The 57,671-nt window shown below is 41.8% G+C and carries 43 protein-coding genes and 7 pseudogenes (2 of these 50 cut by a window edge); 5 read left to right on the top strand and 45 right to left on the bottom strand.

Annotated elements, in window-relative coordinates; all coding sequences use genetic code 11:
- From BCOA_RS26460 to BCOA_RS26445, 5 genes and pseudogenes are all read right to left on the bottom strand, one after another.
- Window positions 1–1,574: the 5' portion of a PTS transporter subunit EIIC gene (locus BCOA_RS26460; protein ID WP_014097079.1), read on the bottom strand. The gene continues 34 nt to the left of window position 1, outside the view; the window shows 1,574 of its 1,608 coding nt (coding positions 1–1,574); it begins with the start codon at window positions 1,572–1,574; the stop codon falls past the left edge of the window.
- A 154-nt stretch (window positions 1,575–1,728) separates the two neighbouring features.
- Window positions 1,729–2,472 (bottom strand): MurR/RpiR family transcriptional regulator, encoded by a 744-nt coding sequence (locus BCOA_RS26455; protein ID WP_014097078.1) that lies wholly within the window; start codon window positions 2,470–2,472, stop codon window positions 1,729–1,731.
- 185 nt (window positions 2,473–2,657) lie between these two features.
- Window positions 2,658–3,071 (bottom strand): AEC family transporter, encoded by a 414-nt coding sequence (locus BCOA_RS35575; RefSeq protein ID WP_328193807.1) that lies wholly within the window; start codon window positions 3,069–3,071, stop codon window positions 2,658–2,660.
- A complete protein-coding gene (locus BCOA_RS35570; RefSeq protein WP_258434483.1) occupies window positions 3,026–3,625 on the bottom strand; it encodes an AEC family transporter in 600 nt (199 codons plus the stop codon). The genes BCOA_RS35575 and BCOA_RS35570 overlap by 46 nt, the downstream gene beginning before the upstream one ends.
- Window positions 3,626–3,650: 25 nt before the next feature.
- Window positions 3,651–5,296 (bottom strand): annotated as a pseudogene (locus BCOA_RS26445) (malolactic enzyme).
- A gap of 256 nt (window positions 5,297–5,552) precedes the next feature.
- On the opposite strand from BCOA_RS26445, the gene BCOA_RS26440 reads away from it, so the two are divergent.
- Entirely contained in the window at window positions 5,553–6,449 is an 897-nt protein-coding gene (locus BCOA_RS26440) for a LysR substrate-binding domain-containing protein (RefSeq protein WP_014097077.1), read from the top strand.
- A 395-nt stretch (window positions 6,450–6,844) separates the two neighbouring features.
- Here BCOA_RS26440 and BCOA_RS26435 read toward each other — a convergent pair.
- From BCOA_RS26435 to BCOA_RS26425, 3 pseudogenes are all read right to left on the bottom strand, one after another.
- Window positions 6,845–7,596, bottom strand: a pseudogene (locus tag BCOA_RS26435) (SDR family NAD(P)-dependent oxidoreductase).
- Window positions 7,597–7,893: 297 nt separating this feature from the next.
- Window positions 7,894–9,149 (bottom strand): annotated as a pseudogene (locus BCOA_RS26430) (dicarboxylate/amino acid:cation symporter).
- 254 nt (window positions 9,150–9,403) lie between these two features.
- Window positions 9,404–9,817: pseudogene (locus tag BCOA_RS26425) on the bottom strand (transposase); the annotation flags it as partial.
- A 232-nt stretch (window positions 9,818–10,049) separates the two neighbouring features.
- Here BCOA_RS26425 and BCOA_RS26420 point away from each other — a divergent pair.
- Window positions 10,050–11,345 (top strand): transposase, encoded by a 1,296-nt coding sequence (locus BCOA_RS26420; RefSeq protein WP_014097075.1) that lies wholly within the window; start codon window positions 10,050–10,052, stop codon window positions 11,343–11,345.
- Between the two features lie 227 nt (window positions 11,346–11,572).
- On the opposite strand, the pseudogene BCOA_RS26415 reads toward BCOA_RS26420, so the two are convergent.
- A pseudogene (locus tag BCOA_RS26415) lies at window positions 11,573–12,487 on the bottom strand (IS1380-like element ISBco1 family transposase); the annotation flags it as partial.
- A gap of 237 nt (window positions 12,488–12,724) precedes the next feature.
- Here BCOA_RS26415 and BCOA_RS26410 point away from each other — a divergent pair.
- Complete coding sequence (locus tag BCOA_RS26410) at window positions 12,725–14,029, top strand: IS1380-like element ISBco2 family transposase (protein WP_014097073.1); 1,305 nt, start codon at window positions 12,725–12,727, stop codon at window positions 14,027–14,029.
- A 222-nt stretch (window positions 14,030–14,251) separates the two neighbouring features.
- Window positions 14,252–15,241, top strand: a complete 990-nt coding sequence (locus BCOA_RS26405; RefSeq protein ID WP_014097072.1) for a S66 family peptidase — start codon at window positions 14,252–14,254, stop codon at window positions 15,239–15,241.
- Window positions 15,242–15,805: 564 nt separating this feature from the next.
- Here the strand turns inward: BCOA_RS26405 and BCOA_RS26400 are convergent.
- From BCOA_RS26400 to BCOA_RS26310, 19 genes and pseudogenes are all read right to left on the bottom strand, one after another.
- A complete protein-coding gene (locus BCOA_RS26400) occupies window positions 15,806–16,891 on the bottom strand; it encodes a transposase (RefSeq protein WP_258435299.1) in 1,086 nt (361 codons plus the stop codon).
- A gap of 484 nt (window positions 16,892–17,375) precedes the next feature.
- Window positions 17,376–17,675: a YqcI/YcgG family protein gene (locus BCOA_RS26395; RefSeq protein ID WP_014097069.1), complete on the bottom strand. Its 300-nt coding sequence runs from the start codon at window positions 17,673–17,675 to the stop codon at window positions 17,376–17,378.
- Between the two features lie 276 nt (window positions 17,676–17,951).
- Window positions 17,952–18,532 (bottom strand): annotated as a pseudogene (locus BCOA_RS26390) (tyrosine-type recombinase/integrase).
- 188 nt (window positions 18,533–18,720) lie between these two features.
- On the bottom strand, window positions 18,721–20,856 hold the full coding sequence (locus BCOA_RS26385) for a heavy metal translocating P-type ATPase (protein ID WP_014097067.1): 2,136 nt from the start codon (window positions 20,854–20,856) through the stop codon (window positions 18,721–18,723).
- Window positions 20,849–21,217, bottom strand: coding sequence for an ArsR/SmtB family transcription factor (locus BCOA_RS26380; protein WP_013860499.1), 369 nt, complete (start codon window positions 21,215–21,217; stop codon window positions 20,849–20,851). The genes BCOA_RS26385 and BCOA_RS26380 overlap by 8 nt, the downstream gene beginning before the upstream one ends.
- 532 nt (window positions 21,218–21,749) lie before the next feature.
- Window positions 21,750–21,926 carry an antitoxin VbhA family protein gene (locus tag BCOA_RS35340; protein ID WP_014097066.1) on the bottom strand — a complete coding sequence of 59 codons (177 nt, stop codon included), beginning with the start codon at window positions 21,924–21,926 and terminating at the stop codon, window positions 21,750–21,752.
- Between the two features lie 666 nt (window positions 21,927–22,592).
- Window positions 22,593–23,417 (bottom strand): hypothetical protein, encoded by an 825-nt coding sequence (locus tag BCOA_RS26375; RefSeq protein WP_014097065.1) that lies wholly within the window; start codon window positions 23,415–23,417, stop codon window positions 22,593–22,595.
- Between the two features lie 138 nt (window positions 23,418–23,555).
- Window positions 23,556–24,278: a YgjP family zinc-dependent metalloprotease gene (locus tag BCOA_RS26370; protein ID WP_014097064.1), complete on the bottom strand. Its 723-nt coding sequence runs from the start codon at window positions 24,276–24,278 to the stop codon at window positions 23,556–23,558.
- A 13-nt stretch (window positions 24,279–24,291) separates the two neighbouring features.
- Entirely contained in the window at window positions 24,292–27,399 is a 3,108-nt protein-coding gene (locus tag BCOA_RS26365; protein WP_014097063.1) for a type I restriction endonuclease subunit R, read from the bottom strand.
- Window positions 27,400–27,443: 44 nt separating this feature from the next.
- Window positions 27,444–28,625 carry a restriction endonuclease subunit S gene (locus tag BCOA_RS34410; protein WP_014097062.1) on the bottom strand — a complete coding sequence of 394 codons (1,182 nt, stop codon included), beginning with the start codon at window positions 28,623–28,625 and terminating at the stop codon, window positions 27,444–27,446.
- 11 nt (window positions 28,626–28,636) lie between these two features.
- Window positions 28,637–30,166, bottom strand: a complete 1,530-nt coding sequence (locus BCOA_RS26355; RefSeq protein ID WP_014097061.1) for a type I restriction-modification system subunit M — start codon at window positions 30,164–30,166, stop codon at window positions 28,637–28,639.
- 296 nt (window positions 30,167–30,462) lie between these two features.
- Window positions 30,463–31,719 (bottom strand): dicarboxylate/amino acid:cation symporter, encoded by a 1,257-nt coding sequence (locus tag BCOA_RS26350; RefSeq protein WP_014097060.1) that lies wholly within the window; start codon window positions 31,717–31,719, stop codon window positions 30,463–30,465.
- Window positions 31,720–32,326: 607 nt separating this feature from the next.
- Window positions 32,327–32,803 (bottom strand): anaerobic ribonucleoside-triphosphate reductase activating protein, encoded by a 477-nt coding sequence (nrdG, locus tag BCOA_RS26345; RefSeq protein ID WP_014097059.1) that lies wholly within the window; start codon window positions 32,801–32,803, stop codon window positions 32,327–32,329.
- Window positions 32,800–34,671 carry an anaerobic ribonucleoside triphosphate reductase gene (locus BCOA_RS26340; protein ID WP_014097058.1) on the bottom strand — a complete coding sequence of 624 codons (1,872 nt, stop codon included), beginning with the start codon at window positions 34,669–34,671 and terminating at the stop codon, window positions 32,800–32,802. Before BCOA_RS26340 ends, nrdG begins: the two co-directional genes overlap by 4 nt.
- Before the next feature lie 721 nt (window positions 34,672–35,392).
- A complete protein-coding gene (locus BCOA_RS26335) occupies window positions 35,393–36,472 on the bottom strand; it encodes a PRK06851 family protein (protein WP_013860503.1) in 1,080 nt (359 codons plus the stop codon).
- 137 nt (window positions 36,473–36,609) lie between these two features.
- Window positions 36,610–37,659 (bottom strand): 2,3-butanediol dehydrogenase, encoded by a 1,050-nt coding sequence (locus BCOA_RS26330; RefSeq protein ID WP_014097057.1) that lies wholly within the window; start codon window positions 37,657–37,659, stop codon window positions 36,610–36,612.
- Between the two features lie 520 nt (window positions 37,660–38,179).
- On the bottom strand, window positions 38,180–39,325 hold the full coding sequence (locus BCOA_RS26325) for a glycerate kinase family protein (protein ID WP_041818033.1): 1,146 nt from the start codon (window positions 39,323–39,325) through the stop codon (window positions 38,180–38,182).
- Between the two features lie 137 nt (window positions 39,326–39,462).
- Window positions 39,463–40,575, bottom strand: a complete 1,113-nt coding sequence (locus BCOA_RS26320) for an RNA-guided endonuclease TnpB family protein (RefSeq protein ID WP_014097055.1) — start codon at window positions 40,573–40,575, stop codon at window positions 39,463–39,465.
- Window positions 40,576–41,130: 555 nt separating this feature from the next.
- Window positions 41,131–42,249 (bottom strand): RNA-guided endonuclease InsQ/TnpB family protein, encoded by a 1,119-nt coding sequence (locus BCOA_RS26310; protein ID WP_014095882.1) that lies wholly within the window; start codon window positions 42,247–42,249, stop codon window positions 41,131–41,133.
- 87 nt (window positions 42,250–42,336) lie between these two features.
- Between BCOA_RS26310 and BCOA_RS34680 the strand changes: the two genes are divergently transcribed.
- Window positions 42,337–42,477 carry a ribbon-helix-helix protein, CopG family gene (locus BCOA_RS34680; protein WP_003352379.1) on the top strand — a complete coding sequence of 47 codons (141 nt, stop codon included), beginning with the start codon at window positions 42,337–42,339 and terminating at the stop codon, window positions 42,475–42,477.
- Between the two features lie 162 nt (window positions 42,478–42,639).
- Here the strand turns inward: BCOA_RS34680 and rbsB are convergent, their stop codons facing one another.
- The 17 genes and pseudogenes from rbsB to BCOA_RS26225 form a co-directional block, all read right to left on the bottom strand.
- Window positions 42,640–43,560: a ribose ABC transporter substrate-binding protein RbsB gene (rbsB, locus tag BCOA_RS26305; RefSeq protein WP_013860507.1), complete on the bottom strand. Its 921-nt coding sequence runs from the start codon at window positions 43,558–43,560 to the stop codon at window positions 42,640–42,642.
- A 15-nt stretch (window positions 43,561–43,575) separates the two neighbouring features.
- The gene (locus BCOA_RS26300; protein WP_014097054.1) at window positions 43,576–44,520 is read right to left on the bottom strand and encodes an ABC transporter permease subunit; all 945 of its coding nucleotides are present in this window, start codon (window positions 44,518–44,520) and stop codon (window positions 43,576–43,578) included.
- Window positions 44,504–46,003 carry a sugar ABC transporter ATP-binding protein gene (locus BCOA_RS26295; protein WP_014097053.1) on the bottom strand — a complete coding sequence of 500 codons (1,500 nt, stop codon included), beginning with the start codon at window positions 46,001–46,003 and terminating at the stop codon, window positions 44,504–44,506. The genes BCOA_RS26300 and BCOA_RS26295 overlap by 17 nt, the downstream gene beginning before the upstream one ends.
- Window positions 46,004–46,049: 46 nt before the next feature.
- Window positions 46,050–46,442, bottom strand: a complete 393-nt coding sequence (gene rbsD, locus BCOA_RS26290; protein WP_035183437.1) for a D-ribose pyranase — start codon at window positions 46,440–46,442, stop codon at window positions 46,050–46,052.
- Window positions 46,442–47,323, bottom strand: a complete 882-nt coding sequence (rbsK, locus tag BCOA_RS26285) for a ribokinase (protein WP_014097051.1) — start codon at window positions 47,321–47,323, stop codon at window positions 46,442–46,444. The genes rbsD and rbsK overlap by 1 nt, the downstream gene beginning before the upstream one ends.
- Before the next feature lie 2 nt (window positions 47,324–47,325).
- Window positions 47,326–48,303, bottom strand: a complete 978-nt coding sequence (locus BCOA_RS26280; protein ID WP_035183435.1) for a LacI family DNA-binding transcriptional regulator — start codon at window positions 48,301–48,303, stop codon at window positions 47,326–47,328.
- 386 nt (window positions 48,304–48,689) lie between these two features.
- Complete coding sequence (locus BCOA_RS26275; protein WP_014097049.1) at window positions 48,690–48,842, bottom strand: hypothetical protein; 153 nt, start codon at window positions 48,840–48,842, stop codon at window positions 48,690–48,692.
- A complete protein-coding gene (locus BCOA_RS26270) occupies window positions 48,797–49,072 on the bottom strand; it encodes a hypothetical protein (protein WP_014097048.1) in 276 nt (91 codons plus the stop codon). The genes BCOA_RS26275 and BCOA_RS26270 overlap by 46 nt, the downstream gene beginning before the upstream one ends.
- A pseudogene (locus tag BCOA_RS26265) lies at window positions 49,069–49,351 on the bottom strand (hypothetical protein). Before BCOA_RS26265 ends, BCOA_RS26270 begins: the two are co-directional and overlap by 4 nt.
- Entirely contained in the window at window positions 49,348–50,241 is an 894-nt protein-coding gene (locus BCOA_RS26260) for an Rpn family recombination-promoting nuclease/putative transposase (protein WP_014097046.1), read from the bottom strand. Before BCOA_RS26260 ends, BCOA_RS26265 begins: the two are co-directional and overlap by 4 nt.
- Before the next feature lie 216 nt (window positions 50,242–50,457).
- Complete coding sequence (locus tag BCOA_RS26255) at window positions 50,458–50,946, bottom strand: pyridoxamine 5'-phosphate oxidase family protein (protein ID WP_014097045.1); 489 nt, start codon at window positions 50,944–50,946, stop codon at window positions 50,458–50,460.
- A gap of 198 nt (window positions 50,947–51,144) precedes the next feature.
- Window positions 51,145–51,408, bottom strand: a complete 264-nt coding sequence (locus BCOA_RS26250; RefSeq protein ID WP_014097044.1) for a hypothetical protein — start codon at window positions 51,406–51,408, stop codon at window positions 51,145–51,147.
- Window position 51,409: 1 nt separating this feature from the next.
- Window positions 51,410–52,399 carry an Rpn family recombination-promoting nuclease/putative transposase gene (locus BCOA_RS26245; RefSeq protein WP_014097043.1) on the bottom strand — a complete coding sequence of 330 codons (990 nt, stop codon included), beginning with the start codon at window positions 52,397–52,399 and terminating at the stop codon, window positions 51,410–51,412.
- A 379-nt stretch (window positions 52,400–52,778) separates the two neighbouring features.
- The gene (locus BCOA_RS26240) at window positions 52,779–53,393 is read right to left on the bottom strand and encodes a YcnI family copper-binding membrane protein (protein ID WP_014097042.1); all 615 of its coding nucleotides are present in this window, start codon (window positions 53,391–53,393) and stop codon (window positions 52,779–52,781) included.
- 168 nt (window positions 53,394–53,561) lie between these two features.
- Window positions 53,562–55,208, bottom strand: coding sequence for a copper resistance CopC/CopD family protein (locus tag BCOA_RS26235; protein WP_014097041.1), 1,647 nt, complete (start codon window positions 55,206–55,208; stop codon window positions 53,562–53,564).
- Between the two features lie 458 nt (window positions 55,209–55,666).
- Window positions 55,667–57,082, bottom strand: coding sequence for an ISLre2-like element ISBco6 family transposase (locus tag BCOA_RS26230; protein WP_014097040.1), 1,416 nt, complete (start codon window positions 57,080–57,082; stop codon window positions 55,667–55,669).
- A gap of 368 nt (window positions 57,083–57,450) precedes the next feature.
- Window positions 57,451–57,671, bottom strand: the 3' end of a protein-coding gene (locus BCOA_RS26225) for a PfkB family carbohydrate kinase (protein WP_014097039.1). It continues 703 nt past the right edge of the window; the window shows 221 of its 924 coding nt (coding positions 704–924); its start codon lies beyond the right edge, outside the window; its stop codon occupies window positions 57,451–57,453.

Raw genomic sequence — 57,671 nt, 5'->3', positions numbered from 1 at the left:
ACCGCTTTCCGCACGCTTGTTACTTGCAATCCGTATACGACATGGACATTATGGTCTTTCTTCATGACGCCGCTTGCGCCGGTCGCATTTTTCAGCACCCCTTCATCCACTAAATCCGGATTTTTAAGCGTCAACCTGAGCCTTGTATAACAATTGGTAACCGTGTCGATATTGCCGGGTCCGCCGAGCGCATTGACAATCACGCTTGCTATGCCGCCATCTTCAACTGCTGCGCCGGCTTGTTTTTTGGCGCTTCCTTTTTTCTCGTTGTAGTCTTTTTTGGAATACAGTTTTGTTTCCTGGCCCTCGTCTTCACGGCCGATCGTTTTAAAATTGAATTTTACAATTAAGAACCGGAAGACCACATAGTAGATGGCAAAGAAGACAAGGCCTGTGAGAATATATAACGGCCACCTCGTTCTGCCGACACCGAGCGGCAGGTTGTACAGCAGGAAGTCAATCATGCCGTTCGGGCCAATGGCGCGCACGTTCAGGAGATTGAGGACAACCATGCTTAAACCGCTTAACCCGGCATGGACGACGAACAGAAGCGGCGCGACAAACATAAACGAGAACTCAATCGGTTCAGTTACGCCGGCAATCAGCGAAGTCACCGCAGCCGGAATTAAAATCGCTTTCGCTTTTGCCTTGTTTTCCGGTTTTGCGGTGTGGTACATGGCAAGGCATGCGCCGAGCAGGCCGAACATCTTGGATATCCCGCGGGCATCCCAAATGACGCTTTTATCGAGAAGGTGCGAACCAGGGTTGGCGAGTTCCGCATAGTAAATATTTCTTGCCCCCTGATAAACATGGCCGCCGATTTCCGCGGTGCCGCCCAAAGACGTATATAAAAATGGCGTGTAAACCAGATGATGCAAGCCGGTCGGAATAAGCAATCTTTCCAGGGACCCGTATAAAAACAGCCCGAAATTTCCGCTCTTATGAATCAAAGTCCCGAGTGCATTGATGCCGTCCTGCACAAACGGCCAGATATACGTAAGTGAAACCGATAACAAAATAACGGTTGGGATTAACAAGATAAAGACAAACCTTGAACCTCCGTAAATCTGCATGGCGCCTTTAAATTCGGTGTCAATGAATTTGTTATGGATATAAACGGTGACGAGGCCAAGAATAATGCCGAGAAAAACCCCCATATCTAGGATCTGGACGCCTAAAACGAGCGTTTGGCCGCTGCCGCCGCCCGCAAGTGCCTTCCCGTCAACCAGCAGTCCCTTGAGCTGCATAAATTTGTTCATCGCATTGACAAATACGAGGTAACTTAACACTGCTGTAAAAGCCGCAGTCGCTTTTTCTTTTTTTGCTAACCCGAGCGTGATCCCGACGCAGAAGATGAGCCCGAGGTTTCCCAGTATAGGGACAAGGGAACCTGATAAAATGGTGCCAAATCCTGTAAAAACTGGGTTATTTAAAACGGGAACGCTTTCAATTAACTTCTGATTGGTAAAGACATTCCCGAGTGCAATTAAAATACCGGCAATCGGCAAAATCAAAATAGGGATAAACATGGCTTTGGAAAACCGCTGCATGGCATCCATCACTTTTGCCTTCACCTGCTCCACCTCCGAATGTGAACTTGGTTTACATTGAGTAGTTTAGTCCTTTCATTTTAGACTGTCGATAGTTTACGGGCATGAAAAAACGCGTTTCACATATTGAAACACGTTTCACGGATCCAGGCCTATTGGCGGGATACAATGTCCTTTGCTATTTTATCCGTTGAAAATATTCCTTGATAATATATTCAAACAGGATCAAGACATTCGGGAAGAAGAGATTCGGCAGCATATTCCGGTCGTCGAGTTTATACTGGTCTGTTATTTTAAAGTTCAAATCGGACAACCCGGCCGCTGTGTTTTCTGTTTCTTTTGTAAAAGAGACGGTAAAAATCCCGTGTTCCTTTGCCAAAAATAGTTTGTCGATCACTTGTTTCGTTTCGCCCGATTTTGAGATGACAATCAGCGCCCCGACATCATCAAGGTTATTTTCAAACACCCCGATCGAATCCGTCCCCGTCGCAAAAATTGCCTTTTTCCCCAGCACCAGCAGTTTTTTGTACATATACTCCGCGATAATGGAGGAAAAACCGGTGGCATAGATGAAAATGAATTTCTCATTTAAATGCAGTACATTTTCGATAAATTGTCCGATACTTTCTTTTGAATTGTACTGTAAAGCCGGCTGCCCCTGTTCAAATGCTGACGGGCCGTCCTGTTCAAGCTCCACTTTTTTAATGAGCGGCAGCAGCTGGTAGTACATGTCCACGAATCCTTTATACCCCAGCTTTTTCGATAACCGGATCACGGTCGCGGGAGAAGTATAGTTTTCCCTTGCAATCTCCCGCACTCCCATCTGCAGCACATGATCAATGTTTTCAACAATATACTTTAAAATTTGCTCATCCAATTCAGTCAGTTTTTTCCCTTGGATCATTTTCTGAATATCGGCCATATTTCCCTCACGCCCGTATGTTTATTACTTCTATTATACCCGGTTTGAAAAATGATAGAAAACGGCCGGCCCCGGCGGACTTGGCCCGCTCCAATGCCGCTTTAACGCGGCATTTTCTTTTTATGTAAAAACAGGAGACTGCCATTTTGCAATCTCCTGTCCGGTGGTGCTGGATTTTACTCGCATTAAATAAATTGAATCACCTGCATGAGGACAGGGACAACGACGACAAACAACAATGTGCTCGTCGTGACCACATTCGTCGCGTAATTGACATCCCCGTGTGCTTCTGTGGCCAAAATCGGCAGAACAGCAAGCATCGGGGTTGCTGATTGGACGATTTGCGTTTGCTGCAGCATTGCAGGCAAATGGGTGCCGGAGAAATGGGTGCCCGTTAACATCAAAACAATCAAAACGGCCGGCGATAGCACAAACCTTCCTAAAAGCGCGAATATCGTATCCCGGTCAAACCGGATGCTGGAAAGGCCGGCGTTATACAGCACAATTCCAATATAAACAAGGGACAACGGGGTTACGATACTGCCCACATACGTTAAAGTGGAATCGATGAAACCGGGAATTGGAATATTGAGAAGCAGGAAAATAAGCCCTGCGATAAACCCCGGTAATGGAGGCGGAAGAACTTCTTCCAGTTGATTTTGTTTTTGCCCCCTCTTGATTTATCCTTTGTCGGATCATCATTGGAAATCAAAAATACGCCGAAAGCCCATGTTGAGACCGTATTAATGATATAGTAAATCAGAAAATACGGCAGGCTTTTTTCTCCGAACAACGCGATGTTCAGCGGCAGGCCGATAAAGATGGTGTTTGCATTGACAACGGCATTCATAAAGATGCCGCGGCGGCCCGGCCGGATCTTTAACAATTTGACGAGCGCATAGGATATACAGTAAGAGACGATAACCGAAATCGCCGGGTAAACCAGGCTGCCGGAAAGCTCCGCCAAGCTGTTGCGGGTCAAATATTTTAATACCGATATGAAGATGGATGCCGGCAGGGCAATTTTCGTAATCAGGGATGAAATACTTTTCCCAAAATTATCATCAAACCATTTAAATTTTTTCAAAAAATAGCCGAGTGCAATCATTAAAATAATCGTGATCACACTTTGAATTGATTGTAAAAAGACCATGTTTTTTCACTCTTTTCCTGCTGGCTCAGCTGAATACCAGCTCTTTATATTCAGCCTCCCATTTGATCTCCCGGATGGCTGTTTTGACGTCCGCAATTTTTTTGCGATTTAAATTTTGATCCAGGACACTTTGGGCGACGACTTCAGCAATCCTTTGCGAAAACGCGGCCAGTTTGGAAACCGGGGGAAGAACGGCAGCGCCGGGCTGTGTTGTGTCTACAATTCCGCCTAATGCATGGCTTGCCTGCGATAAAATTTCCCCGTTTACAAGCCTTGCCGCAGAAGCAATCAAGCCGAGTCCGAGGCCCGGATACATGAGGGCATTATTTGCCTGCCCGATCTCATATGTGACCCCTTTATATTGGACAGGACGCGCCGGAATCCCGGTTGCAATCAGCGCCCTTCCGTCTGTCCAGGCAATCAGATCTTCCGCTTTTGCCTCCGCCAATTGGTTGGATTCGACAACGGGAAAATTACCGGGCGGCTTGTATGGGCGGCCATTTCTTTGACAATCGGCTCTGTAAAAGCGCCCGGCTGTGTCGATGTCCCAATCATAATCGTCGGGTGGACGGCTTTCACTGCCGCTTCAAGATGCGTGAGTTCACGGCTGTTTGGAAATTCCGTGCGACTGCGGACAAAACCTTTTTGGCCGGGGGTCAGGCCTTCCGTGTCTTCAAACAACAAGCCTTGTTTATCGACCAGGAAGAAGTGCTTGCGTGCTTCTTTTTCAGGCAGCCCCTTTCGCATCAATTCATCTAAAATCTGATTGCTGATACCGACACCGGCCGTCCCGGCGCCGAAAACGAGAATGCGCTGATCCGCCAGTTTTTCCCCGGAAATGTTCATTGCTCCTAAAATGCCGGCCAGGACCACAATGCCTGTCCCCTGAATATCATCATTAAAAGTTGGAATTTGCTTTTGGTATTTTTCAAGAATCGTGGCAGCATTGGAACGCCCGAAGTCTTCCCAGTGAATGAGCACGTCCGGAAATAACGCCGTTGCGTCCTTTACAAACAAGTCAATAAAATCGTAATATCGCCCGCCGCGGACACGTTTGTGCTTATTGCCCAAATAAAGCGGATCGTTTAACAGTTTTTCATTATTGGTGCCGGCATCGATGACAACAGGCAGCACGCGGGCGGGGTTGATGCCGGCTGCAGCGGTGTAAACCATTAATTTCCCGATTGCGATGTCAACGCCGTTTACGCCCCAGTCTCCCATGCCTAAAATCCCTTCCGAATCTGTGACGACAATCAAGCGGATGTCCCGGCCCCCGGCTGCATTTTTCAAGGTATCCGTTACATTTTCAGGATCATCAATTGACAAAAAAGCAGCATCTTGCGGATTCATAAAAAGTTCGTGATAATGTTCAATCGAATCAGCAACTGTCGGGTCATAAACAATCGGCATAAACTCGACAATATGCTCATCCATTAAATGGTAAAACAAGGTGCGGTTTGTATTGTACAGCGTCATTAGAAAAATTCTCTTCTCCAAATCCGTTGGTTTGCTTTGATATTGGCGGTAAGCCTGAACGGACTGTTCTTCAATGGTTTGCACTTTTGGAGGCAACAACCCTTCCAGATGGTAAGCTTTTCTTTCTTCTTCGGTAAATCCTGTGTTTTTATTGATAAAAGGATTACTCAAAATTTCCTGAGGTCTGATTGACATGATGGATAGTTCCTCCTTGACTGCATAAGTTATGATCAGTACAGTGAAAACTATAGCAGCGCAAAGAATTTATAGTCAAAACAGGGAGATAAGCAAAAAAATATTTATATGAGGAAAGTATGTTTTTACGGAAATCCTGCACCTGTGCCATGTGAAGCGCTTAACAAACACCGGGGCCGTTTGCACAGAACGGGGAACGCGGGGATACCCTTTTTTGAACACAATGTGAATTTTTTTAATGGACGTGAGATTTTTTATGAACATCAAGGATTTACAATACTATAAAAAGCTGTATCAGGAAAAGCGTTATACAAAAGTGGCCAATTTTTTCCATGTCAGCCAGCCGGCAATTACCGCTGCTATCCAGCGGCTTGAAAAAGAGCTTGGTACGCAGCTGATCATCAGGGACCAGTCCCATCACGAGATACGTTTTACAGAAAGCGGCCGGCAATTTGAAAGGCATGCCACCCAGATGCTGAAAGAACTGGATATTGCCCGGAAGGAAATCCAGGCATTAAAAATGGAAAAGGTCTCCATTGGCTTGCCGCCGATTATAGGGAACTATTATTTCCCGGCCATTTCCTCCATGCTCGCCAAAGAGAATCTGCTGCAGAATATGAATGTGTACGAGGATGGTTCACAATCGCTGTTTCACAAACTGCTAACGGGGAAAATGGATATGGCCTTGCTGGGCGCAATCCATCCGATAGAAGACGAGCACGTAACGAGCCATTTGCTTGCCCGCAAAAAATTTAAAATTATTGTCAGCCCGCAACATTCGCTTGCTACGAGAAAATCCGTGGCTTTTCAAGAACTGAAAGACGAACCGTTCATTCAGCTGAGCGACCATTTTATTCACCCATTGGCTTTTGAAGGGCTCTCAAAAAAGACCCGGACCCATCCGCCGGTTATTTACCGGACAAATGATATTCAAATCATTAAAGGCATGGTTGCTGAAAATATCGGCATCAGCTTTCTTACAGAAATTGCCGTCCCGGAATACGCCCCTGTCATAGCATTGTCGCTCGCTGACCCCGGCCAGCCGGAATTCCTCATTTCCCTTGCCTACCGGTCCAATCACATTTTAACGCCTTTACAGCAAAAGTTGGTGGACGTGCTGACGAAGCAGGAGCAGCGAATAAACGGTTCCTGATCAATCTTTTTATACGGATTTCATATGCGGCTGCCGCCCATGCCAGAAACACAGCCTGGAGAAAAACATCATTTTTCCGATTGCCCATTTTCTGCCAAAAAAGTTGGCTCGCAAGCCTTGCCGCCGGACTTTATTTTGGATGCCGGTGCCGCGCCCGTTCCGGCATGGGCGTCTATGTGAAGGAAGCAGGGGAAAATTTTACGATGAATCTTGATGCAGATATTCAATGTGAAGAAAGACCGTGAATGTTGTTGGATATCTGAATGCAGAACGCCTAAATGTGAAGGAAGTCCGGATACATTTAATGCAGAACACTTCCAGTTATGGAACACGGAAACAATCCGTCCATAACCGTATGCAGCGCCCAATCTATGTAATTGGGCGCTGATTGCATTCTATTTTGTATTGGTAAACCCACCGTCAATACGGATGACTTCCCCATTTATGTACTCCGCTTTAGAAGTCAATAAGAAAGTGACCAGTTCTGCCACTTCTTCCGGCGTACCGAGCCTTTTTTGTGGAATTCCGCGTGTTGCGTTCGCTTTCATTTCCGGATTTGCTTCATAAAAAGCTTTTACCATCGGGGTTTCCGTCGGGCCTGGTGCAATGGCATTCACACGCAGCCCATCCTTTGCATACTCAGCCACCAAACTTTTCGTTAAACCTACAATCCCATGTTTCGTCGCAGAATATGTTACAACAGAATCCTGGCCGATGACGCCTGCACTTGAAGAAGTATTGACAATGGATCCGCCGCCGTTTTTCACCATGACTTCACTAACATAACGGGCTCCGTAAAGCGCTCCCAATAAATTGATGCCGACAATTTGATTGATTTCTTCAATCGTCGAATCAAGAAAAAATTTTCCGCTCCCTGAAATGCCGGCATTGTTAAAGAAGTAATCAATTGTGCCAAACCGGTCTACAGTTTGATCCACATAGTTTTTCACTTCTTCCGGCTTTGAAACATCTGCCTTCACAAAAAAAAGGAAGCAACCCCTAATGCCTTTGCTTGCTTTACTGTTGCATTTCCGCCTTCTTCTTGAATGTCCACCACCGCAATATGGATCCCTTCTTTTGCCAGCCTTAAGGCAACGGCTTGTCCTAAACCGCTTCCGCCGCCTGTTACAATCGCCACTTTGTTCATATAAACATCCTCCTTGGTTTGAAGTTCTTCCCCATTATAATACTTCACAGCGGCAAATGGAAATTTTTGTATTCCCTTTCAAACAGGAATGTTTTTTAAAACGTTTGCGATCCCAAAAAGGGGCTGTCCCAAAAGTCGTTAAACGGCTGATGGGAGCCCCTTGTAAGCATGATACAGTTGGCTGTTTAGGATCATTCATTTGAGCCACTATTCACACAAGCGTTTCATGAAATTCAGGATCATCAGTGCATGAGCCAAATAGAGGGGTTTTTGGGACATCATATGCCCCATTCCCGCTTATGACTGGCGAACCGATTGTGTTTCCGGGCGGGCAGCGAATGCTTCATTTGGATGGAACTCTTTTTCCCATTTGGAAACAACAATACTGGCAAGGCAGTGGCCCGGTGTATTGCAAGCCGTGCGTGCCATATCCAGCACCCGGTCAATCCCGGCAATAATAGCCACACCTTCAGCAGGCAGTCCGACGGCTGTTGCCGTAGCCAGAAGCACAACGAGGGAACCCATTGGAACAGCTGCAATGCCTTTTGAAGTCGCGATCAAAACGCCATGACAATCAGCTGCTGTTCAAGGCTCATCGGTATACCGAATGCCTGGGCAATAAAAATAGAAGCAACTGACAGGTACAATGTGGAGCCGTCGCAATTTAACGATAGCCCGGCAGGAATAACGAACGAGACAACACGTTTGGAACATCCGAATTTTTCCATCCGCTCCATAAGCTGCGGAAGGACTGTTTCTGTGCTTGTCGTTGAAAAAGTGATCAGAAATAAGTCCCAAACCATCCGGAATACTTTAAAATAAGGAATTTTGAACATCCAGGCAATCAGCGGGAACAGGCCGAATATGACGATGGCCAGTCCAAGATAGACAACCCCGATCAGTTTGGCCATCGGAATGAAAAGACTGATGCCAAACTGGCCGACGGAAGACGCCATCAGGGCAAAAACACCGATCGGCGCGGTAACCATGACCATCTGTGTCAATTTAAACATCACCTTCGAAACCGATTCCATAAATTTCAATGCCGGCTCGGCTGCTTTCCCGATTGCACCGGCTGCCACCCCGAATAGAATGGCAAAGAAAATAACAGCCAGTAAATTATTTTGGTCCATTGCATTCACAATATTGTTTGGAATGATGTTGACAATCATCGTTTTAAAATCAACCACTGTGGACGCGTTTGCTTTTACTTGTGAAATATCTGTTTTGGCCAGATGCGATAAATCCACTCCAACACCGGGTTTTAAGAGATTCACAAGCAGCAGGCCGATGCCCAAAATAAGCGTCGTAACCAGCTCAAACCAAATGACCGTCTTCAGCCCCAACGAACCCATCTTTTTCATATTCCCGTTTCCGCCGGAAGCCCCCACGACAATTGTTGTAAACACAATCGGAATGACAATCATTTTGATCAGGTGAATAAACATATCCCCGACCGGCCTCAACTTCGTCCCGAAATCAGGGAAAATTGCCCCTATTATGGCCCCTAAAATCAAGCCAATCATAACTTGAAAAGCAAAAAATTTTTTCATCTGATGCCCTCCCTCCAATGATAAATGAACCCAGATTACGAAAGTAAAATAGTAATTTAAACCTGAAATATTCATAGCTACAAATCCCATTTGATAAATTTTGTTAAATTAGTTGAAAATAACGGTATTTAATTAAGAACCGTAGCCAATTCATAAAATAACTGAATTTTCAATAGAACAACTCTGGTATTTTGGGCATACTTGCCCCTTGACTGAAAAATTTATTTTTTCAGTTATGAGAAGTATTCTATTGGTCATTCCAATTGTAGCTTTTGAATTCGATTCAGTACATCCCAAAAGAAATTTTGATACACAAAACTCGATGATAGTTTGAAGTAAAGGGATCTGCCTGATTTCACGACTTTACTTGCCGCTTTAATTAACCGAGTACGTATCGTATCAATTTGCATAGTTTTTTGACCTTCCGGAAAACAAAGAGTTCGTAACCAATTGGTCAAATTATATGCAAGAAGTGTTAACATCATTTTTACTTCGTTCACTAGAAAAGCGTGGCTATTCATATGATCAAAGTAAAAGCCATTTTTTGCTTCTTTGATATAGTTTTCCATCGTCCCTCTTTTTTGATAAGCTCGGACGATATCTTGAGGAAAAGCTAATTCAAAGTTAGTAACAAAAAAGGAATGGGTAAAGAACAGCTCACCTGCAGGGAGGTAATTGCGATGTTACAGACTCCTTGTAGCCCAAGGGTTTGAAAAAAGGATAAAAAAATTTTCCCCCTAAAAAGAGGGGGAAACAAGCAAAAATGATAAAAAAATAAGGAGTGGACAAAAATTCCACCCCACTGAAACAAAAACAGGTGAACCCGTTTCCCCAGTAGGTTAAAATAGTTTTAGGACTAACATCTTAACACTGGGAGTTAACACTGGGAGGTTCACCTGTATGGCTATTATACCACAAATGAGTCTGTTTACATGGAAAGAAATTGAGATTCTTGGAGATTTAGACCGTCTTCGCCTTGTACTGGACTACATGCCTGATGAAGCGTTCATGCAAAGCCTTGAAAAGAAAAGGGGGAAGGGCCGTAATGACTACCCCGTTCGTGCCATGTGGAATTCTATCTTGGCAGGCATTGTATTTCAACATGAAAGCATTGAGAAATTACGCCGTGAACTCTCCCGTAATGGCCAATTAAGGGAGATGTGTGGCTTTGAAGGGCAGGTTCCAACTTCATATGCCTATACGCGCTTTCTAAAATCCCTAATCCGTGACGAAGAAATGATGGATAAAATGTTTGAGACTTTGGTAGAACAGCTCCTGGAACGGTTGCCGGATTTTGGTAAACGCTTGGCAATCGACAGCAAGGCGATCTCATCGTTTTCTAAACATCCGAACAAGCATGAAACCGAGGATGGCCGCCGGGATCTGGATGCAAATCATAGCCAGAAGGTTTACAGTGGTGTGACAAAAGAAGGCAACCCATGGCAAAAAGTTGTGAAATGGTTTGGCTACAAACTGCATCTGGTGGTGGATGCAACCTACGAGTTACCGGTAACATTCAAGGTTACAAAAGCGTCTGAGTCAGACATTACGGAAGGGCATAAACTCTTAGAGCAAATGGAAGAAAAGCAGCCAAAGCTTCTGAAAACAGCGGAAACGATGGCGGGAGACCGGGGTTATGATGACACGAAGCTGATTACGAAACTCTGGGATACGTATAAGATTAAGCCCATCATTGATATTCGCAATATGTGGAAAGACCCCGACAAAACACGATTACTCCCGGGAAAGGAAAACGTCGTTTATAACTACAAAGGAACCGTATCCTGCGTATGCCCTGAAACAGGTAAACAACGGGAAATGTGCAACGGGGGATTTGAGAAAGACCGCCAGAAACTAAAAAAACTTTGCCCGGCGAAACAAATGGGAGTGACATGTGAAGGCAAGGCTCAATGCCCCGTGGCACAAGGGCTCCGTATCTCATTATCTGAAGACAGGCGTATTTTTACACCCATTGATCGATCGAGCTATAAGTGGAAAAAAGAATACAACAGACGTACAGCTGTAGAGCGCGTGAACAGCCGGCTTGATACTTCTTTCGGCTTTGAACTTCATACAATTCGGGGAATGGCTAAAATGAAGCTGCGTTGTGGACTGGCACTCTGTGTCATGTTAGCCATGGCCTTAGGCCGGATCAAAGAGAACCAGGCTGAAAAAATGAGAAGCCTCGTTTCTTAACTTATCCACATAAAGGAAATCAATTTCAAAAAAAGCGCTTGTGGATCATTGGATTCGTGCGCCTTTTTTTAGATACATTTCTATATTTTTTCAACAATTATCTGATAACAGTACATTTTTTAAGCGTGTAAAATTGACTTTATAGTGAAAATGGGCATATATTTATCTGACAATATTATATTTCTGGTGGTGTTCTATTTGCATTGAAAGAAAAATTGTTAACATCGCAAAAAGCTCGCAGGACGTACCGATTGAATAATCACCCTTCTTGGTTTTGACCATGATTTTGCTTGGTAAATCGTTTCTTCATAATAGGTTTCCGTCTTGGAAACATCTAAAGGTGCGGAAGAAGGATGGTATTCCTTCGCTAAACTTTGTAGTTGTGAATTCGATTTCAACCGAATAATATACAAAACAGATTCTTCTTCACACAGATCGTATAATCCCGGAACAGCAAACCCGCTATCTCCACGAAGAAACAGGGTAGTTTCCGGAAACATTTCGTTATAATGTTTAATGAGAGGCCGAATAAATTCCACCACACCATTTGATGTATAAACATTTCCGGGACGGAGTTGTGCTTTCAAAAAGTCACCAGTCGCACCATCAAAGGCGACTAATGGATGAAAACCCATCGTGCCATAATGAGTATTATATGACGAAGATTCTTGGTCCCCATATGTATCCGAATGAGTCGAATCCAAGTCGATAAATAACTCTTTCGATTGTCGAAAACAATGAATCTTATCAAGCATTTCTTGGTTAGCCAGATTTAATTGTTCAATTGAATCTTTATCAAATCGTGTATAAAAGCGAGACAAACTGGGCTGGGAAGCAAGTGTTGGAGTTTCAATGATTTCCTTAAACACAGGATCATGAGTCAACTGATCAGCCGCATCATCTTCCGCATACCCGGCAATGAGTTGATAGACTTTTTGACGTAACAAGTTTTCATTTGAATGAAGATAATATTTCCTTGAATCGTTAAGTCTCAAGTACTTAACTAAAGTCTTTGAAAAACCAATTTTTTCATCGAATTCTCTAAAAAGAAACTCACCTGTATCGGAGGAAAGAGAACCTCCATCATTTGACAATTTAATTTTATGATTGAAATCAAGTGTTTTTTGCGTTAAAGTAACCATATAAAGAGTCCTTTCTGTTTGGTTTTTGTTTTGGTTACTTTAACTTTAACAGAAATGGATTCTTTTTTCATTTTTTTAATGAATTACAATAAAGCCGAAAAGGCTTGGTAATCCATAAGTTATAATAAGTTTCTGAATTTCTGTGAATAATTCAGGTTAAAATAAAAAAGTGCCCCATCCTTTGGTATAATTGATTTTGAGAAAAAAACAATAACCAAGAAAGGGGGCACCTTTAAGGTGAATTATATCATTCCTGTCTCAAGAATTAAATATGAATTCAATTTAAAGAATAGTACAAAATTTAGTGGCATCCTCCCATTTCTGCAATTTCTGGAACGAATGAAAATCCAGCAGACTTTCCGGGGGTTTGATTGCTTAAAGAAAGACAATGCCAAATTTCCTCTAAGTAAAATATTTGTATATCTGATTGCGGGCTGGATGGCAGATTGCTCCCGTATGTTTCATTTTCAATCACTCCAGAATGACCCTTTGATTCGTGCTTTCTTAGGAGGAAAATGCCCGCATTATACGCTTTTAAGCAAGGATCTATTAAGGTTGGAGAAAATCGAGGATGCTGCCATAGAATTCAAAGAACGGGTGATGGACATCATCGAACCATGGCTGGATTCCGATCTCATTCTTGACTTTGATTCAAGTGTCGAAACGGTTTATGGAAACCAGGAGGGAGCGAAAATCGGGGTGAACCCCCATAAGCCGGGCAGAAAAAGCTACCACCCCCTTCTCGTTTTTGAAGGAAAATCCCATCTTTGCTTAAACGGTGTGCTAAGACCGGGAAACGTCCATTCAGCTGACAACGGAATTGAATTTGCCGAGGAAACCTATCGATTGCTTTCCGCTCAGTACCTTATCCGGTACTCCCGTTTTGACAAGGGATTTGGCGGAGAAAAGTTTTACAGTTATTGGGAGCAGCAGAAGATTAACTACGCCGGCAAACTGAAATGGACATCAAGATTGAAAAAGTATGTTGAAAACGACAATTCTCCGTGGATCCGGTATGTTGATGATGAGCTGATTGTTATAGAGGGAAAAACAGTCTACTACCAAGCAACTTCCTGGGAAAAGCCAAGAAGAGTTGCGGTCATCCGAAAAGCTGACAAGTATGAGGAAGACCAGCTTCAATTGTTTGATTTTCTCTGGGATTATGAAGCCATTGTGACAACGATGGACTGGGAACCTATGGATATTTGGAGATTTTACAATCAGAGAGCCTGTCTGGAAAACTATATCAAAGAGTCTAAATATGGTTTTTCGATGGACAAGATTCCAACAGATTCTTTCGGGGCAAATCATATGGATCTTCTGATTAAATTACTGGCGTACAATTTATTCGAGATCTTTAAAAAGGACCATTGCCCGGCTGCGTTCAGGTCCTATACCATCAGGCGGTTTCGAAGAGAGTTTATTTATTCGGCCGGCGTGCTGACGTCTCACAGCCGGAGGGTCTCATTGAACATTTGTGAGACATATGCCCACAAATGGGCATTCCGGAAAATGATTCAAAGTGTGCGCATGATTGATTGAGAGACAGGAACTGAATACTGGAAATTAAAAAGCCCGCAAAGGTGGGGAGGGGGAAAGTATACCTTCAACCACCTGAAATTATAGATTTGGATTCCATATTTTACATTTACTTCCACGTGTGTGGATTTTAGCTATCAAATCGCTGCACTTTCGTAATTTGGGATTATATTTATACTAAATGAATTAGATGTGGCACTAGAGATATTGAAAGGAAAAAACGTTATGAGGAAACTGCAAAAAGGCGATAAGATTGGTATTTTTACACCATCTTCTCCAGCTTCCGTTACAGCAAAAGTTAGATATGAGCGTGGAAAAGCATTTCTTGAGTCAAAAGGCTTTCAAATAGTGGAGGGGAGTTTAACAAATCAGATTGAAGGTTATCGTTCAGGAACACCTAAAGCAAGAGCTGAAGAATTAAATGAATTGTTACGAGATCCCTCAATCAAAATGATTATGTCAATGATTGGCGGAACCAATTCAAATAGTCTACTTCCTTATATTGACTACGAAGCGTTCCGCACAAATCCCAAACTCGTTGTTGGTTATTCTGATGCTACAGCAATCTTACTGGCTTTGTATGCGAAGACAGGTATACCTACATATTATGGACCAGCGTTAGTACCTTCCTTTGGGGAATTTGAACCTTTAGTCAATATGACATACCAATTTTTTGAATCTTATTTTTGTGAAGAACAGGAATTACCATATAAAATCCCAATGGCTGAGTTTTGGTCGGATGAACCTGTTAACTGGTTAGAAAAAACACGAGAAAAAACCTTTTATTCAAATGAATGGCTTGGGTTTAATGACGGAATTGCAGAAGGACGGTTAGTGGGCGGCAATAATAACGCAATGTATGGCTTCATTGGGACTGGATACTTTCCAACAATTCATAAAGGCGATATTTTATTAATCGAGGATAGTATGAAAAATGCCTCGATCGTGGAAAAGAATTTTGCGATGTTGAAACTGCATGGTATTTTTGAAAAAATTGCGGCGATTATACTTGGAAAATATGAGCGTTTTGATGATTTAGGGACAGGGAGAAGACCAATTGACCTTTTACTGGAACAACTGGATGGAAAAAACATTCCAATATTGGCTGAAGTTGATATGTGTCATACACATCCCATGCACCCTATTGCAATCGGCAAAAAAGTCCGGATAGATACTAAAATGAAAACGATTTGGTGTATAGAAGATTGGATATAGTTCTTTGCTCTGCTTCAGCAGAAGAACATGCCTATATCTGGATTACTGTCAGCCCAACTCAATAGCAAGATACACACAATCAAGCTGCATCCAACATGTATCCGGCTTTTTAAGCCTAAATAGGGCTTGCTGAATAAGCAAAAATTCCAGATTTGACAAGGATTTTGGCTACTTTTGTCGAATATAAAGTGTAAGGATTTCAAAGGAAACACGTAAAAAACCTTGCACTTGGAGGCTGTTACGATGTACAAAAAGACCGAACATCAATTAACTTTTGTAGATGATTTTTTTCTACCATTCGGTGGGAAATTAAATAAGAGCCTCTGCCAAAATAAAAATATACCCTTGAGCGAGGCTCTGGAAAATTAATTATCCCGATTTTTTTGCCTTTTCATCCAGATTTTCAATTCACATCCAGATTTTCAATTCAATAGAAGTAAAACGGTCATTTTTCTTCAAAAAAAGGGCATACGTATCCCGCCTTCACAAAATGGTTTTTTTTCACTACCCTTTGTGGAAAGAAAACGTTCATTTAAGTTATTCACATACCCACCTGTGAATAACTTAATTTGCTCTTTGCAGCCGATTGCGTGTCCATCCACAATTGGCCTTTCCTGTCTGATGGTACGCCATATTTGCCATGATGTGCATAGATATCATGCATCGATCTACATGAGCTTCAATTGCCTGTTTCCCACGCTTGTGAACACGACGGAGACTGTATCCGTCTTTTAAAATGCCAAAGATTCTTTCGATGATCGTCCTGGCACTATATAACACTTCAAATGTGCGACCATGTTGAGGCAACTCGACATCTACTTGAGGCGTTTGATCAAAGTCCATCCTAAATACTCTTCCTTGTGCTGCCCCATTACAACATTCCGCGTGATTCGCTAGCGGGCAGGTGAGACCTTCTTGCTTGGCATTTGGATGAAATACAGGACAAGTGTAAATATATTGCCCCTTTTCCCGATCAGATCCTCTAAGTTCCATTTTATGTCCACTGATACAGATGGGAGTGCCGTACCGGTTGATTTTTTCAATCCCTCGGGCGGTAGTTGGTTTATCTTTACGGTTCCGTGGATTGATCGGTGCCACCAATTTCGCCTGTAATACATCCTTTGTCACTTTTTGATTTTCCGGCGTTTGGTAGATTCCATCTGCCAGGATAAAGCTCAACTGCTCAGCCATCTCGGGGTGCTCTGTCTTAAACGTTTCCAATGTCGGTTCTAATGTTTTCCCATCGGGTGTATTTCCTTTAAATACTTCCCGCGTCAAAGGCAAACCGGATCTCACCCCGCATACCATTGATAATTTATGCGCAATATAGGAGACTGCATTACTTTTACGCATTACCCCTACATTGTCGTCCGTAAGGACTTTAGGGCAATCGCAATTACCCTCACAAGAACACGTCTTCCTTGTTTTATTCAAGGTTGCTTCTGCCTCTATATGCGATGTATCCACGGCGGCTGCTTCCTCATTCGTTTCAACCACGCCTTCCCCTTTATGATATTCAACAACCAATAGCCGGGCTTTTTCCCAAAGACCATTTGTTGTCATGATTTGATCAAAACGAGCAAAGGAACGATAGCTCGGAATTTTCTCCGTAAATCCACACATGGTGGCAAATAGCGGGTTTGATTTCACTTGCAAATAGACACTCTCCACCATCACTTCAATATACTGTAAAGAGGCCAGTTCAAAAGCACGAAAAAAGGGCATGAAAGGATGCGGTTTTCTCCCAGTGGAAGGGAGATGAAATAATGAAGACGCAGACTTGTCTTCTTCCTCCGTTATTGAAAATAGTGCCGGTTGTATTTCATTAGAAGGATCATGTGCTCTTTCATTTTTTAGGTGCAAATATAAAAGGGTGTAGTATTCTCGTTCAATCGGCTTAAAAATCTCTCATGGGAAACACATGGCTGGAATGACAAATGGTATATCGGCATAGACTTGCCAATTGTGGGGAATCAAATTCAGCTCTGAGGAGTAAAAATTTTTCGTGATAATTTAACTATCCCCCCCCAAAAATGCGGCTAAATATGTAATAATTTAAATAATTAGAGCTTGCTGGACGAATATTTTGGCATGGCTTAGTGACAAGTCGAATACAAGCTAAAATTTGATTCGTTCAGCAAGCCCTAACTAGTGTCGTTCTTTTACCTATAGATTTGTAGCTTTTTATGTATTCATAAACTCCGTCTCTAATATTTAATAATTCATGCGTATCGTAAGCCGATTCAGCAAATATATAACGAATAAGCCCATTTTTTTCTGCTTCTACTGCAAAATAACAAGGATATGGAGCAGAATCATCAAGTAACGAGTTTCGAAAATCAGAATAGGTGGTAATCATCCATTCCTTTAGAATACCTTTTTCCATTCCCTCTTTGATTTTTTCTTGATCCAAAAGTGAACTAATTTTAATCATTAAGCTTCCCCCCTTTTTTACCAACCGTGTGTATGGTGATAATAATAAGATAATGCCAATTATTGAAAAATTTATATTATTTTACAATATTTTTGTGTTTTTGACAATTTTTTCAACATTGCAGCCTAATAATGGTGGGTGCGCGCAGGAGATGTATGCCTTCGAGACTAGCAAACTGAAATAAGATTTGCGATCAGATTCGTAGAAATAAAAAAGAATAGCTACAAGCTATTCGGAGTAAAATTTTTGGACTGTCATTTTGTACAGTCCGAATTTTTATTTATCCTGAAACACGCTAAAATGTTTCAAGACATTTTGAGTTTCTTCTTCTGTGATCCCGATATAACGGAGAGTAACAGAAGGATGAGAATGGTTCAAAATCTCTTGCAACATGGCAATATCCTTCGTGGCTTTATAAAACCAATAGCCAAATGTTTTTCTGAGCGTATGATTACCAACATGCTCTACTCCGGCAAAATCAGCCGCCTTTTTCAGCTGGCGATAAGCCTGTGTCGGTGTAATCGGCCGGTTTCCTTTCCTGGATGGAAAGAGCCACTCACTGTCTAATCCAGCTTCGTATTCATACACTTCCTCAAAACAATGGCCAATATAAATATCGCGGATTTTTTGGGTTTTTCCTTCTTTTACTCGTAAAACCTTCTCTTTTTTGTTTTTCAGCCTCAGAATCGCTTCAGTTTTGATTTTAAGCAGGTCTCCAACCCGTAGGCCTGTTTCGTTTCACACCCTAACACAAATAAAATGTAATCTCGGGGCAAACAGTGGCGTTTTAACGCCCATTTCATATCGTCTAATTGCTGCTGACTACGGATTGGCTGCACATTTTTTGGTGTCGTCATCTTTTCTCCTTCCCTTTAAAAATCAACGATTTGAATGTACGATTTTGTAGGATGTCTCAATCCTATCGAAGAAAAAGGGAAAAGACAAGAGAATAAGCGAAAATGAATGTATGTTTTTATACAAATTCATACATTGAACGAAATAAAAAGACCACCTTAGGTAAGATGGTCTTTTTCCTTGTTATTCATCATTCTTTAACCTTCAATAACCTTAAACTGTTTAGCGTTACAAGTAATGTTGCTCCCATATCGGAAAATATCGCTATCCAAAGCGTTAACCAACCGGGGATTACTAACAACAATGCTACTAATTTAATTGCTAAAGAGAATGTAATGTTTTGTTTGATGATAGATAAAGCCTTACGACTTAATTTGATGGTATATGGCAATTTACTTAAATCATCAGACATTAACGCAATATCAGCTGTTTCTAATGCTGTATCGGTTCCAGCTCCTCCCATCGCAACACCAACAGTTGAAGCTGCAAGAGCAGGTGCATCGTTCACACCATCACCGACCATTGCGACACCTTGATTTTTCCCTCGAAGTTCTTTAATGAAATTTAATTTATCTTCTGGTAGCAAATCGGCCTTAATATCAGAAACACCTACTTCTTTTCCGACGACTTCTGCTGTTCTTTTGTTATCACCTGTAAGCATAACAGTTTTTTCAATTCCAATTTGATGAAGTTTACGGATCACGGATTTCGATGATTCTCTTATTTCATCAGCAACAGCAATAAACGAAAGAATTTCTTTTTCCGTTCCTAACACTATCACCGTTTTCCCTTGTGTTTGCATCTTTTCAATTTTTTGTTTTTTATCGTTTTCGATACTACCGTGCAATTCTTCAAAAAGAGTTGAACTTCCTACATAATACATTTCATTATTTACTTTCGCTTTTACGCCTTTACCTGTAATGGATTGAAACTCTTCAACCGAAACTCCATTAATATTCAATCCATTTTCTTCTGCTTTTCTTATAATGGCTGTACCAAGTGGATGCTGGGAACCCTTTTCGATGGCAGCTGTAATCGTCATCAACTCATTTTCATTTCCACCAAATGTCACAATATCTGTAACCGCTGGAATACCTTTTGTAAGTGTACCTGTTTTATCAAAAGCAATAACCTTTAAGTGACCTGCTTCTTCTAAATGAATCCCACCTTTAATTAAAACACCGTTTCTTGCCGCATTTCCTATGGCAGTAACTACTGCAACTGGAGTTGAAACAACTAAGGCACAAGGGCAACCAACCACTAATACAGCTAATCCTTCATATATCCAGTAACTCCAATCTCCTCCGAATAATAACGGTGGAATAATCGCAATTAATGTAGCCAAAATGATGATAGCTGGTGTGTAATATTTTGCAAATTTATCAACAAATGCTTGAGAAGGTGCTTTCTCTGCTTGAGCTTCTTCTACTAAATGAATAATTTTCGATAATGTGTTATCTTCAACCCGTTTGGTTACTTTTACTTCTAATAATCCTTCTTCATTTAATGTGCCAGCATAGACCTCATCATCAATGGTTTTGGTTACTGGAACACTTTCTCCAGTGATAGCAGCCTCATTTAATGTGGATGTACCCTTTATAACTATTCCGTCCATCGCTAATTTTTGCCCAGGCTTGACGATCATAATATCACCGATTTGAATATCCTCCACGTGAACCATTATTTCTTCATTTTCACGGCGAATTAACGCTTCTTTTGGAGCGATATCCATCAACATTCCAATCGATTGACGAGCTTTATCCATTGAATAACGCTCTAAGGCTTCGCTAATGGCGAAAAGGATCACAACGGTTGCTCCTTCACCCCATTGTCCAATCAACGCGGCTCCTATTATGGCGATCGTCATGAGCGTATCCATATCGAATTTAAATTTACTTAAATTTCTAAGGCCTTCAATAAATAAGGAATATCCACCTATTAAAATCGATGCAGCATATCCAATCGTAGGGATAATATTATTTTCACCAAATTGCCTTCCTAGAAACCAACTAATAATGAGCAATGCAGCCGAAATATAAACCTTAATATTTTCTTTTTCCTTCCAAAAAGGCTTATACTCTATCCTTTGTTCTTTTTCATCCTGAATCTTTAAATTCTCAAAGGCCCCTGCTTTTTCTAATTCTTCAATCGTTGTTTCACCATAAACTGTAATTTTGGATGCTCCAAAATTTACTTTTGCGTCCTTTACACCTTCTAAATTTTTCACGTTATTTTCAAATTTGGCTGCACAATTTGTACAAGATAATCCTTGAACGCGATAGGTTTTCATTTCTTGTTCAGATGGTAAGGTTTGTTGATTAGACATTCACTTTCACTTCTTTCTTATGGGCTAAAGCAATCGTGATTAATTGTTTAATATGTTCATCTTCCAGTGAATAAAATGCCATTTTTCCTTCTTTTCGATATTTCACTATTCCTTGTTTATGAAGAGTCCGTAAATGATGAGAAGCTGTTGCGACAGAAGAACCAATAATGTTGGCAACATCACACACACACAATTCGTCATCCTGACAAAGTGAAAAAACGATTTTTGTTCTGTTTTCATCTGCAATGGCTTTAAATAATAGGGCAACACTACTTATATCGTGTTTAGCTAATTCGCCTTGTATTCGATTCACTTTTTCTTCGTCATAACAATAAATTTCGCAAGTGTCTTTGGTGCTCATTAATGTCACCTCTTTATATTCAAATGTTCATTTGAATATATTGTACCCCCTTTCCTTTTGATAGTCAAACATTTATTTGAATGATAGGGATATTTCATTCTGTTAAAAAGTTTCGGAACAGTATATAGTGATGAGATTACGGGGATATATTAGTGGACTAAATGTGGGACAAGCGTGGACTATTTGTGGGATTTTAGTGGGCTAAACGTGGGATTTTAATGGGATATTTGTGGGCGAATCGTCTTTTTTTTGTACCCATCGTTTTATCAGGCACTGCCTGATCCCACACCTTCGGTGGGGGCAAAAATTCCTTATGCTCTTGCATTTTTCTACCACGATAAAATAGCAGATATTTCAGAATATTTTTATTGATTTCGTGATACAATTGTAATCGTGTATAATACGGATACGATCTTCAAGGGGGATCGGCTTTAGGCAGAATAATCCACCCGTGGCCTATAAACTCAAGGGTGGATTATTTTTTTTGGTTAAAAGACAGTATTGAAACAGAGGCCAAGGGCAGCATACCGATTCACTGTTTCCCTGCCAACCTAACTGCTTCACGTTTAAACTGTTCAAAAGAAATCTCTCCTGCTGCTTTTGCAATGACTAGATCCTCAATTTCTTTTGTTACTTTTAAGCCTTCGATTTCAAGTGAAGCTTTTACAGACGAAAATTTCTTTTGTAATGTCTCCTTTGAATATTTCATGAATCTTCGCTCCTTTCTACCCATTGAGCAAGAATCAACAATTTCTGTAATAGTAGCAGATTCCCAAAACTCGACGGCAAAATTATAGATTTGGATTCCATATTTTACATTTACTTCCACGTGTATGGATTTTAGCTATCAAATCGCTGCACTTTCGTAATTTGGGATAATATCTATTGTTATTGTCGCTACAGCATTAGTACAAACGGTTGTAGAAATCAATCAAACTCCAGGACAAGAGCCTGGCCAGGAGATACCAATGGATCATTCTCAACATCATCAATAAATTAGATAATATAAAACAAAGAGAACTATATTCACCGATTTTTACTGAAAATTTATATAGGGCTTGCTGAATAAGCAAAAATTCCAGATTTGACAAGGATTTTGGCTACTTTTGTCGAATATAAAGTGTAAGGATTTCAAAGGAAACACGTAAAAAACCTTGCTGTTTATTGCAAAATTAAAGTGCAGAGATGTGCAAAATTTCTATGCAAATGGTTATGCAGAGGGGCTTTACATGGAGGGGTAGCCATGATAACCTGTTTGGGTTTGCCAAATCTGTTACAGCTGGCCGCTTGGCAAAAGAATCATGGCTGCAGAGGCTCCATGTCAAGCCCTTAATAGCGAGAATTCAGATTGAATTTTTATGCGGTATAAACGAATTTATATACTGCAATACTCTGCACTTTTTTCTTGCAAAAAACACTTACTCTTAAATCCTCCTGTAATTATGGAAGGGAAGAGCTCGTTTGCATCTAACTTTTTATACAAATCAGATAATCTTATATCCTCAGTTCTTAGTTTAAAAATTCTCCCATCAGAAAGCCGTTTAAATGATGAAAGAGAACCATGTAAATGGTGAAGCCGTATTCTTCTATAATCAAAATCATTTAAAGTCTGCTGTGGATCAAAGTTAAACTTATCATGACCATCTGGAGTTTTACCACGTTTAACATGAAAATCTGTAAATTCATCAGTTCCAACAGTTCTTAGTAAAATAGTTTCTAATAATAAGTCAAAATTCAAAGTAAATAAATCAATTTCATCATTACCTTGAAGCTCTGCTTGTAACCAATTGATGAATCCTGATAGTCTATCACCTATTTGTTCCCAGTGTACATTTCCATCTATAATTTCAACTATTGAAGAAGTATAAGAAATGATTATTTCCTTTATTTTAGTTAGATGACTCTGTAATTCTTCAACGTCAAGGCCTTCCGATTCTAGATATTTTTTACCTTCTTCCTCATTTATTAAAAAATTCACATAGCTATCTAGTGCATCATGAACTTGCTCTATACTTGCGATAGCCTCTTCAAAATCAACTTGAATATACTCATCCTTTTGAATTCTTTCCATGTGATGCTGAATAAACTTTTGATGTTCTGGGGTTAATTTATTGTAAAAAGTCTGAGTAATATTTTGTAATGCAAATGCTCTATTTAAACCAACATATAAGCCATTACCAGTTAAAACAACTTTTTTCAATTAGAACACTCTCCTCATAATGTAATCTAAAAATTCATGATTAAATGACGGAAAAAAGGCAGTTCCATAATTAGTTAATATACATCGGAACTGCCTTCTGTTGTTTTATCTAGTTGTTTTATACCGAGTAGTTCACTTCTATAAGTCTTTAACTACTTCTTCATCCAATATTGCCTTTCTCTTTTCCCAATCGGGCATTAGAGAATACAGCATTTTATAAAAATTGTCGCTATGGTCGTTGTATTTAAAATGAATCAACTCATGCAGTACAACATAATCGATACAGTATTTTGGAGCTTTTATCAACTCAGTGTTTAATAAGATTGTTTTTTTATCTGTTAAAGCTGATCCCCATCGTGCTTTCATTGAACGCAAATCAATATTTGGCTTTTCGACTCCATATTTTTGAACCAATGGAAACATTTTATCAAGGGATTCATTGAATGTTTTTTGAGCTTTTTCACGATACCATTCATCAATTAGTTTGGCTTTACGATTAACATTTTCTGTATTTGTAACGTAAAGATAGATAAACCCCCGAAAATATTTCACCTTCTCTTCCTCTTCTTGCATGACCCGTAAGCGATATTGCTTTCCTAAATACTTAAAGGTTTCGCCGCTTACATATTCTCTTTCACTTTGCCTATATGGCTGAACATCTTTAAATGTCTTGACATTCTTTAATATCCATGCGCCCTTTGTTTTAACAAAATCACAAATAAAGTCTAGCGGCACTCTGTCATTTGCAGTGACTTCAATCGTCATATCCGGTTTGATATTAAGGTTTACATTTTTTACTTTTTTACGTTTCACTACGAAATCAATGATTTTATTGGCGTACTCGATTTGATGTTTTTCCATGGCTGTTTCGTCCTCAGTAACGTCTTAAAGCAACCGTTTTAATTTGCTCAATGATTTTATCAATCGTATCAAAGTCGATATCCAAATTATGCTTTTCTTTAAAATCAAAGAGTAGATCATCCAACTCTTGGGCAATTCGATTATGAATCTCTACATTATCATGCCAATCGACTTTTTGGTGTTCTTGAATGATTTCATCTATTTTTAAGGCTAAATCTCCGAGAGTATTCGTGTCATAACTTGCGGCAGTTTCTGTTGTTTCACTCAAAATATCTTTCGTTACGCCGTAAAAGGCCTGTGCATTCCGGTTTTCTTTTATTATTTCAGGATATCTTTCTGATGATTCACCCCGACGATAATCATTCATGATGTCCTTCATTCGGTTTAAATACTCTGCTTCCGAAATGCGTTTATCTTTGTATTCTTGAATAGCCTCTTGTATGCGCTCAGAAAACTTTTTATAGTAGGATGGATTTTCATCCCACTTTGCATGAACGCTCTTCATTAAACGAGTACGAATTGCATCCGCTTTGGCTCTCTTTGACTGTAAACGCTCCAACTCCTCTTCAAAAGCTTTTGCGTTTAAAATATCTACAGGATTCGTAATGCGGATAACTTCCTCGGCAGCGATATAGTTATCCATTAATTTCTGCATTTTCGCTTCATACTCTTTATGGTCAATGGTATCCGAATAACGCAGCTTCACACTTTTCCGCAAATCTTGGAAAAACTTGAAATCCTTTTTGTACTTTTGAAGTTCTTCAGGTGGTAAAGTATTATAGATTTTCTCCGATTCTAACGCAATCCCAAGGTTTCTGCCAAAATTGCTTAAAACGCCATAAAACTCTTCTCTGCGCTCCTCGTCCTCCAACCATACTTCATACTCTTCTCTATCGTTCTTGTTCTTGATTGGTGCAAAAATTTGCCATAAATCGGAATAATATTGCCGTAATGATCCGATTATGCTTATCACATCGTAAATGGCTCCTTTTAAATCTTCAGGATCGAAGTTTTCCAACCCTGCTCCAGAATACATCTGCATCGCTTCATCCAATTTGTCCAACAGACCACGGTAATCAATGATTAATCCATAATCTTTTCCTTCATAAAGACGATTGACCCGGGCTATGGCTTGTAACAGTGTATGTTCTTTCATTGGCTTATCGACATAAAGCACCGTCGCTCTTGGCGCATCGAAACCTGTCAGCAATTTGTCCACGACAATCAGCAAATCCAGTTCGTCGCCATTTACGAATTCATCTTTGATCGCATCCTCATATTTTTCAGGCGTTCCGTAGCGATCCATCATTCTTTTCCAAAACCGCTGAACTTTGTCTTTCGATTCCTGATCGACTGCTTCATGTCCTTCCCGTTGATCAGGAGGGGATATGACAACGGCACAATTCAAATCACTAAGTTCCTCGAAAGCCTCAAGATAGCGGATCGCTTCAATTTTACTATTGGTGGCCAACATCGCTTTGAATTGGCTTCCCTGTGTTTTATAGTTTTCTACAAAATGTTTGTTAATATCTTCCGCAATTAAATAAATTCTCTGTTCCGAAGAAGCAAGTTTTTCATATTTACTCCATCTTTGCTTTACTTCCTCTTTTTGCTTGTCATTCAAATTGCGTGTAATCATTTCTAAACGATGATCGATCGCCTTTTGATTCACCGATTGTTCCACCATTTTTCCTTCATATAAAAGGGGAACGATCGCTTTATCCCGAACACCATCGGCAATTGTGTATTTATGAATGAGTTTGCCGAATTTGATCAATGTGTTCTTTTCTTTTTTCATTAATGGTGTCCCCGTAAAGCCGAGATAACAAGCATTCGGGAATACTTTCTTCATTTTTAGATGAAGCTCGCCATATTGTGTACGATGTGATTCATCCACTAAAACAAAGATATCCCTTGATTCAATTGGCTTTTGTTTGGAAGACGCCGTACCAAACTTATGAACTAAGGTCGTAACAATATCAGAATGGTTATCATTTATTAAATCTACCAAATGGCTTCCAGAAATTGCACGACTTGCTTTTAATCTTGTATGGCTGAATGTTTTATGTATTTGTTTATCCAATTCAACCCGGTCTGTTACAACAATGACTTTCGGATTGTAACCTCGCAGCTCAGATAAAATATACTTGGCCAACATCACCATCGTTAGTGATTTACCTGAACCTTGTGTGTGCCAAATCACGCCGCTTTGACGATTGCCGTTTTCATCTCGTTCTTCAATCGTTTTTATAATTTCTTTAATGGCAAAGTATTGTTGATAACGGGCTACTTTTTTCACGTCTTTATCAAATAAGGTAAAGAACTGGGTTAACTCTAACAAACGCTCGGGGTGAAACAGTGAAATGATGTTCTTATCTTGCATGGTTGGCAGTCTGCCTTCCATTGTTTTATCCAGCCAGTTCTGCAGCCATTCCTCTTTTTCTTCTTTCCAAACAGACCAAAACTTTTTCGGAGTATTGCATGTTGCGTATTTGGTTTCATTTTTATTCGTGGACATCACAATTTGAATAAACTTAAATAATTGTGGGGCGTAATCTTTCCCCTGATTGCGAATCATTTGACTGATTCCTTGATTCATAGAAATCGACGCTTTTTTACATTCAATGACCGCAAAAGGAATCCCGTTCACAAACAGCACAATATCCGGTCGTACAGTTCCACGCCCATCCATGCGCTCTACTTCAAATTCTTCCACCACATGAAACACATTATTTTCGATGTTATTCCAGTCGATATATTGAATGGTAAAAGATTTTTTTGATCCATCCGGCAAAAACTCCGTATAGCTTCTCCCGTTCATGATGGTCTCATAAATCACTTCATTTGTTTTCACCAATCCATTGGTCAGCGGCTCATCTAAATCACGAATGGCTTGGCGAATATTGGATTCACTAAAGTTATAAATTTGACCTTGATACTCATAAGAATTCAATTCTTTTAGCTTTTCCTCTAAAACGGTTGTCAACAATACATGATGTAGATTTCCTCGTATTCTTTCCGCTTCTTCCGGCGATAGGTATTGATATCCTAGTTTCTGCAACACCTCAATGGCCGGAACCTGGCTTATATAGCGTTCATCATAACTCTTCTCCCTTGACATCCTCACGCCTCCTGTTGAAAAAATAAAGGGAAGAGTAAAGGGGGTTATACCTTTACTCGGACTTTTCCCGTAAGAAGTAATTGCATAAGGCCTTTTTTCTGTTCATTTAAAGCACTTAGTTCAGCATTCAATAAATCTAATTCTTTATCAATTGTACTAAGCAAATTTGAAATTGCCTTTTGTTCTTTTAATGAAGGTTTGTTAAATATCATTTCCTTCAAAAATTTAAAATGTCTATTATAACCTGTATTAGGTATCTTCTGAATAAGTAAATGGTAATAATAAAATCTTACATCATAATCATCTTTTGTCATTAAAACCTGTGTTCCATCTGCACCAATTATAAAGTCAAAGTCAATAAATTTAATTTCTCTAGTATGATCACCAAAAACTATTACCCCTGTTTCTGGAACCTCAAATACTTTTTCTTCATCATTAGAATACGCAGTTACTTTTTTCTGACCTTGATCTACAACAGGATATTTCCCAGATTCAAGATATTCATTAGTTTTTATTTGATGTTTCTTTACTTTAGTTTTTATAAAAATATCACTAAAACTTACTTTCTCCCACTCTCCATAAAATCCAGGCAATCTCACTTCACCCGTCAACAACTTCTGCATTAACCCTTTTTTCTGCTTTTTTTTCTGCTCGATTAGCTTTTCCTTTAGCTCAATTGCCTTGTCCCAAGTTGAAATAATTTTAGCTATTTTCTTTTGTTCCTTTACTTCTGGTATACATACTTTTCGCTGTAGCCAATCTTCAAGTTTAAATAACAATTTTTCGATATGAACTCCGTCACTCGAAAGGTAGAAGTACCTTTGCATAAAAGGAAGTTGAACGTACCAATTAAAAAACTCCAAATCCAAATTTTCTTTATTTCTTAATATGTTATATTCGTTTGATACAATAGAACCATCCAATTTTTCAGGTACAATTGCACATGCTCCATGAGAAATTTGTCTTTTAGAGATTACAAAGTCTCCTGATTTAACGGAAAATTGACTCTTTACTTGTATTTGATTTCCTCGAAGCCTTTCTCGTTTAACCATTCCACCAAATCTTCTTTTAATTGTAACCAAATTATAAAATTTTTGATCTTCCATTTTGATAGGTCGTTTTACAAGTTTTAAAATATCACTCAATTTATATATAGACCAATCATTGGGAAATGTAATTTTACCAATTTTATTTTCATTTCTGGATAATATCTTGCCAACACTCATTTGCATACCACCTACAATCCCAACTCTTTCAAATACTTTTCCATTTGTGCTTCTACTTCTTTAAGCTCTTTCTTAATATTGGCGATATTTTCTTTCACCGCTTCCATATCAACCGGTTCTTCTTCTTCGAATGTATCGACGTAACGTGGGATGTTTAAGTTATAGTCGTTTTCCCGAATCTCATCAATAGTGGCAACATAAGAGTATTTATCAATCGTTTCCCGTTTTTCATATGTTTCTACAATTTTTTCGATATCTTGTTCTCTTAATTTGTTTTGGTTTTTGCCTTTTTCATAATGTTCTTCACCAGAAGCATCAATAAATAGCACGTCTTTTCGTGTACGGTCTTTTCGAAATACCATGATACAAGCTGGGATTCCGGTACCGTAGAATAAACCTTCCGGAAGCCCGATGACAGCATCCAGCAAATTCAACTCAATAATTTGCTTACGAATTTTCGCTTCACTCGCTCCTCTGAAAAGAACACCATGAGGCAGGATCGTCGCCATTCTTCCGTTTTCCGCTAATGAATACAGCATATGTTGAACGAACGCATAGTCCCCTTTTGAACTTGGCGGAACGCCCCATTCAAATCTTCTATATGGGTCAAGACTTGCTTCCATTTTAAATTTTTTATCTGTGTTTCCTTCACCGGCAAATCCCATGGCCCATTTGTCTAATGAAAATGGGGGATTCGCTACAATGACTTGGAACTTCATTAACTTGCCATCTTCCAAGTGCAGTGGATTCGCTAATGTATCTCCCCATTCAATTTTTGCATCATCAATGCCATGCAAATACATATTCATTAACGCTAATGAGTGTGTTGCACCATTCCGTTCCTGACCGTAAATCGCCACTTTTTTGCTTGGCACTTGTTTTGCAACCTTAATCAGTAATGAACCTGAACCACATGTCGGGTCATAAATGCGATCGTTTTCTTGCGGTTTTACTAATCGTGCCAAAAGTTCTGAAACTTCGGCTGGCGTGTAAAACTCTCCACCCTTTTTCCCCGCATCTGAGGCAAAAAGCCCGATCATATATTGATAAGCATTTCCTACAATATCTTCATTTCCTAATTGCGACGGTCTTAGAGATAATTGATTAAAATCCTCTAATAATGAACGGAGCATGGCATTCCGCTCTTTTGCTTTCCCTAGAATCGCCTCTGAATTAAAATCAATATTGCGGAAAACGCCACGAAGTTTCCCCGCGTTTTCATTTTCAATTCTTTCCAATGCTTTGTTGATAATCTCTCCAATTTCCGGATCATTTCTTTTGCTATATAAATAATCGAATGTTGATGTTTCGTCCAATACAAAACGTTCTCTCGATAGTGCACGTTGAATGCGTTGTTCATCTCCATTATAGCGCTTTGTATATTCTTCTAATTTCTCTTTATACGTATCACTCAGATATTTAATGAACAACATGGTTAATATGTAATCTTTATAAGTTGATGAATCGATTTTTCCTCTAAACGTATCGGCAGCTTGCCATAAAACGCTGTTAATTTTCTCTTGTGTTGTCTGTTCAACCATTCTTTTTCCTCCTTGGTTTGAAGTTCTTCCCCATTATAATACTTCACAGCGGCAAATGGAAATTTTTGTATTCCCTTTCAAACAGGAATGTTTTTTAAAACGTTTGCGATCCCAAAAAGGGGCTGTCCCAAAAGTCGTGAAACGGCTGATGGGAGCCCCTTGTAAGCATGATACAGTTGGCTGTTTAGGATCATTCATTTGAGCCACTATTCACACAAGCGTTTCATGAAATTCAGGATCATCAGTGCATGAGCCAAATAGAGGGGTTTTTGGGACATCATATGCCCCATTCCCGCTTATGACTGGCGAACCGATTGTGTTTCCGGGCGGGCAGCGAATGCTTCATTTGGATGGAACTCTTTTTCCCATTTGGAAACAACAATACTGGCAAGGCAGTGGCCCGGTGTATTGCAAGCCGTGCGTGCCATATCCAGCACCCGGTCAATCCCGGCAATAATAGCCACACCTTCAGCAGGCAGTCCGACGGCTGTTGCCGTAGCCAGAAGCACAACGAGGGAACCCATTGGAACAGCTGCAATGCCTTTTGAAGTCGCGATCAAAACCGCCATGACAATCAGCTGCTGTTCAAGGCTCATCGGTATACCGAATGCCTGGGCAATAAAAATAGAAGCAACTGACAGGTACAATGTGGAGCCGTCGCAATTTAACGATAGCCCGGCAGGAATAACGAACGAGACAACACGTTTGGAACATCCGAATTTTTCCATCCGCTCCATAAGCTGCGGAAGGACTGTTTCTGTGCTTGTCGTTGAAAAAGTGATCAGAAATAAGTCCCAAACCATCCGGAATACTTTAAAATAAGGAATTTTGAACATCCAGGCAATCAGCGGGAACAGGCCGAATATGACGATGGCCAGTCCAAGATAGACAACCCCGATCAGTTTGGCCATCGGAATGAAAAGACTGATGCCAAACTGGCCGACGGAAGACGCCATCAGGGCAAAAACACCGATCGGCGCGGTAACCATGACCATCTGTGTCAATTTAAACATCACCTTCGAAACCGATTCCATAAATTTCAATGCCGGCTCGGCTGCTTTCCCGATTGCACCGGCTGCCACCCCGAATAGAATGGCAAAGAAAATAACAGCCAGTAAATTATTTTGGTCCATTGCATTCACAATATTGTTTGGAATGATGTTGACAATCATCGTTTTAAAATCAACCACTGTGGACGCGTTTGCTTTTACTTGTGAAATATCTGTTTTGGCCAGATGCGATAAATCCACTCCAACACCGGGTTTTAAGAGATTCACAAGCAGCAGGCCGATGCCCAAAATAAGCGTCGTAACCAGCTCAAACCAAATGACCGTCTTCAGCCCCAACGAACCCATCTTTTTCATATTCCCGTTTCCGCCGGAAGCCCCCACGACAATTGTTGTAAACACAATCGGAATGACAATCATTTTGATCAGGTGAATAAACATATCCCCGACCGGCCTCAACTTCGTCCCGAAATCAGGGAAAATTGCCCCTATTATGGCCCCTAAAATCAAGCCAATCATAACTTGAAAAGCAAAAAATTTTTTCATCTGATGCCCTCCCTCCAATGATAAATGAATCGTACGCAAAATACGGAAACTGCCAATTTTCACTCCTTTGCCATCCCAATTAAGTGCGAATTGAAAATCTTCACAATCTATTATACCTGACATTTAGGCGTCTTTAAACTACTACTCCGCTTTCCTAAACCGGTTCAGTGATCATGACAGGGCAAGGTAGTTCTCCATTGTATGGGAAGCATATTTGGAAATGATCAGTTTTACCTTGATCATATAGGGGCTGCTTTCAGGGGGAAATCGGGCCTTTTCATCATGCCGACCAGCCAAGCAAATTGTTCAACAGTTGCAGGATAAAGTGAGAAATGAAGCCAACCCGCTTCTCAATAAAATACAGGTTGTCGTTCATGTACTCTGAACCCGTTTGCCAAGTTGGTCAACCAAGCATCTGTATTCGGAAAATCCCGCATCCGCAGCGCGACCAGCCTTGCTAAAGATGCGCCGCGAAAAATGATGAAGAAGATAACGGATGATATAGTTTATAAAGAAATCTTCCATCCTATGATTCATCCGAACAAGCTAGATTATACACCGGCAAAAGCGGAGAGATGGGCAACCATCTCTCCACTTTTGCCTTTGATTAAAATGATCTTTCCATTCCCCGCTTTGTTGTTAAATCAATGATCCGCTGGTTTCTGCTCCCGCGGAATGATAAGGTTAAATCCCGCTCTGCCAATAGGAACGGGCCATCAACGAGCACATCACAATATCGCAGCAATTCCCGTTTACAGGGATCATCGGAAGCGATTAATTGTTCAAATGTATAGCCTGAGTAAACCCAAATGTTTTTCCCCAGTGCTTTTAATCGTTTTGCCACTTCGCACACTTCTTGCGCTTGAAAAAAGGGTTCACCGCCGGAAAAGGTTACATCTGTTAATGGATTGCCGGCCACTTCTGCAACGACATCTTCAACCGGCATCTCTGTCCCATTATGGATATTCCAACTCCGCGGATTATGGCATCCCTTGCAAAAGTGCGGACAGCCTGCAAAAAAGATCACGGTTCGCAAACCTTCACCGTCAACAACCGAATCGTGGATGATATTCATGACCCTCATTGATGTTTCACCCTTTCGCTCTCTTCTGCACGTTTGGCTGAATTCCACCTTTTCATATCGCCAACCAGGTAACCGGTTATTCGTCTAATGCGCCCAATCCTACCTTCATCGGCATTATGGCAAACCGGGCACTCATTATCAATGATTCCCGAATAACCGCAGACGCCGCACTGGTCGACGGGATGATTGATGGCACCATAGCCAATATCATATTGCGCCATGGCTTTTACCAATCGATCCAAAGCACGGACATTTTTTGAAACATCCCCATCACACTCAATATAAGTGATGTGGCCGCCATTACATAATTTATGAAAAGAACCTTCAATTTTTATTTTATCAATCGCCTTGATTTGATAATAAACCGGAATATGGAATGAGTTCGTATAATAGGACCGGTCCGTCACCCCGGGAATTTTTCCAAACTCTTTTTGGTCATTTCGCGTAAACTTCCCTGATAACCCTTCTGCCGGCGTTGCAATTAAGGAAAAGTTTAAATCATAAGTCTCACTTGCTTTGTCCACTTTCTCCCGCATATGCTGAATGATACGATACCCTAATTGATAAGAATCATTAGACTCCCCATGATGTTTGCCTGTCAGTGCAACCAGTGCTTCAGCCAGCCCAATAAAACCAACACTTAATGTGCCATGTTTTAATACTTCTCCTACTTCATCATCCGGGTTTAAATTTTCGCTATCCTGCCAAATATTTTCCCCGTACAAAAAAGGAAAATGTTTCGCCTGCTTTTTTGCCTGGAAATGAAACCGTTCTAACAATTGTTGAATGGCAAGGTGAAGATAACGATCTAGTATGTTAAAAAATTCACATTTATTTTTAGCAATCAGCGCTATTTTTACAAGATTAATAGAAGTAAAGGACAAATTCCCGCGGCGGATACTATTTTCTTTTCCATGGCGGTTTGCCATCACACGGGTGCGGCAGCCCATATACGCAATTTCTGATTCCGGCGTGCCGTCATAATAGGGACGATTAAACGTGGAATCTATAAAGCTAAAGTTCGGAAATAAACGTTTTGCCGTCGTTTCAAGTGCTAATTGGTATAAGTCATAATTTGGTTCCCCGGGTTCAAAATTGATCCCTTTTTTCATTTTAAAAATTTGAATGGGAAAAATCGGTGTCTCCCCTTTCCCGAGCCCGGCTTTCGTTGCCAACAACATATTTTTTACGAGCAATCGCCCGGCTTTGGACGTATCGGTACCGTAATTAATAGATACAAACGGGACCTGCCCTCCCCCGCGGGAATGCATCGAATTGCAATTATGGATAAAAGCTTCACATGCCTGGTACGCATCCCGGTCGGTTTCTTCCCAGGCTAATGCCTCAAGCTCTTCGTCTGTATAGCTGGTGGCATAGGTTTTCAAACGTTTTCTATTTTTATGGAAGGTTTTCTCTATGTAAGGAGCAAGATCATAATCAAACATCGGAAAACTTTGCCCGCCATGCTGCATATTTTGATTGGCTTGGAAAATAATCGCTGCTAAAGCCATCGCGCTGCCAATGTCTTTCGGTTCACGCATACACCCATGTCCGGTATTAAATCCGCCCTTTAATACCCCGCCCAGCGGAATCTGGCAACATGTGGTCGTACCCGTTACCATAAAATCAAGGTCATGGGGGTAAATAAAATTGTCATCAATCGCCTTTACGACCTCTTTGCTAAGCAACATTTGCTTTGCATAACTTTTGCTGACTTCAGAAGAGATTTTTGACATTTGCCCCATTGGTGAAGAGCCATCCATATTTGCATTTTCTTGCATTAAATCATGATTATGGGAAAACACAATCTCATTTAAGGCATGCAGGGGAAAACCGCCACTGGTTTCTTGTTCATTTTTTGTCATCATTTTACTGGTTCTCCTTTCTAACGCACCGGTTTTGGGCAAGAAAAAATAGGTGGCACATCATGCATTTTCAATGAAAAAAGGCTGCGGCGTAGCGGCTTAAAATTTCCGCAACATCCTTGCCCGACCAACCCGTTCAATCGCGGAATAAACGGCGGCCAAAACGGCAAAAATTCCGCCCTCCGAAACATCAAGTTATGGCAGGCCTGGCTTGTGCTTCTGGCCCTTCTGATGGGCAATACAGCCGAACAGTTTTGTAGGCAGCCCGGATTTAAACTGGATTCCCTTTCAGACAGATCTGCCACCCTCACCCAAAATACTATATTTAGTATTGATTTCCGAGACAACTAACTACATATAGTATCCTACCATAGTGTGTTTTGGATTTCAATACGAAAGGGGGAGCGTCTCCGGAAAACGATTCGGGTCTTTCTTTTTCCCTTTTACGCTGGAAACCGGGAAACCGTAATGTTTTTCAACAAGACGATAGCCCCGTGGGGAATCATGTGTTGCCTTATGGAGGCAAATCGGTACCTGGGGAATCGCGTGATGCCTTTCCTTACTATCCTGGAAAATTGCACAGGCTGATTTTCATTCTTCTGCTGGTGCCGCGTTCACTGGGCATGAGAATCTACTTTGAAAAACACGAGCCTTCCCGAAAAACCCCGCAATGCCTTACATTTCCTCAAAAAAATGCCGCATTTCCCGGCGGCATCCCATTTTATCACGATTGCGTTTGCAGGCGTTCAGCTTCCTGGATACCTTGATTGATCTTGAGATAGATCTGGTCCGCTTTTGCGAAGTCCAGTGCCTCATCATAGTACATTTCCAGTTTATCGTTCAGCACTTTTGCCTCGTGCAGCCAGGCGGTCCCTTCTTTCATTTTGTCTTTGTACCGCTTATGGGCAGCTTGAATTTCGTTTGCGTATTTTTCATCCGTACCCGGCGTCACCGCAGCCGCGTACATATCTATCACTTCGTCCCCATTTCGCTCAGGGAAATATTCGTGCGGATCGGTGCTGTCAAAAATGCAAAACCCGAGTTCCCTGACGATGACCATATCAAGGCTGTTTGGATCAAATCCGCAATGGTAAATCTCAGTCGTGAATCCTTTTTCTGACGCTTTGGCCGCAATTTTTTTCAGCATTGTGGATTTGCCGGTTCCGGCCCGCCCCTTTATAAAATAGCGTTTCGATAGCCCCTCCGTCAGATTTGGGATAAAGTCAACTGCTCCGTTTGGTGTGGCTGCCCCGAGAAAACGGTGGTATACCGTTGCGCTCCCGCCCCCGGTTTTCCCGCCAAATAGCTTTTCAATCAGCTGCTGTGTCACCTGGCCTGCCTTTTCAAAATCCATTTCTTTTAAGTAAATGGCCTCCAAGTCATCATGATGGCGCAAACTTTCCGCAAACGATTTGTACGCAGATTGATAGGCTTCCTGTATACGGCGATTCAGCTGTAATACCTCTTTTTCATATTTGGCGTCCAATGCGTCCTCCAGGATCATAACCGATCCATTTGCTTTCGGTTCAATCGCATACGGCGCATTCCCATCCACCACTCCTGTTTTTAATCCTGGAATCATCAGGCCATCCAGCGAATCAGGGGCAGACGGGCAATGAATCAGTTCAAGATCATAACCTTTTTGCTTCCACGCTTCCGCCAGTTTTTCCATGATGTATGATTTCCCTGTCCTGCCATTTAAAATAAACACGCGATCCAAACCCTGCAAACTTGAATCCAAATAATGCGCAAACCCTTTCCCGGTATTGCCGCCTGCAAAATAATGTAACACTTTTCTAGCCATATCCCGCCACTCCTCTGTTTGGATAATTAACGGTTTTCCACATTAGCCTATGCGCCCCGCAAAAAGGTTGTGATTTCCTCTTGCAAAGAAAAGAGGCCGGCCCGGAATCAGCCCGGGGCGGCCTCTTCTTAAAAGGTTTATTTCTCCCCGCTCAATTTAACCAAAATTTTCGCCTGGGATTTGTCTTTTGTCAAAGCTTCGAAGCCTTTTTCAACGATTTCTTCCAATTGGATATGGCTGGTAACGACGTCTTGCGGTTTCAATTGGCCGGATGCAATCAGGTTAATCGTTTGTTGGAATGTTTTCTTCGTGTAAACAATCGATGCTGTAACGCTAACACCTGTATTCGTTAACTGCATCGGGTTCCATTCTATCGGGCGTGCAAAGATAGAAATGACATCGACAATCCCGCGTGCTTTCGTTGCATCAAGTGCTTGTTTGAAAGTCGGAGCAACGCCGGCCACTTCAAAGGATACATCTACGCCGCCCGGAACAAGATCACGGATGGTTTGGACGGCATCTTTTTCCCCGGAATTAATAATGTCGGTCGCGCCTGCTTTTTTCGCCAGGTTCAGACGAGGTTGCGACAAATCCGCCACGACAATCCGGCTTGCACCTGCCGCACGTGCTGCAACAATGGTCAATAATCCGATCGGGCCTGCACCAAAAATCGCAACCGTATCGCCAAATCTTAAACCACTATCTTTCACAGCCTGTACAGCAACCGCGCTAGGCTCAACTAATGCAGCTTCCTCCAAAGACAAGGAATCCGGCACGCGGTAAATATTATTTTCTGGAATGTTGGCGTATGCCGCAAATCCGCCATTGCTATGTAATCCAATAAAAGCGTAGCCGTCATAACGATCGAATTCATCCGGTTTGATTCCGCGGGTAATCGTCGGGTTAATAACAACCCTGTCGCCTGCTTTATACTTGGTAACTTTTGATCCGACTTCTTCAATCACACCGGCAAATTCATGCCCCATCGTGAGCGGCGCTTTTTCACCGGTAAATTCATTTTCTTCGCCAACAGGAATAAATACCGGCCCTTCCTGGTATTCATGCAAGTCACTGCCGCAAATCCCGGCCCATGCTACTTTTACTTTCACTTCATTCTCTTTTAACGGGCGCAATTCAACATCTTCTACACGAATATCTTTTTCTCCGTGCCATACTGCTGCTTTCATTTTTTCCACTCCCCTTGCCAAATTTTTAATTGAATATCGTTTATCATAAATATCCTATTTTTATAGTAAAATTGTTATATATAAATAGCAATTAATACGCTTACACCTCATGGATATCGCGTTAAAATAAGATAAAATTCCATAAAAAGCGGACTTTTATTTTAATCCAGTCAGACAAACATTCTTCCATAAAAATTTTAAAGAGTTGATAGAAAAAAATCCATTTCAGCTGTTTGATCTGTTCGAACTGGCATACCGGTTGCTACGCAGGTGAAAAGCGCAGCCTTTTTGCGGTCTGCGCTCGTTTGCGGCTTTGTATGGCGGTTTAGCTTGCGCAAATGGCTAACGTCCTGTACCGGAATTTTTAACGGCATCCATTGGTTTGCATCACCAGGGCGTCTATCCTGAAAATATACGCCGGCTGATTTTCGTTTTTCTGGTGGTGCCGTATTCACTGCGGCATGGGCATCTAATCACAGTTAACGGCTTGCTGCCGTTTCGTGAAAATATGATACGCCCTCTACTGTTTCGCTAGCACCAAAAGCCGCGCGATATTTTCGCATGTTCTCTCAATATTGGCAGCACCCGTTTGCAAAGCGTCTTCAAGCGCCATCGGGCGGGGCAGGATGCCAAAGATCGCATCAATGCCTTTTTCATATAAAACATCAATTTGTTCCCCGACATAACCGGCAACGGCAATTACGGGTTTCCCATGTTTTTTTGCTGCCCTGGCCACGCCATAAGGGGTCTTCCCGAACTGCGTCTGGAAATCGATGCTGCCTTCGCCGGTCAAAACGATATCAGCATCTTTTACTTTTTGCTCCAATCCGGTGTATTCCACGACAAGCTCGATGCCGCTTTTTAACACGGCATCCGTGAACACCATCAGACCGGCACCGAGGCCGCCTGCAGCCCCTGCCCCTGGGACCTCAGCAACATCTTTGCCAAGCTGTTCTTTGATGATGGCGGCATAATGCGAAAGGTTGGTATCCAAGAGCGCAACCATTTCTTTCGTCGCGCCTTTTTGCGGCCCGAATACATGAGAAGCGCCGTTTTCCCCGCATAAAGGATTGGTAACATCCGATGCGACAAAAATTTGCACCTCTTTCAAGCGCGGATCAAGGCCGGCCAAATCAATTTCCGCCAAATCCCCGAGTGCACCGCCGCCAAAAGGAAGCATCCCGCCCCTTTCATCTAAAAATTTTACACCGAGCGCCTGTGCCATCCCGGCGCCCCCGTCGTTTGTGGCACTGCCGCCAATGCCGATCAGAATCTGTTTTACTTTTTTGTCCAGACAGGCTTTAATCAGTTCTCCGGTACCATAGGTTGTGGTAACCAACGGATTTTTCGTTTCTTTTGTGACCAAATGGATGCCGCTTGCAGATGCCATTTCAATTACTGCCGTTTCCCCGTCTCCGAGAATCCCGTAACAGGCTGTGACCGGATGTCCGAGCGGCCCTGTGACGGTTTGCTGGTAAATCGTTCCGCCTGTTGCATCCACCAGCGATTGAACCGTTCCTTCCCCGCCGTCCGCCATTGGAACCTGAATGCAAACAGCATCCGGGATCGCTTTTTTAATCCCTGCTTCCATTGCGGCACATACCTCTTTTGCCGTCATGCTCTCTTTAAACGAATCCGGCGCTAATAAAAAGACTGGATTTTTCATCATTTCACCCCAGTGAACTACCCACCACTTATCAACCTTACGGTTTGATTGAAGTGGGGGCTTCTCGACTTATCGTTGCTTTTACTAGCCAACGAAAACTGACCGAGCTAACCCTCTTGTTCCAAGAGTTTTGTTACTTATGATAACGCTAATAAGCGTAATCCCTCATTTTTGATATTGATTGCTGAATTGTGATCGCGATCTAATACAAAGCCGCAAGAACATTTATATACACGTTCAGATAATGGCATTTCTTTTTCCTTGCCACAACAAGAACACTTCTTAGTGGAGGGAAACCACTTATCAATTTTCACAAGTTGTTTCCCTTGTTCTTTTAGCTTATACGCTAAGAAAGTAGTGAACATACCCCAACCGTTGTCGTGAACGCTTTTCCCAAAGTGAAGCGCTTGAGACATCCCTTTCATGTTCAAGTCCTCAATCACGACAGCATCAAAGTTAGAAGCTAATTCTTTTGACTTATGATGAAGAAAATTCATGCGTTGGTTCGCCACTTTCTCATGTAACTTAGCCACTACTAGTCGTTGCTTGTTCCAACGTGCAGAACCTTTCTTGCGTTTGGACAGAATGCGCCCGGCTTTTGCTAATTTTTCTGACATCACACGATAATAACGAGGATAATTGGCTTTCTCATTCTCGCTACTCACGTATAATTCAGCCATAGCAAAATCTAGCCCAATGACATTTTCTATTGTTTTAGGCTGTATATCTTTTTCGTATTCTGTTAGTACGGAAACATAGTATTTTCCTGACTTTGTTCTGGAAATGGTACAGGATTTCAATTTATAATCAGCAGGAATTTCTCTATGCTGTTTGATTTTTACAAGCTTTAGTTTAGGCAACTTGATATGACCATCTTTCCATTCGATGTTTCCATTGACTAAGTTAGTTGTATAGGATTGTTTTGCTTTACGATTTTTGAACTTTGGAAAATCCGTATTTCCTTCAAAGAAATTCTTATAAGCAGTCTGTAAGTTCATTTGTGCATTTGCCAAAGCTAAAGAATCCACTTCTTTTAGGAATGGAAATTCACTTTTATATTTTGCAGGAGTCGGAAACTTTTGCTTTTTAAGCAATTCTTTATCATCCTTGAACTTTTCATACGTTTCTTTGCGTTCAGCTAACATCTTATTGTAGACAAAGCGAACACAACCAAATGTCTTAGCTAATAATGCGGATTGTTCTTTGTTTGGTAACAAACGAAACTTGAAAGCTTTGTTTTGCTTGGCCATATCAATTCACCTCACTTTGTGCGGAAAAATTTCGTATATATTGATTATATCGTAAAAAATCCGTACAATCAATATGAGGAAAGCATTTTGTCTTTCATTACACGGATGAAGGACATTTCACGCGTGGATTCAAAACATTTTGTCTTTTATCACCCTAATGAAAGACATTTCCCGGCCAAACTCAAAAAATAGTAACCTTCATCCCAATTGGTAAACTATCTAAACATCAAAACAGTACCCTCTTATTAGGATGCTGTTTTAGTCTGGCTATCGCCCATCTCATTCCAGGTGCGATATAAAGGCCAGACTCTATCACCTAAATATTCATTTGTCTCTGACTCTGCGGCTTTGTAAATTATGTAAATGGAAAATAGAATCAAGTGCCAAAGGATGTAGATCAAAAATTTTACAGCAGAATATTTGACAAAGAGTGAACTACCCTCCACTTATCAACCTTACGGTTTGATTGAAGTGGGGGCTTCTCGACTTATCGTTGCTTTTACTAGCCAACGAAAACTGACCGAGCTAACCCTCTTGTTCCAAGAGTTTTGTTACTTATGATAACGCTAATAAGCGTAATCCCTCATTTTTGATATTGATTGCTGAATTGTGATCGCGATCTAATACAAAGCCGCAAGAACATTTATATACACGTTCAGATAATGGCATTTCTTTTTCCTTGCCGCAACATGAACACTTCTTAGTGGAGGGAAACCACTTATCAATTTTCACAAGTTGTTTCCCTTGTTCTTTTAGCTTATACGCTAAGAAAGTAGTGAACATCCCCCAACCGTTGTCGTGAACGCTTTTCCCAAAGTGAAGGGCTTGAGACATCCCTTTCATGTTCAAGTCCTCAATCACGACAGCATCAAAGTTAGAAGCTAATTCTTTTGACTTATGATGAAGAAAATTCATGCGTTGGTTCGCCACTTTCTCATGTAACTTAGCCACTACTAGTCGTTGCTTGTTCCAACGTGCAGAACCTTTCTTTCTTCGAGAAAGAATTCGTTGTGCTTTTGCTAATTTATCTAAGGCTTGCCGATAGTAACGTGGGTAATTGGCTTTCTTACCCTGTTCACTCTCGACATATAGACCATCCATAGCAAAATCCAAACCAACAACTTTCTGTATTTTAACTGGACGAATATCTTTCTCATATTCTGTCAAAATTGAAATGTAGTACTTGCCTGTCTTTGTTTTAGAAATAGTGCAAGATTTGATTTTATAATCAGCAGGTATCTCTCTATGCTGTTTCATTTTTATTGGCTTTTTGATTTTTGGCAGTTTGATATGACCATTTTCTAGCTTAATATTTCCGTTGACCATATTAGTTGTATAGGATTGTTTTGCTTTACGATTTTTGAACTTTGGAAAATCCGCATTTCCTTCAAAGAAATTCTTATAAGCAGTCTGTAAGTTCATTTGTGCATTTGCCAAAGCTAAAGAATCCACTTCTTTTAGGAATGGAAATTCACTTTTATATTTTGCAGGAGTCGGAAACTTTTGCTTTTTAAGCAATTCTTTATCATCCTTGAACTTTTCATACGTTTCTTTGCGTTCAGCTAACATCTTATTGTAGACAAAGCGAACACAACCAAATGTCTTAGCTAATAATGCGGATTGTTCTTTGTTTGGTAACAAACGAAACTTGAAAGCTTTGTTTTGCTTGGCCATATCAATTCACCTCACTTTGTGCGGAAAAATTTCGTATATATTGATTATATCGTAAAAAATCCGTACAATCAATATGAGGTGATAATCATGAGAGAAGAGAAAGAACGTGTAGAAATTCGTATGCCTAAGACGATATTAGAAAAATTGGAGCAATATCAAAAAGAAAATGGGATTCCAACTAGAACAGCCGCAATCTTAGAATTGTTGAGAAAAGGATTGGAAAAATAACTTTGGCTAAAGCCAACCGAAATTCATCTTCCACCTACTCATTGGTGCGATTCGCACCTTCACATTCCTTGAGGATGGGAGACTTCTTTCGGAAAGCCGTTAAATAATCCTGCTGAACGAACCAGATACGCAAGGAGATCCAGTCCGTTCAGCAGGACAAACTTATTTTTCCTTTACCAATTTTAACGGCACAGCAATACGGCTTTTGACTTTTTTCCCTTTTAATATTTTGGACGCAGCCTGAACGGCTTCTTTTCCGATTAGCACAGGCTGTTGGGCAACTGTCGCACTCAACTGTCCTTGTTTAACAGCTTTTAATCCATCATCCGTTCCGTCAAATCCCACCACAATTATATTTTTTCCTGAACTTTTAATCGCTTGGATGGCCCCTAAAGCCATTTCATCATTTTGGGCAAAAACAGCCTGGATGTCTTTGTGCCCTTGCAAAATATTTTCCATTACGTTCATGCCCTGCGTACGGTCAAAATTAGCTGTTTGTTTCGTAACAATATTTAATTCTTTATCTGCAATGGAGTCAAATCCCTGTCCCCGTTCACGTGAAGCAGATGCACCGGGTGTTCCCTGCAACTCTGCAACTTTTGCATTTTCCCCAACCTTGCTTATGATATAGTTTGCTGCCATCTTTCCGCCTTTCACATTATCTGAAGCAACTAAAGTTTCCACTTTCCCCTTATCTGCAGACCGGTCAAGCGTAATCACCGGAATGCCGATGTGGTTCGCGCTTTCAACTGCGGATGAGACAGCCGCAGAGTCTACTGGATTGATGAGTAAAATATCCACACCCTGCTGGATAAGATCTTCTATATCATTAATTTGCTTAGCGGAATCATTTTGGGCATCTGCCGTAATCACTTTCATTCCCTTTTCCTTCGCTTCCTGGAGCACGCCGTTTTTCAATGAAACAAAGAAAGGATTATCCAAAGTAGAAACACTTAAGCCGATTTTCATATCCTTTAATTCTTTATGATGGCCCGGTTTTGCCCATGACGGCGGTTCCATGGAACAGGCAGCTAAAGATAATATAAGCAAACATACAGTCATCATTTTCATCATTTTTTTCATTATCTGCACCCCGCTTTACGATTTTTTCCGGTCAATTAAGACGGCAATTAAAATGACGACCCCTTTTACGACCTGTTGGTAAAAAGAAGAGACTCCCAGAATGTTTAATCCATTGTTTAATGTACCAATAATAAGTGCACCGACCAGTGTGCCGAAAATTCTTCCTTTGCCGCCTGACAGGCTTGTCCCGCCCAAAACAACCGCTGCAATCGCATCCATTTCATAAGAAGTGCCTGCTGTCGGCTGGGCCGAATTGAGACGCGAAGTTAAGATGGATCCGGCAAGTGCTGCCAATAACCCCGCCAGACTGTAAATTAACCACTTCACCCGGTCTACTTTAATTCCGGAAACAAGAGCAGCTTTTTCATTTCCGCCCACTGCATATGTTTTTCTGCCAAAAGAAGTTTTGTGCAAAATAAACCATAAAATGAAAAATGTGATAACCATCGTAATGGCAGGAACCGGAATGCCTAAGAAATAGCCGCGGCCAAACAACTGGAATGCTAAGTTATCGCCAAGTCCGGTAATCGGATTTCCGTTTGTATATACCATTGTCAAACCGCGGTATATCGTCATGGTTGCCAATGTTGCAATAAACGGGGCGACTTTTCCTTTTGTAATAAACAAACCGTTCACAGCGCCCAACAGCGCACCGATGAGGGCTGAAAGAACGATCGCCAGAATGGGATTCAGGCCTGCAACAATCATTCCTGCCATGAGGGCACTGGATAATGCCAGTGTTGAACCAACAGATAAATCGATTCCGCCGGTTAAGATCACAAAAGTCATGCCAAATGCGATCAATGCGTTAATCGATACTTGCCGCAATAAATTAAGCAAATTCAAAGGAGCAATAAATGAAGGATTCAAAATGGCAACAACAATAAATAACAAGATAAAAGCAAGTAATGGACCGAGTTTTTGCAGAACAACCGTGCTTCTTTTAGTTGCTTGTTCCATGTTTTTTTCCTCCCGTCGCTAAGAACATGATATTCTCTTGTGTAGCTTCCGCTTTGTCCAATTCGCCGGCAATTTCTCCTTCATGAATAACAAGAACCCGGTCACTCATCCCAAGGATTTCCGGTAATTCAGAGGAAATCATGATGATGGCCATACCCCTTTCCGTTAATTCATTCATCAAATAGTAGATTTCACGTTTTGCGCCTACATCAATTCCTCTTGTCGGTTCATCAAGAATCAATACTTTTGGAGCTGTTCCAACCCACTTTGCAAGAACCACCTTTTGTTGGTTACCACCCGATAGATCTCCGGCAACTGTTTCTGAAGAGGAGGTTTTAATTTGCAGCCTCTGAATCATCATGTCAACAAATGATTTTTCGTCAGCCGCTTTTATCACGCCATTTGGAGCAAAGCTTTCCAAGTTTGACAGCGCAATATTGTCGCGAATGGTAAAGTCAAGAATCAGCCCCTCATCTTTCCGGTTTTCTGTGATAAAAGCAATGCCTTTTTGTACCGCATCACTTGGATTTTTGATCCGGACCTTTTTCCCTTCAATAAAAATTTCGCCGGCATCGTAGGGATCAATGCCAAACAATGCGCGCATAATCTCTGTTCTGCCTGCCCCCATTAACCCTGCAACTCCAAGGATTTCCCCGGACCGGACCGAAAAATGGATATCCTTGAATTTTTGCCGGCTGGAAAAATGGCGGACTTCTAAAATCGTATTTCCTTGACGGGCTGTTCTTTGTGGAAATTGTTCTTCTAAATCACGGCCCACCATTTTTTTAACGACTTCCTGATAACCGGTATCTTTCGTCCGTTTTGTATCGACTGTTTTACCATCCCGCATCACTGTAATTCTGTCGCTGATTTGAAAAATTTCATCCATTCTGTGAGAAATATAGACGATCGAAACATGATTCTTTTTCAGTGATTCGATGACAGAGAATAAAGATTGAATCTCACGGTCGGTTAAAGCAGCCGTTGGTTCATCCATAATCATGACTTCAGCATCTGTAAGCAAGGCTTTCGCAATTTCAATCATTTGTTGTTCCCCCACCGAACAGGCACCGGCCAGCCGGTCAAATGGCAAGGAAATGTTTAAACGATCGAACACACCCTTTGCTAGCGCTTTCATTTCCTTCGTTTTTAAAACGCCAAAGGGACGTGTTATTTCTCTTCCGATAAATAAATTTTCAAGGACAGTCATTTCCGGCCAAATATTTAATTCCTGATGAATGAATGCAATGCCGGCCTGTTCCGCCTCTTTTGGATTTTGAAAAAGTGTTTCTTTGCCATCAATAATAATTTTGCCTTTATCTTTTTGATGGAGGCCAGTTAAAATATTCATTAAAGTTGATTTTCCAGCACCATTTTCCCCCATTAATGCATGGACCTCGCCGGGCAACAGCGAAAAATTTACACCTTCAAGCACCTTATTGGCACCAAAAGATTTATAGATGTCATGCATTTCAATTTGCATCGGGTTCCCTCCCTTTATTTTTGGCATCCCTTACTTTGTCGCATGCTTAGAAAAAAACACCCGCCTGTAAAATACAATTTGAATAAGCCGTCATTTCCCCGGTACGGATCACCGCTTTTGCTTTTTCTATCATTTTTTTAAAATCCTCATGTGGAACGAATGCTATCAAATTCGGAAACTGTTCATTTAAAAACGCCAGCTGGTCCGGGTTTCCGTCTTTCACTTCTTCTGCCGCAATGACTTTTTCTATCACCATGTCATCACAGACAGCCTTGACCACACTTTTAAACGAAGGGGTTCCCGGAGTTAATGCAAGGTCAATTTTCGGAACGCCTTTAGGAACCGGCAGTCCGGCATCGGCAATCACAAGCCAATCTGTATGTCCCAGGTCCGCCAAGACTTTTGTAATCGAGCTGTTCAACATTCCGTGCTTTTTCATCATCTTTTCCTCCCGTCTACTTCTTCGCGGGTGGGCATGCCGCCTTGTGCCCCGAATTTTGTCACCGACAACGAGGCAGCACGGTTTGCAAACAGGAGCGCTTCTTTTATTTCTTTCCCTTCTGCAACGGCTACTGCAAATGCGGCATTAAAAGTATCACCGGCTCCAGTGGTATCCACTGTTTCAACTGGAAAACTTGGCACGACAATCTCTTCTCTTCCGTCATAAAATCTTGCCCCGTTTTTCCCTTCTGTAATGATTAACTGGTTTGGATGCCGTTTTAATGCTTCGGACCTGTCTATCCCGTTGAAAAGGAAATTGCACTCATGCTCATTTGGCGTCAAGTATGCTGTTTTTTCAAGAATGGCTGGGGAAATTTTTCGTGCCGGTGCAGGGTTTAACAAGAGCGGAATCTGTTTTTTTTCACAAAGTTTCGCGACATATTCAACCGTTTCATATGGAATTTCTTGCTGGATTAAGACAATAGAAGAGCCTTCAAATGCTTCTTTTGCCTTTTCCACATAATCCGGTGTAACAAAATCGTTTGCTCCCTTGATAAAAATAATACTGTTGTCCCCTTCCGCCAACGTAATATGCGCGGTACCGGAACTGCAATGTGTAACCGGTTCCACATATTGTGTAGAGACATGATTTTGACGCAAATTTTCAATTAAGGCCGGACCATACACATCATCCCCAACACAGCCAACCATGTTTACCTTTGCCCCAAGCCTTGCCGCAGCAACGGCCTGATTTGCTCCCTTTCCGCCCGGCACCGTCTTAAATGAGTGCCCTAAAATGGTTTCTCCTGCCTGTGGCCTTCTGTCAGCTGTCACGACGAGATCCATTGAGATGCTTCCGACCACTGTAATTTGCACCATTTCTATCCGCCTTCCTTTCTTGTTGTTTCCCTGTCTTTAAATGCAATCGAGAGTTTGATCTTCTTTTTCAAATTTGTCTGTTGATGCATGCATTCCAGCAAAAGTTTGGCAGCTTCCATTCCCATCTCATAAGCCGGCTGATGAATGGTAGAAAGCGCAGGGTATACAAGCTGGCTGATGGGAATATCGTCAAAGCCGATGATTTGCAGTCCATCGGGAATTTTTTTCCCTCTTGCCAATGCCTCCCGCAAGACAGCTGCAGCCACCATATCATTGGCTGCAATGATTCCATCTGTATCCGGGTAACAGTCAAACAGCTGCTTTGCTGTTTCAAGGGCATGATGATACGAAAACGCGGTGTTCAATACTTGAAACCTTGCACTGGACCGGCCAAGTTCAGTTAACGCCGCCAAAAACCTTTCCTGGGCAGTGCGCAAATGATGCGGTCCTCTCATCAGTGTGATATTGCGGCTTCCCCGTTCGAGCAAAATTTGCGCAGCCAATTTTCCCCCAGCTTCCTGATCCGCGCAAACGGAAGGAAAGTCATCCTGAATTCGGTCTAGCAATACAACAGGAATGTCCAAACCGGCCCACTGTGAGATGTCATCGCTTGATGTACTGATAATCCCCATCACATTATGCTGTGAAAAGGCTTCTATATAATTCACTTCCTTCTCACGGCTTTCATCACTATTGCCAATCATGACATGGTACCCTTCTTCCTGGAAGAAATCCTCCACGCCCCTGGCAATCTCGGGGAAAAAAGGGTTTGTAATATCCGGGATAACAAGACCGATCAGCTTCGATTGATGGTGATAAAGTGAACGGGCCACTTCGTTTGGTTTGTACGCTAATTTCCGGATGGCAGCCTCAACTGCCTTCCGGGTATTTTCATTGACATATCCCTTTCCGTTCAGCACGCGGGATACCGTCGCCACCGACACACCCGCTTCACTTGCCACATCTCTGATCGTTGCCAAATGCCTCACCTTTCCTGTGTAACCGGTTACAGACAGTATAATATATCTCGCGAAAAAATTCAATCCATACACGGTGATTTTAATGAGCTCCAAACAGCAATGGAATTTTCTTTGTTTAAAAGATTGCTTATAAGCGCGTGCCCAGATTTGAAAAAGTGCTAGGGACTTAAGCTCCGGTCATGGCAAGGTAACGGACTGCCTCCCGCAAGAAACAGCCCGTTTTTAACGGATACCTGACTTCCAGCTTATGCATGTTCCAATCGCTGTTTTATTTTTTTCTACTTCTGTGTGGCTGAGCTCGTTCATGTCAACAATCAATTGTGGCTCCACGCCATTCTTGAGCATCCCGGTCACAATGGTTTGTAAGAATGCCTTTCTGCCCTTCCTTATACTCCTTTTTCAAATAATTCTTTAAATCCCTCCTTAAATCCCTCTTTAAACCCATCTTTAAATCCCTTTTCATACCCGAGGTCATAATAATAGTTCGGCAAGTCTAAAACAACTTCTTTTCCATCCACACCAGGCAGCCTGACTTCCATCTTATGAATGCTCCAATTGTTGTTTTATTTTTTCCACTTCTCTCTGGCTCAGGCCAGTTTTTTCCACAATTAATTGAAGCTCCATACCCTCCTGCAACATTTTGATGGCAATTGGGATCGTTTGCAAAAAATTCTTTTCTTTTTTCTTCTCTCCCCCTTCTTATGCCGCGGTCAAAATAGGGATTCGGCAGCTTCAATACTTGCTCTGCTTCGTCATAACTCGGGTTCAAGGCTTTCCCCCTTCTATCTGCCTTTTGATTTTCATGATCTCGTCTTCACTCAAGCCAGATGCCTGGACAATGACCTTCACATCCACTTGATTTTTTAGCAAGTTAACAATAAATCTTCTTAACCTTTTTTCCTTCTTCTCTTTCTTCTTCTCTTTCTTCTTCTCTCCCCTTCTCTACTCCTATTTCAATTCCTTCCTCTTTCCCCTTCTTATACCCGCGGTCAAAGTAAGAATTCGGCAATTTCAATACTTGCTCCGCCTCATCATAACTCTGATTCAAGGCTTTTCCCCTTCTATCTGCCTTTTGATCTTCATGATCTCGTCTTCACTCAAGCCGGATGCTTGGGCAATGACTTTTACATCCACTCGATTTTTTAGTAAATTGATAATCAATCGTTCTCTTTCTTCTTCTCTTCCCTTCTTATACCCGCGATCAAAATAGGAATTCGGTAATTTCAATACTTGCTCTGCTTCGTCCGGATCCAGCATTTTAATGTTTTCCATTACTTCCGCCTCCTCTTTTTCGTTCAATTTTAAATAATAATCAAAGAAACCGTATAGCAGCCTCATTTTTGCAGGGTCGAGTTCCATCCGCGCCAGCATCCGCAGAAACTCCAGTTTGACCTGCACCCGTTCTGTTTCTGTATACCCCATTTTGCTTAATAATGCCGCAGCAACAGGGTTGTTGCTCCGGATATAATTTCTCCAATTTTGCTTCATCAGATGAATGGATAAATAGTGAAAACGAAGAATTTCAATGTTGTGGAACGCAAAGGTGTACGTATCAGGGGTCTCTGTTTTCTCCTCGTAACTAAAAACGGCAATCGGCAATACCGGTTTCCGGTGCCGCAGACTGATCATCATGTAATAACGAAACATGCGTTCAGGAAAAGGTTTCTCGTAATACGACTGCGGCTCTACATGGATGAGAATCACCGTGTCTTTCCCTTTTACCTTCGTTTCGGCAAGGATGTCAACCCGTTTTTGCTCACCGCCCGGAAAGTCCGTAAACTGTTCCTGCGACAAAAACCTCACCCGGCGGTAGTCAAGATCCGTTGACACATCCGGAAAAAACGCCTCCATAAACTCCTGAAAAAAGTTTTGGATCAGCTCTTTAAAAAAACGATCATGCACGTGATAACCGGCATGTTTTTCCATTACAAGTTCCAATGGCAGCACTCCTTTTCTTATTTTTCAGTTTTATTTTAGAGGACGATTGTCCCTATTTCAATACCGACTATATAAGTTGAACTAAACATTTACTACTTCTCTATATGTTACCAAAATCAATGTCAATCGTGATCGCCATTGATTTTGGCACGAAAAACTTAAGTTCATTTTATATAGCAGAGATACAGGGAAGCCGGACTAACCGGCTCTTCTGTATTATTTAAATTTCAAAGTTTCGTTTAAATGGTCATCATCGGTCTCATTGCCAACCACTCTGTTAAAGAAATGAATGACCATCTTCGCGAAGTTTCCGGAATCCCAGTACTCGGCAGATTTCACATTCACTTTTAGCAATATTACGTTTGGATCATCGTAACTCGTTTTCAAGAGTTTCTCATAACCGGCGCTCCAATATTCTTTCTTCTTTGCGGGGTCTTCGACAATCTCGGCAGTGCCGCGGACGGACACATAAGACTTTCCAGCGTAGGTAACATTTACTTCACGGTTGTGTAAAATTTCATGAAACTTATCCGTATCTTTTTTTGTGAAAAACCACAAATCTCCATCAAACTCAACATCTTGCGTCTTCATTGGGCGTGCGACAAGGCCTTTGTCCGACATTGTAGTCAGCATGGCTGTGTCAATATCTTTTATTAATTCCCGTAGCTTGGAGACTGCTTCCCTATTTTGTTCAGCATTTCCCATGTCATCACCTCATTCTTTTACTTAAATTATTCCCTTAGGAACTTTGAAAAAACCGCAAACCATGGTCTTTTTAAATGAGTTTGAGTAACAGGGGTCTATCAGAGAAGACGAATTTCTTCACTTTCCAATCTGTTTTTATTTTTATGGGTTTACAATCAAACAGGTGATAAGAAGGGGCTATTGCTCCTACCCCTCTATCTACCTTTTGATTTTCATGATCTCGTCTTCACTCAAGCCGGATGCTTGGGCAATGACCTTCACATCCACTTGATTTTTTAGAAAGTTGATAATCAATCGTGTTCTTTCTTCTTCTCTTCCCTCCTTTACTCCTTCTTTAAATCCTTCTTTAAATCCTTCTTTAAATCCCTCTTTAAATCCCTTTTCATACCCGAGGTCATAATAATAGTTCGGCAAGTCTAAAACAACTTCTTTTCCATCCACACCAGGCAGCCTGACTTCCATCTTATGAATGCTCCAATTGTTGTTTTATTTTTTCCACTTCTCTCTGGCTCAGGCCAGTTTTTTCCACAATTAATTGAAGCTCCCTACCCTCCTGCAACATTTTGATGGCAATTGGGATCGTTTGTAACATTTCTTTTCTCTCTTCTTCTCTCCCCTTCTCTACTCCTATTTCAATTCCTTCTTCTCTTCCCTTCTCTACTCCTATTTCAATTCCTTCTTCTCTGCCTTCCTCTTTCCCCTTCTTATACCCGCGGTCAAAATAGGAATTCGGCAATTTCAATACTTGCTCTGCTTCGTCCGGATCCAGCATTTTAATGTTTTCCATTACTTCCGCCTCCTCTTTTTCGTTCAATTTTAAATAATAATCAAAGAAACCGTGTAACAGCCTCATTTTTGCAGGGTCGAGTTCCATCCGGGCCAGCATCCGCAGAAACTCCAGTTTGACCTGCACCCGTTCTGTTTCTGTATACCCCATTTTGCTTAATAATGCCGCGGCAACAGGGTTGTTGCTCCGGATATAATTTCTCCAATTTTGTTTCATCAGATGAATGGATAAATAGTGAAAACGAAGAATTTCAATGTTGTGGAACGCAAAGGTGTACGTATCAGGGGTCTCTGTTTTCTCCTCATAACTGAAAACGGCAATCGGCAATACCGGTTTCCGGTGCCGGAGACTGATCATCATGTAATAACGAAACATGCGTTCAGGAAAAGGCTTTTCGTAATACGACTGCGGCTCAACATGGATGAGAATCACGGTGTCTTTCCCTTTTACCTTCGTTTCGGCGAGGATGTCAACCCGTTTTTGCTCACCGCCCGGAAAGTCCGTAAACTGTTCCTGCGACAAAAACCGCACCCGGCGGTAGTCGAGATCCGCTGAAAGATCCGGGAAAAAGGCATCCATAAACTCCTGAAAAAAGTTTTGGATCAGCTCCTTAAACAAACGGTCATGCACGTGATAACCGGCATGTTTTTCCATTACAAGTTCCAATGGCAGCACTCCTTTTCTTATTTTTCAGTTTTATTATAAAGGACAAACGTTCGTTTTTCAATACTCATTTTTGCGTTTATCTCCCAATTTTTTAGAACGACTCACGTACATAAACAGAATCTGCCCGATTAGCCGTTTCTGTTAAGGAAGTGGGTAGCCAATCCAGGATATTGTAAACGGGGACCGCCTAAGCCTTTCACGCGATCCTTGTACTGCTGCTGATTACCACCTTTTCCGCCTGCACTTATTTGTTTTACCGAAAACGGGACTTAAATATGTGATATATAGCGGGAAACTTTTGCTTTACCGCTTTTCTGCCATTTACAATCCATGGAAGAAAACAGCGCCTGCCACCCTGAGCGATGACCGGCGCACATTATTACTTTTTCCGAAAGGCCATGATCAAGGCAACCAGTGATAGCACAACCGATACGATTGACAAGATGAGCGGCAGGGTGTTGGATGAAGAGCCGGATGTTTTGTCGTCGTTGGTTGTTGTATCATGGGTTTGGGCTTGACCGGTGTCCGAACCTTTTACTATTTTTGTAATTGAATGGGGGTTGTCGCCGTTTTTGTCCTGCGTCCACTCGACAATACTGCCGTCTTTGTAATATTGGTACGCATCCCAGGCGATTTCGGTCTCACGATTCGGGTTTGTAGCAACAATTGTAAACTGCTGGAACTGTCCCGGTAAAATGCCTTTTCCATCAGCCTTGAAAGTAAAGGTCTTGGTTTTTCCGTCTGAACCTTTTTCAGCTGAATAGGTCCAACCCGGCACCGGTTCATATGATTCAATTTCGACGCCCTTTGGTGTTTTAATTGTGACTTTGGTCGTTGGAATATTTTTTTCTGTCGGCACTTTAATCGTATAGGTTTCCCACGCGCCGGTTGTAGATGTGGCCGGGCTCACGGTTACGTGGGCACTTGCTACACCTGCAAACAGAAATAAACCGAAAAATGCCGGCAGCACGACTCTGGCAAACTTCTTCAACATTTTTCCTTTTCTCCTTTCATTGGAACCACTTTTTGAACGCCGTCTTTCCCTCTCAGTCAGGCTGGCTTGCGACACGAATGGAAAAATCCAAGTCAATCGTGTTCAAGTCTTTCCAAAACTTAGGCATGCACGTTCCAGCCTAATACAGAGAAACTGATCTTTTTTCCCTCAATCAGGCTGGCTGCCAACATGAACAGAGAAATCCGTGTCGATGGTATTCAAGTCTTTTTTCAAAACGTGGACATGCACGTTCCAATGGCCTGCCATATTGAAATCCATTCCTTTTGCGCGGTAGTAACCGTCTTTGACTTTTTTCAATACTTTCGACTCGCTGCCCATTTCCATTTCAAGCGAAGTAAAAGTTAATGTCACTTGCTCGATATGCTCTATCGGCCGTCCATTGCGGTCTTTCAACGACAATGTAAATGTATTTTCCCCTATCACATTCGGAGTAGCCGAGAACGTCACTTCTTGTTGGTGGACAGTTTTCGTTTCTTTGAACGGTCCGGGTGCCGCCGTCGCAGTCGGTAAGTTTGTCAAAATGACAGAGAGGACAAGTACGGCAATCCCTGTTGCCAGTTCACCCGATACGGATGCAAAAAGTCCTTTTTTTCTGCTTCGCCTTCCGTTCCAAAAATTCAACGCGGCAAGCATGACCATCACGAGAAGCAACAGGATTTTAGCAAACAGCACTTTCCCATAAAAGGTCGTTACGAGTGATCGCAAGTTTGGCACATAGGTGATGCTGCCCAAAACGCCTGTCACAGCAAGAACAACGACAAGGGCAATACCCCATTTTGAAAATGCTCTGATCATCTGAAAATAATGCGGCTTTGTATTCTCATGCCTTGCCAATGGCATAAAGACGGAGAACATAGCCAGGCTGCCAATCCAAATTTCTGCCGAAAGCAAATGGAGAAAATCCAGCGTCACCTGCCATACAGGATGCGGGGCTGATGCAGCATGGCCAATCAACGCTTTGGTGAGCACCCATCCAAGCGCGGGAACGAGTGCTGCAAAAAACAAAGCGGGATTTTTCGTCTTTGAATGGAAAAATACCGAAGCAGCCAAGCACAGCAACAGGGCCATCTGTACCAGCCATATATGCCCAAAAGCCGTACTTGTCGTGAAGCTTTTTAATACGCCGGCATGAAGCACATGGCGCCATGAAGTCGTGAGTTCAATGGACGCCGTTAAAGGCAAGCTCAATAAAGTGCCCACAGCCAGGAACAAAATACCCATTTGCAGCATCTTGCCGGACGCTTTCTTTATATATGGATTGTGGCCGGCCTCCCGCGGAACAATGAACAGGGAAAAGAAAAACATGCCGGCAATACACGCAAAACTGGCATATTGCAGCCAGCGGATCAAAATCAAGTCGATTTTGGGCGTATACCCTGTTTCCGTTCCGGGAGTGGATGGTTGCTTCGCCTCATGTCCGGATCCAACTTGAAAAGGGATAACGCCTTGGACAGGGTGCCCGTCACCGGAAACCGCTTTCCATTGAATTTGATATGTACCTTTTGGCAAATTTGTGCGCAAGCCGCATTCCAAAACAGCCCCATTGCGGGAGTTGATCCTTCCGTCTTTCCGGTCAACCCGCTTCCCATCCTCATCAAATACTTGAATGGAATAATTGACGGGCTGGATTTTTTCATCAAATTGGATGGTCACCTTTTTCGGCGGTGCTTTCCATACTTCATTTTCAGAAGGGCTGGATTTTACGATGTACGCATGCGCAGACGCCATGGAAGGTAAAATCAGCACCCCAAACAAGAGCAAAACGGCAAATAAAAAATACTTTCTAGTCTTCAAATGAACCTCCCTCCTTTCAAAATGAGATACGCGCAATTTTCCCGCGATCAAATCCATCGTATACTTAGAAAAATGCAATAGATACCAGAGGACCGCTCCCCGAGGAAAGACACTATTAGCTTAATACATGATTTCACGATTTACAAATGAGAAGGATTTTCGTATGTGTCAAGTTTTTCTCGACAAGGTTTAAATATCGGGTATTCCAAGACACTCTTTTTGTACACTTTCGGCTACCGTGCTTTACTTGCTCGGTGTAATTTTCGGAAAAGATGTAATATTTCCGTATAAAGATGGATAACGGGGATGTTGAGGCGCGCGAAATTCACTCGCTTTCCGCGGTCGGCCGGCGAGCCTCCTCGCTCGTACCTCGCTGCGGGGTCTCTCCTGGCTCGCTTTTCCCGCAGGAGTCTCGTAAATTTCGCGCGCCTCAACGATCAGTCCCCACTGAGCCAGGCTTAAAACGAAAGCTCTAATATTTTGCTTAAATGTCCCATTGCCGATGAACTGCTTGAATGCAGGGCAACTGATCCGTGCTTTACGCCCACTGACGGGCGTACAGGCTGCTTGAGCAGTTGAGACATCCTGATGAATTGTTTCAAGTTCCGTTGCTTTCTCTCGCTTCTTGAACGGTGTTTCAGATAGACTTCTCTCAATGTCCCATTGAGTATGCCTTGTTTGATTTTCACCATGGCTTCTGCGCCAAGTTCACTCCAATGCATGCCCCTTTTTTTCATCCTGAAGGAGATATGCCTTTGATTCGATTCCATCGCTCCTAGGCCTCTCGCACCTTCCGGCACGTTTTTCACCCTGTCTCTCCAGTCAAAAATGCGGTCCCAGTTTTTCAAGATATACGAACGGAATTCCTTGATTTTCTTGAGAGCCTTTTTATCCGTCAAGGTGCTTTCGTGCGTATCCAAATATAACGTGAGTTGGTCCAGGTCATGCGTTCTAATCGCTTTTCTAATTTGCTCCTTGATCTCGCTCTTTCCGCCCCCAAATGTCCTTATGATGGCTTGTGCAACGTGGTAGGTATCCAGCTGGTTGAGCACCGGAAATTCCGACTGTGAGAAAGCTGTTTGAAACCGTTCAGCTGTGTATCCCGCACCTCCATCACTGTTTGTAATGACATGCGTTTTTTCGAGGGAGTAGGTGTTGGCAGCTGTGGCTTGGACTTCATCCCAAAATGTCTGGATGGCTTCCGTTGTCATGATGACTGTGGGCTGACGCAGGGAGACCCTTTTACCATTGGTTTGCCATCCCTCATAGAGAATGGCGTGGTGGACTTCCATACTCTGTTTCTTTTTTAGTCCCCGAACGAATACACCATCTGCTTCAGAAAACAGGTAGTCTACCTTCTTCCCCTCAGGCAGGGAAACAGCTATTTCTAGCTCTTCTACAAGTGCCTTATCGGCTTCCGCCTGAGTTTTCCCTACGTGTTTTACCATGTTCCCTACAGTTGTGTGACTAAGACTCACTGCTGTCCACTCTTTTAAAATATCAGCTACTTCCCGATAGGTGTTCTCACTTGCCAACTCTGCCACCTTTAATTCCACTAACGGGCTGTATCGTTGGTGTGGTACCAGCCCTAACCATTCATCCAGAGGATAATGGGAATTTCCTCTCTTGTCATGCATTAATGAACGTTTAAAGGTCACACTTCCAAATAGAAACTGAATGTTTCTGTTATCACTCCGGCAGTACACCCAGCCCTCCTCTAACTTCTCCTGTTTAATTATTTTATCTAACTCTTCAAATATTTCCCCAACCCATTGTGTAAAAGCCTTCTGCATCAGAAGTTTAAGCTGTTCTTCAAATTCGATAAGACTCTTTGTATCCTTTAATAATCCAGCAATTATTGATATAATATCCATGGGAAGACCTCTCTCTCTAGATGTTCATCTTGAAGTGTACAATTAGATGATAGAGCGTCTTCCCATTTTTTTCCACTCATATGCCCCGTCGAGTAAAATTTTACACATACGGATTTTCAACAAGTGTTTGTGAAAAAGGAAGTACTTGCCACCCCCGCAATCTGCCAAACATCATTTGGCGCTTTACAGGTGACGGGTACTGTAACGGTAAATGCGTTCCTTTTCTGGGTTCGTTTTCCACATTTCAGTTCTTATGCTTTATACTCATCAAAAGCGATAGAATTTAAAACAAAAGACCTGGTTCCCTTCACATGAAAACCAGGTCTTGCCTTTATGGATCATTTGTCAATGCCTGTGGTGATTTGATCTCAACCGATTGTCAAGCCTTGATATTTTTTTATTTCTTCCAATGTTGGAATCGCGTCTTGTCCGCCGGCACGTGAGACTTTGATACCGGCCGCAACCGATGCAAACCGGGCCGCCGCCACAAGATCGTCCGTATCGATTAGCGCATCGGCAATGGCACCGGCATAGCAGTCGCCTGCCCCAACCGTATCAACAGCCTGCACTTGAATAGAATCGACAAAAG

The organism is Heyndrickxia coagulans 36D1 (assembly GCF_000169195.2).
GTDB lineage: Bacteria > Bacillota > Bacilli > Bacillales > Bacillaceae_C > Weizmannia > Weizmannia faecalis.
Note: the sequence above shows the minus strand (reverse complement) of the source record. Positions and strands in the feature narration are given on the sequence as shown.

Coding starts and splice junctions, on each gene's coding strand:
- BCOA_RS26455 (WP_014097078.1), bottom strand. CDS start 2,472: ATGGCCGATATTCAGAAAATGATCCAAGGGAAAAAACTGACTGAATTG.
- BCOA_RS35570 (WP_258434483.1), bottom strand. CDS start 3,625: ATGGTCTTTTTACAATCAATTCAAAGTGTGATCACGATTATTTTAATG.
- BCOA_RS26440 (WP_014097077.1), top strand. CDS start 5,553: ATGAACATCAAGGATTTACAATACTATAAAAAGCTGTATCAGGAAAAG.
- BCOA_RS26420 (WP_014097075.1), top strand. CDS start 10,050: ATGGCTATTATACCACAAATGAGTCTGTTTACATGGAAAGAAATTGAG.
- BCOA_RS26405 (WP_014097072.1), top strand. CDS start 14,252: ATGAGGAAACTGCAAAAAGGCGATAAGATTGGTATTTTTACACCATCT.
- BCOA_RS26395 (WP_014097069.1), bottom strand. CDS start 17,675: ATGATTAAAATTAGTTCACTTTTGGATCAAGAAAAAATCAAAGAGGGA.
- BCOA_RS26385 (WP_014097067.1), bottom strand. CDS start 20,856: ATGTCTAATCAACAAACCTTACCATCTGAACAAGAAATGAAAACCTAT.
- BCOA_RS26380 (WP_013860499.1), bottom strand. CDS start 21,217: ATGAGCACCAAAGACACTTGCGAAATTTATTGTTATGACGAAGAAAAA.
- BCOA_RS35340 (WP_014097066.1), bottom strand. CDS start 21,926: ATGAAATATTCAAAGGAGACATTACAAAAGAAATTTTCGTCTGTAAAA.
- BCOA_RS26370 (WP_014097064.1), bottom strand. CDS start 24,278: ATGGAAAAACATCAAATCGAGTACGCCAATAAAATCATTGATTTCGTA.
- BCOA_RS26365 (WP_014097063.1), bottom strand. CDS start 27,399: ATGTCAAGGGAGAAGAGTTATGATGAACGCTATATAAGCCAGGTTCCG.
- BCOA_RS34410 (WP_014097062.1), bottom strand. CDS start 28,625: ATGAGTGTTGGCAAGATATTATCCAGAAATGAAAATAAAATTGGTAAA.
- BCOA_RS26355 (WP_014097061.1), bottom strand. CDS start 30,166: ATGGTTGAACAGACAACACAAGAGAAAATTAACAGCGTTTTATGGCAA.
- BCOA_RS26350 (WP_014097060.1), bottom strand. CDS start 31,719: ATGAAAAAATTTTTTGCTTTTCAAGTTATGATTGGCTTGATTTTAGGG.
- nrdG (WP_014097059.1), bottom strand. CDS start 32,803: ATGAGGGTCATGAATATCATCCACGATTCGGTTGTTGACGGTGAAGGT.
- BCOA_RS26340 (WP_014097058.1), bottom strand. CDS start 34,671: ATGATGACAAAAAATGAACAAGAAACCAGTGGCGGTTTTCCCCTGCAT.
- BCOA_RS26335 (WP_013860503.1), bottom strand. CDS start 36,472: ATGGCTAGAAAAGTGTTACATTATTTTGCAGGCGGCAATACCGGGAAA.
- BCOA_RS26330 (WP_014097057.1), bottom strand. CDS start 37,659: ATGAAAGCAGCAGTATGGCACGGAGAAAAAGATATTCGTGTAGAAGAT.
- BCOA_RS26325 (WP_041818033.1), bottom strand. CDS start 39,325: ATGAAAAATCCAGTCTTTTTATTAGCGCCGGATTCGTTTAAAGAGAGC.
- BCOA_RS26320 (WP_014097055.1), bottom strand. CDS start 40,575: ATGGCCAAGCAAAACAAAGCTTTCAAGTTTCGTTTGTTACCAAACAAA.
- BCOA_RS26310 (WP_014095882.1), bottom strand. CDS start 42,249: ATGGCCAAGCAAAACAAAGCTTTCAAGTTTCGTTTGTTACCAAACAAA.
- BCOA_RS34680 (WP_003352379.1), top strand. CDS start 42,337: ATGAGAGAAGAGAAAGAACGTGTAGAAATTCGTATGCCTAAGACGATA.
- rbsB (WP_013860507.1), bottom strand. CDS start 43,560: ATGAAAAAAATGATGAAAATGATGACTGTATGTTTGCTTATATTATCT.
- BCOA_RS26300 (WP_014097054.1), bottom strand. CDS start 44,520: ATGGAACAAGCAACTAAAAGAAGCACGGTTGTTCTGCAAAAACTCGGT.
- BCOA_RS26295 (WP_014097053.1), bottom strand. CDS start 46,003: ATGCAAATTGAAATGCATGACATCTATAAATCTTTTGGTGCCAATAAG.
- rbsD (WP_035183437.1), bottom strand. CDS start 46,442: ATGAAAAAGCACGGAATGTTGAACAGCTCGATTACAAAAGTCTTGGCG.
- rbsK (WP_014097051.1), bottom strand. CDS start 47,323: ATGGTGCAAATTACAGTGGTCGGAAGCATCTCAATGGATCTCGTCGTG.
- BCOA_RS26275 (WP_014097049.1), bottom strand. CDS start 48,842: ATGGAAGTCAGGCTGCCTGGTGTGGATGGAAAAGAAGTTGTTTTAGAC.
- BCOA_RS26255 (WP_014097045.1), bottom strand. CDS start 50,946: ATGGGAAATGCTGAACAAAATAGGGAAGCAGTCTCCAAGCTACGGGAA.
- BCOA_RS26250 (WP_014097044.1), bottom strand. CDS start 51,408: ATGGAAGTCAGGCTGCCTGGTGTGGATGGAAAAGAAGTTGTTTTAGAC.
- BCOA_RS26240 (WP_014097042.1), bottom strand. CDS start 53,393: ATGTTGAAGAAGTTTGCCAGAGTCGTGCTGCCGGCATTTTTCGGTTTA.
- BCOA_RS26230 (WP_014097040.1), bottom strand. CDS start 57,082: ATGGATATTATATCAATAATTGCTGGATTATTAAAGGATACAAAGAGT.